General features: G+C 59.1%; 45 protein-coding genes and 8 pseudogenes. 17 read left to right on the top strand and 36 right to left on the bottom strand.

The window, feature by feature from the left end:
• A pseudogene (locus AGR2A_RS29275) lies at positions 1–137 on the top strand (IclR family transcriptional regulator); the annotation flags it as partial.
• 571 nt (positions 138–708) lie between these two features.
• Here the strand turns inward: AGR2A_RS29275 and AGR2A_RS30465 are convergent.
• On the bottom strand, positions 709–1,122 hold the full coding sequence (locus AGR2A_RS30465) for an aldo/keto reductase (protein ID WP_198647790.1): 414 nt from the start codon (positions 1,120–1,122) through the stop codon (positions 709–711).
• Between the two features lie 260 nt (positions 1,123–1,382).
• Complete coding sequence (locus AGR2A_RS24400; protein ID WP_208617156.1) at positions 1,383–1,961, bottom strand: TetR/AcrR family transcriptional regulator; 579 nt, start codon at positions 1,959–1,961, stop codon at positions 1,383–1,385.
• Between the two features lie 138 nt (positions 1,962–2,099).
• On the opposite strand from AGR2A_RS24400, the gene AGR2A_RS24405 reads away from it, so the two are divergent.
• The 4 genes from AGR2A_RS24405 (at position 2,100) to AGR2A_RS24420 (ending at position 8,526) form a co-directional block, all read left to right on the top strand.
• Positions 2,100–3,089 (top strand): zinc-dependent alcohol dehydrogenase family protein, encoded by a 990-nt coding sequence (locus AGR2A_RS24405; RefSeq protein ID WP_072493505.1) that lies wholly within the window; start codon positions 2,100–2,102, stop codon positions 3,087–3,089.
• A 592-nt stretch (positions 3,090–3,681) separates the two neighbouring features.
• Entirely contained in the window at positions 3,682–3,972 is a 291-nt protein-coding gene (locus AGR2A_RS24410; protein ID WP_037093989.1) for a metal/formaldehyde-sensitive transcriptional repressor, read from the top strand.
• A 414-nt stretch (positions 3,973–4,386) separates the two neighbouring features.
• Complete coding sequence (locus tag AGR2A_RS24415; RefSeq protein WP_072493506.1) at positions 4,387–5,496, top strand: S-(hydroxymethyl)glutathione dehydrogenase/class III alcohol dehydrogenase; 1,110 nt, start codon at positions 4,387–4,389, stop codon at positions 5,494–5,496.
• A 369-nt stretch (positions 5,497–5,865) separates the two neighbouring features.
• Positions 5,866–8,526 (top strand): excinuclease ABC subunit A, encoded by a 2,661-nt coding sequence (locus tag AGR2A_RS24420; protein WP_427832645.1) that lies wholly within the window; start codon positions 5,866–5,868, stop codon positions 8,524–8,526.
• Between the two features lie 255 nt (positions 8,527–8,781).
• Here the strand turns inward: AGR2A_RS24420 and AGR2A_RS24425 are convergent, their stop codons facing one another.
• From AGR2A_RS24425 to AGR2A_RS24450, 7 genes are all read right to left on the bottom strand, one after another.
• Positions 8,782–9,351 (bottom strand): type 1 glutamine amidotransferase domain-containing protein, encoded by a 570-nt coding sequence (locus AGR2A_RS24425; protein ID WP_072493507.1) that lies wholly within the window; start codon positions 9,349–9,351, stop codon positions 8,782–8,784.
• 31 nt (positions 9,352–9,382) lie between these two features.
• Positions 9,383–10,522 (bottom strand): glutathione-independent formaldehyde dehydrogenase, encoded by a 1,140-nt coding sequence (locus AGR2A_RS24430; RefSeq protein WP_072493508.1) that lies wholly within the window; start codon positions 10,520–10,522, stop codon positions 9,383–9,385.
• A gap of 456 nt (positions 10,523–10,978) precedes the next feature.
• The gene (locus tag AGR2A_RS24435) at positions 10,979–11,272 is read right to left on the bottom strand and encodes a putative quinol monooxygenase (RefSeq protein WP_037093999.1); all 294 of its coding nucleotides are present in this window, start codon (positions 11,270–11,272) and stop codon (positions 10,979–10,981) included.
• A 111-nt stretch (positions 11,273–11,383) separates the two neighbouring features.
• Positions 11,384–12,124: an SDR family oxidoreductase gene (locus tag AGR2A_RS24440; RefSeq protein WP_037094001.1), complete on the bottom strand. Its 741-nt coding sequence runs from the start codon at positions 12,122–12,124 to the stop codon at positions 11,384–11,386.
• 53 nt (positions 12,125–12,177) lie between these two features.
• Positions 12,178–12,318, bottom strand: a complete 141-nt coding sequence (locus AGR2A_RS29750; protein ID WP_157952825.1) for a hypothetical protein — start codon at positions 12,316–12,318, stop codon at positions 12,178–12,180.
• 10 nt (positions 12,319–12,328) lie between these two features.
• Positions 12,329–12,625 (bottom strand): putative quinol monooxygenase, encoded by a 297-nt coding sequence (locus tag AGR2A_RS24445; RefSeq protein ID WP_072493669.1) that lies wholly within the window; start codon positions 12,623–12,625, stop codon positions 12,329–12,331.
• A gap of 70 nt (positions 12,626–12,695) precedes the next feature.
• Positions 12,696–13,490, bottom strand: coding sequence for a type 1 glutamine amidotransferase domain-containing protein (locus AGR2A_RS24450; protein ID WP_072493509.1), 795 nt, complete (start codon positions 13,488–13,490; stop codon positions 12,696–12,698).
• Between the two features lie 113 nt (positions 13,491–13,603).
• Between AGR2A_RS24450 and AGR2A_RS24455 the strand changes: the two genes are divergently transcribed.
• A complete protein-coding gene (locus AGR2A_RS24455; protein ID WP_037094003.1) occupies positions 13,604–14,539 on the top strand; it encodes a LysR family transcriptional regulator in 936 nt (311 codons plus the stop codon).
• A gap of 126 nt (positions 14,540–14,665) precedes the next feature.
• Positions 14,666–15,383: pseudogene (locus tag AGR2A_RS24460) on the top strand (IS6 family transposase).
• Positions 15,384–15,492: 109 nt separating this feature from the next.
• Here the strand turns inward: AGR2A_RS24460 and AGR2A_RS24465 are convergent.
• A complete protein-coding gene (locus AGR2A_RS24465; protein WP_037095135.1) occupies positions 15,493–16,365 on the bottom strand; it encodes a LysR family transcriptional regulator in 873 nt (290 codons plus the stop codon).
• 160 nt (positions 16,366–16,525) lie between these two features.
• Between AGR2A_RS24465 and AGR2A_RS24470 the strand changes: the two genes are divergently transcribed.
• Positions 16,526–17,245 (top strand): putative quinol monooxygenase, encoded by a 720-nt coding sequence (locus AGR2A_RS24470; RefSeq protein WP_080823475.1) that lies wholly within the window; start codon positions 16,526–16,528, stop codon positions 17,243–17,245.
• A gap of 96 nt (positions 17,246–17,341) precedes the next feature.
• Here AGR2A_RS24470 and AGR2A_RS24475 read toward each other — a convergent pair.
• A pseudogene (locus AGR2A_RS24475) lies at positions 17,342–18,060 on the bottom strand (IS6 family transposase).
• A gap of 38 nt (positions 18,061–18,098) precedes the next feature.
• Positions 18,099–18,287: pseudogene (locus AGR2A_RS24480) on the bottom strand (IS110 family transposase); the annotation flags it as partial.
• A 557-nt stretch (positions 18,288–18,844) separates the two neighbouring features.
• Here AGR2A_RS24480 and AGR2A_RS29910 point away from each other — a divergent pair.
• From AGR2A_RS29910 to AGR2A_RS24495, 3 genes and pseudogenes are all read left to right on the top strand, one after another.
• Positions 18,845–19,129 (top strand): hypothetical protein, encoded by a 285-nt coding sequence (locus tag AGR2A_RS29910; protein WP_072493512.1) that lies wholly within the window; start codon positions 18,845–18,847, stop codon positions 19,127–19,129.
• Between the two features lie 137 nt (positions 19,130–19,266).
• A pseudogene (locus tag AGR2A_RS30395) lies at positions 19,267–19,551 on the top strand (hypothetical protein); the annotation flags it as partial.
• 113 nt (positions 19,552–19,664) lie between these two features.
• The gene (locus tag AGR2A_RS24495) at positions 19,665–21,557 is read left to right on the top strand and encodes a putative bifunctional diguanylate cyclase/phosphodiesterase (protein WP_139786409.1); all 1,893 of its coding nucleotides are present in this window, start codon (positions 19,665–19,667) and stop codon (positions 21,555–21,557) included.
• Between the two features lie 137 nt (positions 21,558–21,694).
• Here AGR2A_RS24495 and tnpB read toward each other — a convergent pair.
• The 22 genes and pseudogenes from tnpB to AGR2A_RS24590 all read right to left on the bottom strand — a co-directional run.
• A pseudogene (gene tnpB / locus AGR2A_RS29290) lies at positions 21,695–21,910 on the bottom strand (IS66 family insertion sequence element accessory protein TnpB); the annotation flags it as partial.
• A gap of 927 nt (positions 21,911–22,837) precedes the next feature.
• Positions 22,838–23,029: a hypothetical protein gene (locus tag AGR2A_RS24505; protein WP_052821282.1), complete on the bottom strand. Its 192-nt coding sequence runs from the start codon at positions 23,027–23,029 to the stop codon at positions 22,838–22,840.
• Between the two features lie 129 nt (positions 23,030–23,158).
• Positions 23,159–23,395, bottom strand: coding sequence for a type II toxin-antitoxin system MqsA family antitoxin (locus AGR2A_RS24510; RefSeq protein ID WP_234797351.1), 237 nt, complete (start codon positions 23,393–23,395; stop codon positions 23,159–23,161).
• Positions 23,373–23,709: pseudogene (locus AGR2A_RS24515) on the bottom strand (IS6 family transposase); the annotation flags it as partial. The gene AGR2A_RS24510 and the pseudogene AGR2A_RS24515, both read right to left, overlap by 23 nt.
• Before the next feature lie 97 nt (positions 23,710–23,806).
• Positions 23,807–24,262: a substrate-binding domain-containing protein gene (locus AGR2A_RS24520; RefSeq protein ID WP_376750327.1), complete on the bottom strand. Its 456-nt coding sequence runs from the start codon at positions 24,260–24,262 to the stop codon at positions 23,807–23,809.
• Positions 24,144–24,518, bottom strand: a complete 375-nt coding sequence (locus AGR2A_RS29295; RefSeq protein ID WP_234797360.1) for a substrate-binding domain-containing protein — start codon at positions 24,516–24,518, stop codon at positions 24,144–24,146. The genes AGR2A_RS24520 and AGR2A_RS29295 overlap by 119 nt, the downstream gene beginning before the upstream one ends.
• On the bottom strand, positions 24,401–24,736 hold the full coding sequence (locus AGR2A_RS30185) for a hypothetical protein (protein ID WP_083532098.1): 336 nt from the start codon (positions 24,734–24,736) through the stop codon (positions 24,401–24,403). Before AGR2A_RS30185 ends, AGR2A_RS29295 begins: the two co-directional genes overlap by 118 nt.
• Before the next feature lie 125 nt (positions 24,737–24,861).
• A complete protein-coding gene (locus AGR2A_RS24530) occupies positions 24,862–25,614 on the bottom strand; it encodes an IS6 family transposase (protein WP_080823481.1) in 753 nt (250 codons plus the stop codon).
• A gap of 12 nt (positions 25,615–25,626) precedes the next feature.
• The gene (locus tag AGR2A_RS24535) at positions 25,627–26,166 is read right to left on the bottom strand and encodes an NAD-dependent epimerase/dehydratase family protein (RefSeq protein ID WP_139786410.1); all 540 of its coding nucleotides are present in this window, start codon (positions 26,164–26,166) and stop codon (positions 25,627–25,629) included.
• Positions 26,167–26,264: 98 nt separating this feature from the next.
• A complete protein-coding gene (locus AGR2A_RS24540; protein WP_072493516.1) occupies positions 26,265–27,410 on the bottom strand; it encodes a cation:proton antiporter domain-containing protein in 1,146 nt (381 codons plus the stop codon).
• A gap of 57 nt (positions 27,411–27,467) precedes the next feature.
• Complete coding sequence (gene trxC / locus AGR2A_RS24545; RefSeq protein ID WP_072493517.1) at positions 27,468–27,890, bottom strand: thioredoxin TrxC; 423 nt, start codon at positions 27,888–27,890, stop codon at positions 27,468–27,470.
• A gap of 49 nt (positions 27,891–27,939) precedes the next feature.
• Positions 27,940–28,065 (bottom strand): SDH family Clp fold serine proteinase, encoded by a 126-nt coding sequence (locus tag AGR2A_RS30190; protein WP_286079597.1) that lies wholly within the window; start codon positions 28,063–28,065, stop codon positions 27,940–27,942.
• A gap of 34 nt (positions 28,066–28,099) precedes the next feature.
• Entirely contained in the window at positions 28,100–28,774 is a 675-nt protein-coding gene (locus AGR2A_RS24550; protein WP_286079598.1) for an SDH family Clp fold serine proteinase, read from the bottom strand.
• Positions 28,774–29,526 carry a rhomboid family intramembrane serine protease gene (locus tag AGR2A_RS24555; RefSeq protein WP_072493519.1) on the bottom strand — a complete coding sequence of 251 codons (753 nt, stop codon included), beginning with the start codon at positions 29,524–29,526 and terminating at the stop codon, positions 28,774–28,776. Before AGR2A_RS24555 ends, AGR2A_RS24550 begins: the two co-directional genes overlap by 1 nt.
• Before the next feature lie 36 nt (positions 29,527–29,562).
• Positions 29,563–30,084: an NADH dehydrogenase ubiquinone Fe-S protein 4 gene (locus AGR2A_RS24560; protein ID WP_080823482.1), complete on the bottom strand. Its 522-nt coding sequence runs from the start codon at positions 30,082–30,084 to the stop codon at positions 29,563–29,565.
• Between the two features lie 52 nt (positions 30,085–30,136).
• On the bottom strand, positions 30,137–30,751 hold the full coding sequence (locus AGR2A_RS24565; RefSeq protein ID WP_072493521.1) for a hypothetical protein: 615 nt from the start codon (positions 30,749–30,751) through the stop codon (positions 30,137–30,139).
• Complete coding sequence (locus AGR2A_RS24570) at positions 30,732–30,953, bottom strand: hypothetical protein (protein WP_072493522.1); 222 nt, start codon at positions 30,951–30,953, stop codon at positions 30,732–30,734. The genes AGR2A_RS24565 and AGR2A_RS24570 overlap by 20 nt, the downstream gene beginning before the upstream one ends.
• An 8-nt stretch (positions 30,954–30,961) precedes the next feature.
• A complete protein-coding gene (locus tag AGR2A_RS24575; RefSeq protein WP_072493523.1) occupies positions 30,962–31,609 on the bottom strand; it encodes an HdeD family acid-resistance protein in 648 nt (215 codons plus the stop codon).
• Positions 31,606–31,767, bottom strand: coding sequence for a hypothetical protein (locus AGR2A_RS29755; RefSeq protein ID WP_157952843.1), 162 nt, complete (start codon positions 31,765–31,767; stop codon positions 31,606–31,608). Before AGR2A_RS29755 ends, AGR2A_RS24575 begins: the two co-directional genes overlap by 4 nt.
• Before the next feature lie 78 nt (positions 31,768–31,845).
• The gene (locus AGR2A_RS24580; RefSeq protein WP_080823483.1) at positions 31,846–34,752 is read right to left on the bottom strand and encodes an ATP-dependent Clp protease ATP-binding subunit; all 2,907 of its coding nucleotides are present in this window, start codon (positions 34,750–34,752) and stop codon (positions 31,846–31,848) included.
• A 62-nt stretch (positions 34,753–34,814) separates the two neighbouring features.
• Positions 34,815–36,647, bottom strand: a complete 1,833-nt coding sequence (gene ftsH / locus AGR2A_RS24585; protein WP_072493525.1) for an ATP-dependent zinc metalloprotease FtsH — start codon at positions 36,645–36,647, stop codon at positions 34,815–34,817.
• A gap of 14 nt (positions 36,648–36,661) precedes the next feature.
• Positions 36,662–37,093, bottom strand: coding sequence for a MarR family winged helix-turn-helix transcriptional regulator (locus AGR2A_RS24590; RefSeq protein ID WP_072493526.1), 432 nt, complete (start codon positions 37,091–37,093; stop codon positions 36,662–36,664).
• Between the two features lie 201 nt (positions 37,094–37,294).
• On the opposite strand from AGR2A_RS24590, the gene AGR2A_RS24595 reads away from it, so the two are divergent.
• The 6 genes from AGR2A_RS24595 to AGR2A_RS24625 all read left to right on the top strand — a co-directional run bounded on the left by AGR2A_RS24595 (position 37,295) and on the right by AGR2A_RS24625 (position 40,957).
• A complete protein-coding gene (locus AGR2A_RS24595; RefSeq protein WP_072493527.1) occupies positions 37,295–37,720 on the top strand; it encodes an Hsp20/alpha crystallin family protein in 426 nt (141 codons plus the stop codon).
• Between the two features lie 14 nt (positions 37,721–37,734).
• Positions 37,735–38,133: an Hsp20/alpha crystallin family protein gene (locus AGR2A_RS24600; RefSeq protein ID WP_072493528.1), complete on the top strand. Its 399-nt coding sequence runs from the start codon at positions 37,735–37,737 to the stop codon at positions 38,131–38,133.
• 20 nt (positions 38,134–38,153) lie between these two features.
• Positions 38,154–38,645: an Hsp20/alpha crystallin family protein gene (locus tag AGR2A_RS24605; protein ID WP_080823484.1), complete on the top strand. Its 492-nt coding sequence runs from the start codon at positions 38,154–38,156 to the stop codon at positions 38,643–38,645.
• 162 nt (positions 38,646–38,807) lie between these two features.
• On the top strand, positions 38,808–39,251 hold the full coding sequence (locus AGR2A_RS24610; protein ID WP_272936961.1) for a phosphate-starvation-inducible PsiE family protein: 444 nt from the start codon (positions 38,808–38,810) through the stop codon (positions 39,249–39,251).
• A gap of 441 nt (positions 39,252–39,692) precedes the next feature.
• On the top strand, positions 39,693–40,064 hold the full coding sequence (locus tag AGR2A_RS24620) for a YsnF/AvaK domain-containing protein (RefSeq protein ID WP_080823485.1): 372 nt from the start codon (positions 39,693–39,695) through the stop codon (positions 40,062–40,064).
• Between the two features lie 32 nt (positions 40,065–40,096).
• The gene (locus AGR2A_RS24625) at positions 40,097–40,957 is read left to right on the top strand and encodes a YsnF/AvaK domain-containing protein (protein WP_080823486.1); all 861 of its coding nucleotides are present in this window, start codon (positions 40,097–40,099) and stop codon (positions 40,955–40,957) included.
• A gap of 27 nt (positions 40,958–40,984) precedes the next feature.
• On the opposite strand, the pseudogene AGR2A_RS29300 reads toward AGR2A_RS24625, so the two are convergent.
• Both AGR2A_RS29300 and AGR2A_RS24635 read right to left on the bottom strand, forming a co-directional pair.
• A pseudogene (locus AGR2A_RS29300) lies at positions 40,985–41,240 on the bottom strand (DDE-type integrase/transposase/recombinase); the annotation flags it as partial.
• A 36-nt stretch (positions 41,241–41,276) separates the two neighbouring features.
• Positions 41,277–41,985 (bottom strand): integrase core domain-containing protein (locus AGR2A_RS24635; protein WP_080823488.1); only part of this gene is annotated, 709 nt, incomplete at its 5' end.

A 41,985-nucleotide genomic window follows, 5' to 3' on the forward strand; every position in this document is an offset into this window, starting at 1 on the left:
CCGCATCTGCCGGCATTGCAATCAGTCTGATCCGCAGCGAAGCCAGCGACCAAAAAATCGCGTACCTTGGTGAGGAGCTTCGCACCACTGCCAACGCGCTTTCTGAAAAGCTTGGGTACCGATCGCAGAAAGACTAGTCGTAACCTGTAGGGGTATGGTCGATGCCGACGAGCACAGCTTTGCTGTATGCGCCAGTGCACCGATACCCCAGCTAGCTCCTGTCCCGAGTACGGCTGCGCCGAGCGCAGTTCGGGTCGAGAACATAAAAGACATCATCGATGTATTGAGCACCAAGGGAAAAGACCTCGGTCCGCAGATGCACGATCCACCGCGCTGCCTTATTCCTGATTGGGACGAAGCCGAGCAATCGGTTGTCATCACAGGTCATGGCCGTCGGGGACGGGGCGAAAACCTGCGTGCGCGTCTCCACGAACTTGCCAATAATTTCTGGGCAATTGCAGCGCCAGAAGGCAGACCGTAGGTTCTCTACCCGGCGAAACCTGGCAAGAGTGGAAACGATGCCTATCGTGAGATCGAGGAACTCGAGACGACTCCTTCGGAGCGTGTCCGAGGTGTCTCGCCGGACCGTATGAGGCGGCGTCTTTAAGCTCGGGACCTGTTGCAGCCGATATCTCGGCAGACGCAGTTGAACTGGCTAATATCCGGTCATCTCCAGATAACCTTGTCCGGATGTGCTTCCATCAAACTCTATTGGCCCCGCCAGGAGGGGATTGACGTCGCATCCAGGCTTTCTTGTTCAGGGGCTTCGTCTTTATGTCGAGGCCACGGCTGGGTATCTTCACGCTCGAGCCGATCGGTGCCGAGCCGCATCAGGCTAGCCTCGCACACACCGGCAAGGCGGGAGCGCGATGCATTCTGTGGATATGCCTTGCTGACGAGGAACAACTGGTCGCGAAGGCTGCCCACCGCCTCGCATATCAGCGTTTCCGCCGCACCATCGCCATACATTTCGGCGGTATCGATGAGCGTCAGGCCCAGCTCGACACCGGCGCGTAGCGCGGCGATCTCATCGGATCGCCGCTCGGCACGTTCGCCCATCTTCCAGGTGCCTTGACCCATTGAAGGAACGACTTCCGCGTCTGGTAGAGTCACGCGTTTCATGTGCTTTCGTCCTATCAGATGTTTTCGGCTATTCGTTGGAGGGAGGCGGATAGGTAGATCACCGCCACGCACAAATGAATAACGAATATCGATGTAATTGGTGTCACAACCGTCCGCGGCTGTTTAAAATCCTGTCGAACGCTGACGGTCTCCCGGCGTGAGATGGTGATTCGGAATGCGGACTGGGGTCAAGATGGACTTAGCTGTAAGTCGACAGATGTCTTTTAAAAAAACACCGAGAATGGAGTTCACATCGATGGTCACACCGCAGCCGGCCATCGATCGAGTACCATTTTGGCGATGGAGAGCAGTTCGTTGATCGTAGCGCCATCGCGCGCTTGAACGGACATGCCTTGCATGACCGTATTGATGAATTTGCCTAGCACGGCCGGATCGGTGTTGGCCGCAAGCTCGCCCTGCGCGGCGCCGCGTTGCAGACGCTCGATCAGGAGGGCCTCCGCCGCGATACGCTTGTCGCGCAGCAGGCATTCGATGGCGGCGGACGCCGGCGAAACGGCTACCGCTGCCGAATACATGAAGCAGCCGGCCGGCGTTCCAGGTTCCGAGAATGATGACGCCGCTCGTTCCAGCAGGCCTTTGACGGCCTCGAAGGTGGACAACGCCGGATCGTTGATCGGCGCGTAAAGGTGGACGCTGAACGTCGCGGCGTAGCGCTCGATCACCGCCGCGAACAGCCCCGCCTTGTTGTCAAACGCCGCGTAGAGACTGGCGGCGGCGACGCCAGTCTCCGCCACCAGATCGGCCATCGAAGTCGCCTCGTAGCCGCGCTGCCAGAACAGCCGCACCGCCTTGTCGAGCGCAGCGTCAGTGTCGAACACACGAGGGCGACCTGCGCGGCGACGGGCTTTCGTCTCTGTCATCTCTGGTGCACGATATGGAACGATCGATAAATAATATCTTGAAACTGGTGGTCCGCTCCCTTACAGAACGATCATTCAATAATCAAGGAGTTTCCAATGAGCCGCATCGTCCGTATCCACGAATATGGCGACGCCAGCGTCCTCAGGATTGAAGATGTGGCAGTCCCCGCGCCCGCGGCCGACGAAGTGCAGATCGCGGTGAAGGCGATAGGCATAAACCGCGCCGAGGTGATGTTCCGCAACCATGCCTACCTTCAGAAAGCCGAGTTCCCGAGCCGCCTTGGCTATGAGGCTGCCGGCACTGTCGTTACGGTCGGCGCGGACGTGACCGGGTTTGCGGAAGGCGAAGCCGTCAGCGTCATCCCCCCGCTCGATATCGCGCGCTGGGGCACTTATGGCGAGGTCGCCAACGCGCCCGCCCGCCTCGTCGTCAAGCATCCGGCGGCGCTGTCGTTCGAGGAAGCGGCGGCCGTGTGGATGCAGTATGTCACCGCCTGGGGTGCGCTGGTGGAGCAGGCGAAACTCGGCGAGGGCGATTTCGTCATCGTCACTGCTGCCTCCAGCAGCGTCGGCCTTGCTGCCTTCCAGATTGCGCGGATGGTCGGCGCGACGGTAATCGCGACGACGCGTACCGGCGCCAAGCGCCAAGCCCTGATCGATGCCGGTGCACATCATGTCGTCGCGACCGGGGAAGAGGATCTGGTAGCGAGGGTGATGGAGATAACCGATGGTCAGGGTGCGCGCGTGGTGCTCGATCCGGTCGGAGGCCCGTCGTTCGAGCCGCTGACCGAGAGCATGGCACGCGGCGGCATCCTGCTCGAATACGGCGCGCTCAGCGGCGAACCGACGCCGTTCCCGTTGTTCTCCGTGCTGGGCAAGAGCCTCACGCTCAAGGGGTATCTCTACAGCGAGATCGTCTCGGACGATGCCGCCCTCGAGCGCGCCAAGGCGTTCATCGTGGCGGGTCTGGAATCGGGCGCGCTCAAGCCGCGGATCGCGCGCACCTTCCCGCTCGACGCCATCCAGGACGCGCACCGCTTCCTCGAATCGAACGACCAGATCGGCAAGGTCGTCGTTACGGTCTGACCGGCAAACCTGGGGAAGCCAGCGATGGCTCCCCCCTCCCGGACACAGGATCGGACCCTCAGCGCCTATGTTGTCGTTGCATGTGGCGGACGCTTTGGAGAAAGACCGCAACTCCTCCGCGTGCCAGACTGTCTCAGGGCAACATGGCGGCGATTTCATCTCCATCGGCACCTGATCGGGGTAGCAGCAAAGCCCCTCGACACAAATTAGAACCAGCTGCACAGCGCATCGTTCAGCGGAGTTGTCCCTATTGGCATAAACGCCGTTACCCGGGTCGTGCCAGTAGCGATGCGAGGTTCGCAATTATCCAACGTCCTCCCTGTTTCGCCACGCCAGAAAATTTCGGATCTGCAATTGGGATTGAGAGCATGAAGCACGCCGAGTCAAACCTGCTTGATCCGAAACTATGCATCGCTAACGCACTCACAAGTATTAGAGGGCCAACGATCCCCACAGTGGTGTCCCTGCCAGATGGGGGCGAATTTTAAAAACGGCAGGGGGACCTCGCCGGGTTACAGTAGCGCCAGTCTCTGAACAGGATTGAAACTCCCCTCCTGTATAGTATGCTGAAGCGATTTCTCGGGAAAGAGCGATGCCACATTCATCAGAGGACAAGAGGCGAGCCATCACACGCTTGCGGCGTATTAAGGGCCAGGCGGACGCTCTGGAACGCGCGATCGAAGCCGGGGCCGATTGCGCTCCCCTACTGCAGCAAATTGTCGCCATGCGTGGCGCGACAAATGGACTGATGGCAGAAGTGATGGAGAGTCACCTTAGGGAAACATTCGGTACCGGTGTAGATCCGACCGTCAAAAGCGAGGGCAGCGATCGCGAAGACGACGTGGAGGGCGTAATGAAGATTCTGCGTACTTATCTTAAATAACGATTTCAGGCTCGTTCTCTTGCCCGTTCTCGCCCGCAGGTAGAGCTAAAGCCTCGTATCCAGCCAACCGGTGCTGTTCACCAGAGCGCAGACTTTCGGCGTTCCGGGCCTGAATTTTGTTGCCGGCGTAGCGAAGCGAGCACCTTCTCTGGCATTTTCACCGCGCAGGATCGATGGCCTCTTCAAGATCGATGGGCGGGTCGCAGGCTGTGGGCTACACAGAGGTTAAAGCCTGCGAAGCGAAGCGACCCCTCCATGCCTTCTCTGGTTTGACATCCTCACTCGGACACCTCTTGTATACTGGTGGGGAGTATGATACAGATATTCCATGCCAATATGAGAACGTCGACCAATTTACCATGGCGCAACGGCCTCGCACCGGCAATCGGCTTCAATCAACGAGGGTATCCCAACATGAAATCTCGCGCTGCTGTAGCCTTCGAGGCGGGCAAGCCACTCGAAATCGTCGAGATCGATGTCGCCCCACCCCAGAAGGGCGAAGTGCTCATCCGGGTGACGCACACCGGCGTGTGCCACACCGATGCGTACACGCTGGCGGGCAATGATCCGGAGGGCGTTTTTCCAGTGGTTCTAGGCCACGAGGGCGCGGGCATCGTTGTCGAGGTCGGTGAGGGCGTCACCAGCGTCAGGCCGGGCGATCACGTGATTCCGCTCTACACCGCCGAGTGCGGCAAGTGCGACTTCTGCGTGTCGGGCAAGACCAACCTGTGCGTCGCCGTCCGCGAAACGCAGGGCAAGGGTTTGATGCCCGATGGCACCACCCGCTTTTCGTACAAGGGCCAGCCCCTCTATCACTACATGGGCTGTTCAACCTTCAGTGAATATACTGTTGTCGCCGAAGTCTCACTCGCCAAGATAAATCCCGAGGCAAACCCCGAACATGTCTGCTTGCTCGGCTGCGGCGTCACGACCGGCATCGGCGCAGTCCACAATACCGCCAAGGTCCAGCCTGGAGACTCGGTCGCCGTGTTCGGCCTGGGCGGCATCGGCCTCGCGGCGATTCAGGGTGCGCGCCAGGCGAAGGCGGGTCGCATCATTGCTATCGACACCAATCCGTCCAAGTTCGAGCTGGCACGCCAGTTCGGTGCGACCGAGTGCATCAACCCCAAGGACCATGACAAGCCCATCCAGCAAGTGCTGATCGAGATGACGGGCTGGGGCATCGATCATACCTTCGAGTGCATCGGCAACGTCCACGTCATGCGCGCCGCGCTTGAATCAGCGCACCGTGGCTGGGGTCAGTCGATCGTAATTGGCGTTGCCGGCGCAGGCGAAGAAATCTCCACCCGCCCATTCCAGCTCGTCACGGGCCGCGTCTGGAAGGGGTCCGCTTTCGGTGGCGTCAAGGGACGGACACAGCTCCCCGGCATGGTCGAGGACGCGATGAGAGGCGATATCGATCTGGCCCCATTCGTAACCCACACGATGGGTTTGGAGGAGATCAACGAGGCGTTCGCACTGATGCACGAAGGCAAGTCGATTCGCACGGTCATTCACTACTGACCCGCCGATCCGAAGCGGCGCGAGGCGCTCGGCCCGACCCCGGCCATGATGAAGCGCGCTCTGGCAAATGGGCAACGCGTCGCGATGCGGTAACAAGCGCCGAAGTGCGATCGTTACATGCCGATAGCGGCACGGACCAGGGCCGCCTGGCCCGGGCGCTTACCATCGGAGTGTGTGTGGTCTCGTCGCGCGACCCAACGGGAAAAATGGTTTTGTCGTAACCTTTGTCTAATGCTGGAAAAATATTTCAAAGGTGCCGAACATCGGGCCAGCCTGGCCGTTGGATGTATTGAGTCGGAAATGCATTCATCTGTTACCCGACTGTGATGAACCACGGGCCGCACGGGCGTATAGGGCAGGAAAACTGAATTGAAGAGCAAGGATATTCACGCGACGACGCCGGCCACCGATCATGGGCATACCGGGCCGCCCGCTTGCGTGCAGGTTCGTGGAGCGCGACAGAACAACCTCAAGAATATCGATGTCGATATTCCCCGCGATGCCTTCGTGGTGTTCACCGGAATATCGGGATCGGGCAAGTCGTCACTTGCATTTGGAACCCTGTATGCGGAGGCGCAACGGCGCTACCTGGAATCGGTCGCCCCCTATGCGCGCCGCCTGATCGATCAGGCCGGCGTGCCGGAGGTCGACGCGATCGACGGTTTGCCGCCTGCGGTGGCGTTGCAGCAGCAGCGCGGCTCGGCCAACGCGCGATCCTCGGTCGGCAGCGTGACGACGCTCTCCAGCCTGGTGCGGATGCTCTATTCGCGCGTCGGCGAATATCCGCGCCATCAGCCCATGCTCTATGCGGAGGATTTCTCCCCCAACACGGTCGCGGGGGCCTGCGCGACCTGCCACGGCATCGGCCGCGTATATGACGCGACCGAAGAGACGATGGTGCCTGACGACAGCCTCACCATTCGCGATCGGGCGATCGCCGCTTGGCCTGCCGCCTGGCATGGCCAGAACCTGCGTGATATCCTCGTTTCACTCGGCTATGACGTCGATACGCCATGGCGCGAACTGCCAAAGAAGGATCGCGACTGGATTCTCTTCACCGACGAAACGCCGACGGTGGCGGTCTATGCGGGGCTGAGCCCTGAGCAGACGCGCGTGGCCCTCAAACGCCGGATGGAGCCGAGCTATCAGGGCACCTTCACCGGCGCCCGTCGCTACGTGCTGGAAACCTTCGCCAACACCAAAAGCGCTCTGATGAAGAAGCGTGTCTCACAATATATCATCGGCCGCGATTGCCCGACCTGTCACGGCAAGCGCCTGAAGCGCGAAGCCCTATCGGTCAAATTCGCCGGCCTCGACATTGCTGAGTTCGGCGACCTGACGGTGCTCAAGCTGAAGGACTTGCTCACGCCCGTGGCGCATGGCGAATACGGGGCGGCCTCGGCCGCCTCAACGGGCCATGTTCTGGAAAAAGCGGCCCGCGATGCAGCGGTCGAACAACGGGTTGCCGCGGGCGGCTCTGCGCACAAGAGCGCGGCCGACGTGCGCCGCACGCCCAATCTCTCCGACGAAAAGCGGGTCGCCGCCCAACGCCTTGCCTGCGAATTGATCGAGCGGCTCGAGCCGCTGATCGATCTTGGCCTTGGCTACATTTCGCTCGACCGCAGCACCCCGACACTCTCCTCGGGAGAGCTGCAGCGCTTGCGCCTTGCCACCCAATTGTCGTCACAGCTTTTCGGCGTGGTCTATGTGCTTGACGAGCCTTCGGCGGGATTGCACCCGGCGGATGGCGAAGCCTTGCTCACTATCCTTGAGCGTCTTAAGGCGGCGGGCAACTCTCTGTTTGTCGTCGAACATGATCTCGACGTAATCCGCCACGCCGAATGGCTCGTCGATGTTGGACCAGGAGCCGGGGAAAAGGGCGGTGAAGTCCTCTACAGCGGCCCGATAGAGGGGCTTGCCGACGTCGAGACTTCGATCACCCGCCGCTACCTGTTCGCAGAGCCGCTCCGCAGTGAGCGCGTACCCCGCGATCCCAAGGCATGGCTTCGCCTGGAAGGGGTCAGACGTAACAATCTCCACGAGCTCGACGTCGAATTTCCCATCGGGTGCTTTACCGCTGTCACCGGCGTTTCGGGATCGGGCAAATCCAGTCTTGTCAGTCAGGCCCTGCCTGAGCTTGTCACGGAACACCTCGGCGGCTCCCCCATGGCCGAGGATGAGGATATCGATCCGCTGCTCGATGTTGCTCAGAAAAATACTGAAGGACGCATTGTCGCAGGCATGGAGCATGTTCGCAGACTGGTGCGGGTCGATCAGAAACCGATCGGCCGCACGCCGCGCTCGAATCTATCCACCTACAGCGGCATGTTCGACCATGTGCGAAGGATCTTTGCTGATACGCCGCTCGCCCGCCGGCGACACTACAGCCCGGGCAGGTTCTCGTTCAACGTCGCGCAAGGCCGCTGCCCGGTGTGCGAGGGCGAAGGATACGTCATGGTGGAGCTGCTGTTCCTGCCAAGCGTTTTTGCCCCGTGCTCGACCTGTCATGGTTCTCGCTACAACCCGCAAACGCTCGAAGTCGAATGGAACGGGCGCAATATCGCACAGGTGCTCGAACTGACGGTCGACGACGCGTGCGATTTCTTCGCTGGCGAGGCATCTGTGATGCGCTCCCTCGACGTGTTGCGGGAGATCGGTCTTGGCTATCTGAGGCTCGGACAGCCGGCGACCGAGCTGTCGGGCGGCGAGGCGCAGCGCATCAAGCTAGCGACTGAACTGCAACGCGCTCAACGCGGCAACACTATCTACATCCTCGACGAGCCAACTTCGGGGCTTCACCCTTCCGATGCGGACCGGCTGATGCAACACCTGCAGGGCCTCGTCGACGTCGGCAATACCGTCGTAGTCGTCGAACATGACATGCGCGCCATCACACAGGCGGACTGGATCATCGACCTGGGACCGGGGGCCGGGGAAGATGGGGGCCGTATCATCGCCAGCGGCGTCCCTGGCGTCGTTGCGGAAGCGGAAGGCAGTCTCACCGCCCGCTATCTCAAGGCGGCGCTGTAGGTCGTAAATCTAGTCGAACGCACGTACGATCAGGTGCATCTCAACCACACGTTGGAATGGGTCGAATCTCGAAGCGGGAGCCGGCGATGTGTCACTGCGGTTGACGCGGCTTAGGGTTTGAGTGCCCGTCAGGTGCGCCGTGTTCGTGTGATACGCGGCGTGGCGGACGGCCAATCGCTGGCCATCCGCCACGCTTGCTTTGTGCGGACCTTCTCCAGGGAGAGGCCCTCACATGGTTCGTCGAAACGCCCCGTCTTAATTCCCTGCTGCGAGCGCTGCGCCCACACCTTCTGCGATTTCCTCAACGAGTTTGGCACAGAAGGCGGGCAAATCATTGGGATCGCGGCTGGTAACAAGGCCGTTGTCGACCACGACTTCCTCATTGGTCCATGCACCGCCGGCGTTCTCGATATCGACCTTCAGCGTCGGGTAGGACGTCAAGGTGCGACCCTTAAGCACGCCCGCCTCGATCAATGTCCAAGGTGCATGGCATATAGCCGCAACAGGTTTTTTCTGATCGAAGAAAGCCCGGATGAAACCAATGGCCTCGACGCTGCCGCGCAGCTTGTCGGCACCGACAGTCCCTCCGGGAACAACAAGGCCGTCGAAATCGTCGGCTTTAACCTCGGAAAACGTCTTGTCGATAGTATAGCTGCCGCCCTCGTCAAGATCGCTATTGACTGTGCGAGCCTTGCCCGGTTCAAAACTGACCACGGTCACTTTGCCACCAGCGTCCTCGACAGCTTGCTTGGGCTTCGAGAATTCTGGTTCTTCCGTCCCGCGGGGTGCGATCAGAATGGCAACTGATTTGCCTTCCAAAGTCATAATTTATCTCCTATTCCGTCGAAGATTAAAGTCAGGCGCCCGGCTTGAGCACGACCTTCGTCCAACCAGCATCGCGCTCGTCGAAATGCTTGTAGGCGTCTGGCGCCTGATCGAGCGACAGTCGGTGCGAGATGATTTGGGCAGGATTGGCCCGGCCATGCTCGATAAGGTTCATCAGCCGCCGGTTATAATGCTTTACATTACATTGTCCGGTGCCGATCTTCTGGCCCTTGAACCAGAAGTTGCCGAAGTCGAACGCCATCTTGCCTTCCTTCTGGAGATCGTCGGGCGCGTTCGGGTCTTCCGCAACGAACACGCCGACAACGCCGATTCCGCCGGTGGCCTTTGTGCTTTTAACGAGGCAGTTCATCGTGTAATTGCTGCGCTCCTTGCCGTGGCGATCGCAGCACTGGTAACCTACCGCCTCGACCCCCCGGTCGGTCCCGAGACCGCCGGTCGCGTCAAGGATCTGCTGGGCGGGATCGCCCTTGCGCATGTCGATCGGAATAGCGCCCATCGCCTCGGCTAGTTTCAGGCGGTCATCGTGAGAATCGACCACGAAGATCTGAGCGGCACCGCGGATTTGAGCTGAGTGCGCGGCCATCAAACCCACCGGACCGGCGCCGTAGATCGCGATGCTTTCGCCGGGCAGGAAACCGGACAGTTCGACGCCATGCCAACCTGTCGGGAAGATGTCGGAGAGCATGACATAGTCGTCCTCCTTCTCTTTGGCGTCCTCAGGAAGCTTCAGACAATTGAAGTCCGCATAAGGAACGCGCATCAACTCGGCCTGACCACCTTGCCACGGACCCATCTCGGCAAAGCCATACGCTGCCCCGGCGGTTCCAGGGTTGGTCGTGAGGCAAAAACCTGTCAAACCGCGTTCGCAATTTTCGCAGAAACCGCAACCGACGTTGAACGGCATGCACACGCGATCGCCCTTCTTGATACGATCTACGGCAGCGCCGACCTCGATGACTTCGCCAAGGTTTTCGTGACCAAAGACCCTGCCCTTCTCGAAGCTGGTCCGGCCCTCGTACATGTGAAGATCAGACCCGCAAATGTTGGTGGTGGTCACCCGAATGATCACATCAGTCGGTTTCTCGATCTTGGGATCATCGATGGTATCGACGGAAACGTCTTTAGGTCCGTTGTATACGACAGCTTTCACGGATCTTTTCCTTTCGCAGCTCATCTCAACGCGTCATCAAATCGAGAGCTTGATGATGATCGGGTCCATCGCAACGGCGGAGGACATCGCACCCTTCCAAGTGATCTCAGTTTCCTGAACGTTCTGCTACCTGAAAGGTTCCTTCCCGTAGGGCCATCCTGGGATCGATTCACGGTTTTCTGAATGACTGGGCCAGAACGGCCGAATAACGCGCCAAATTGATGTGCTCAAGAATCTCCCGCGAACCAATGGTGCCGTTACGTCGCGACACATCAACGGCGCCTTATCAGTAAATTCAGAGGTGTGATAAGCACAAAAAGACAAGGCCATCCACTATCGCGGATGACCTGTCGTATTCATTTATTCATTTCCCGATTCGGCCGGGCCATCCATTCCGGATGGAAACACGAGCCTTACCCTGCAGTCAAACGGCAGCTTAGGGTGCCGACCGCTCCGCTATTTCGCGGCCAGCAGGGTGAACTTGTGAATCTGCGGCGGTTCAGAAAACAGTTCTTCTGCCTTGTCCATCAGTGCGGCGGCAACCTTGCCGTCAAGATGGGCCTGCCGATCCTCCTCTGTGTCGAACGTATCGAAGATCGCGTACGCACCGGGACCTTCTTCGATCGCATACCAGGTCAGAGTGCCCGCCTCAGCTTGAACGAGCGGCAATGCCGAGGTCAGGAAATTGGCGACATCGCGCTCTTTTCCGGGCTTGGCCTTCAGTGGTACATACAGGGCAAGTTTGGGCATAAATGACTCCTCAAGTGAAACGGACAGATATTATTCGGCAAAGTAACGGACGAGCGGGCCGGTAGGTTCCCCATGAGGCGGAGCACACGCGGCCCCGCCTCCTCGTCGAAATCAGAACTGCTGTGCGGTCGGCCGGATGACGATCGCGTTGACGTCGACGTCATCAGGTTGTTCTACAGCGAACGCAATAGCGCGCGCCACCGACGCCGCAGGGATGGCCTGCTTGTAGAAGTCGAGTACCGTCTCGGCAGCCGTGCCAGACGTCGTGAACTTCAAGTCGCTTTCGACGGCTCCAGGCTCGATCGACGTGACACGGACCTTTTCACCCACCTCCTGGCGCAGGCCCTCGCTGATCGCGCTGACGGCGAACTTGGTGCCGGAGTAGACCGTGCCGCCCGGTGCGAAGACCTTGATGCCCGCAACCGAGCTCAGGTTGATGATGTGACCGCTTCCCTGCTCGAGGAAGCCGGGAAGGGTCGCCGCGATGCCGTAGAGCGTACCCTTTAGATTAACGTCGATCATCTGGTCCCACTCGTCGGTGTTGACCTCGGCCATCGGACGGATCGGCATCAGCCCGGCGTTGTTGATCAGCACATCGAGGCGGCCGAAGTCGGCAATGACTGCAGCGACGACGGACTGGACCGCCGACTTGTCGGTGACGTCGAGCGCGTAGCTACGCGCCGCGCCGCCGCTTGCGGCGATTTCCGCGACAACCTCGTCGAGCCTGTCCTTGCGCCGCGCGGCGATGGCCACCTTCGCGCCGCGTTCAGCGAGAAGACGCGCGGTTTCTGCGCCGATGCCGGTGCTGCCGCCGGTGATGAGAACGACCTTGTCTTTGATACCCTTTGTCATGATTGTGTTCCTTCAATTCACATGTTGATTTTTCGCCGGATCGCGGCTCCGCCTTAGCGGTAGTCGCGTGGATGAATGAGGCCCATCAGGCCCACGCGGAGAGCAGGTGTCAACAGGCCGATCAACCGCAGATCCTCGGTACAGAACGGCTGTGCGAGCAGCGCCGATCCCACCCATTCCGTAAGCTTGCCCATGGCACCATCCTCAGGTCGCTGAGACGGGGTTGAGGACGAACGCGGCGCGCTCGGCCAGATCGCCGATCTGAGAGAGGTAGTTCTGGGAGTGGGGCGTCTCGCGGTGGGCGGCGACCGCATCTGCGTCCGCGTACAGCTCGTCGAGCACGAAACGATTCGGATCGCTCTGATCCTGCCACAAATCGTAGCGCAGGTTGCCCGGCTCGGCACGGCTCGGTTTTAGCATGGCGTCTAGCAGAGCGCTCAGGCGGTCGACGGTATCCGCACGGGCGGTGAGGACGGCGACGATCTTCACGTTGGCGGTCATGGCATCGTTCCTTGTTTTGGCTATATTCGAAGCACGGCGCATCCTGAGCGCCCGCCGGTCATCCTGGTACTCATGCAGCGGCGCGATCGAGGGCTTCGATCAACGCGCCAGCTATGGCCTGGTCCGACGCCGGATTCTGACCCGTGATCAGCTCCCGGTCCACGACGACATTCGAAGCGAAGTTCTCGTCGGTGACCGAGACGTCGCCACCGGCCAACCGCAGCGCCTTTTCCATGTCAAAGAAGAGTTCGCCCTTCAGCACTTGCTCCTCAGCGATCTTCTCCTCGTTCGCCGAGAAGACGGTCATGCGGTAGCCCGAGTAGATCAAGTCTCCCGCCAGATTGGCCGCCCCGGCGTCATCGCCTTCCTCCAGCGCTTTGCGGAAGGCCGAAGCATCCTCGAGCGCGGCGACAACGACTACCGGTCCGTGGCAGAGGAGCGCGGTCGGCTTGGCCGCCGCGTGGAAGTGACGGAGGATCGCGCCCGCATCGCGGTCTTGCATCAGGTCGACGACGGGCGCGTGACCTCCCGGCACAAACACGCCAACGAAGCCGTCCAGGCCGTCTTCGACGACCGATTTCAGCCTACGCACGTCGTTCATCGCCCGGTGGTTGGCAAAAAAGTCCTTGGCGCGCTGGAATGCCGTCTCATCGCCGCCGAAGTGATCAAGCGAATCGGACACGGCGTCGATGTGCGGCTTGGCCCCATTGGGCGTGGCGAGCACAATATCATAGCCGGCGTCGAGCAGAGCCAACGCGGGGACCGCCGTCTCGTTGAGATACTGACCGATCGTCGCGGTACCGCCGCCACGCAGCCCGATCTGCGTGGCGTTCGATCCAAGCACGAGAACCTGACCCTTGCTCATCTGAACCTCCATGTTCGCGGCGTCCATCGCCGATGGATGGGAGATAGGCCATGTAGACACATTCTAGAAATTTATTTTCTTGATTTCAGATATATCGCTGATAGCATGACTGCATGCGCTACGATCTAAACCTATTGCCGATCTTCGTCGCCTTGATGGATGAGCGCAGCGTCACGCGGGCCGCCGAGCGCATGGGCATGACCCAGCCCGCCTTGTCCAATGCCCTATCGCGTCTACGACTGATGCTTCAGGACCAGCTGTTCGTCCGCGAGCGCTATGGCATCCAGCCGACCCCGATCGCGCTCGAACTCTCACCGCTGATCGCCGAGGCACTCGCGCTGCTCGACGACGCGGTCCTCGGTCAGCAGGCTTTCGACCCCGCACAGGCCGAGCGGCTCTTCACGATCGCGCCCAACGGCTATGTCGAGTTCGTCCTCGTCCCCGCTGTCGTGGCGCGGCTGGAAAAGGTCGCGCCCGGCATTAAGCTCCACCTGACGCCGTACGGCAACGATCTCGTTGAGACGGGCGTCGTGTCGGGCACGACGGCCCTCGTGCTGGGCCGCATCGTCGACCCACCCGACAACCTCGTCGTCCAGCACTTGATGGACGAGGGGCTAGCCTGCGCCGTCCGCGCCGACCATCCAGGCGTCGGCGATGCCATGACGCGCGAGCAGTTCGAGGCGATGAAGCACGTCAACATCATGCCGCCCGGACGGATGCGCGCCGGTCTGTTCCAGGCGCTGGCGCAGCAACAGCTGAAGCGCGACATCGCGATCTCCGTGACCAACTTCTTCGCTGCAGCCGAGATGGTGGCAGTGACCGACTACTGCGCCACTTTACCCTCGCTCATCTGCAGGCGGCTGATGGATGACCCTCGGCTGAAGATCTTGCCGGCGCCGGTCGACCTCGGCAGCTTTCCCGTGGAGATGGCCTGGCACGTCCGCTACCAGCACGATCGTGCACACCGCTGGCTACGGGCGCTGATCGGCGAGATCATCACCGACTTCAAGGGCAAGACGCCAGTGACAGCGATGCCGCCGCCAGCGTGATGGACGTCTGTCGGCCGGGCGACGCCGGTTGACTTCCGTAAGCGCCCCCAAAGGCTGATGTTCCGCTTGCGCATTTCCACCGCCGCCAGGGCGTTGTCACGTTGTTCGTGGCTTAGCGGTTGACGGATAACCGGACGTGATGAGCACGCCGACCATCAGCTACAAGAACCACCGTTTCCCACCGCATATCATCGCCCATGCCGTCTGGCTGTATTTCCGGTTCCCGTTAAGCCTGCGGCTGGTGGAAGAAATGCTGCTGGAGCGCGGCATCGTCGTGTCCTACGAAACGATCCGGCGCTGGGGCCGGAAATTCGGTGCGGCCTACGCAAAGCGACTGCGCAGAAAGACGCCGTCGTGAGAGGATATCTGGCATCTGGACGAAGTGGTCGTGACGATCGGCGGGCGAAAGCATTGGCTTTGGCGAGCCGTCGACCAGGACGGATATGTTCTCGACGAGATCGTGCAGACCCGTCGAGACACCAAGGCTGCCAAGCGATTGCTGATCAGGCTGCTGAAGAAGCAAGGCCTCGCGCCAAAGAGGATTGTCACCGATAAACTGCGTTCATACGGGGCGGCAAAGCGAGATGTGATGCCGGCCATTGAACATAGATCACACAAGGGCCTTAACAACCGTGCGGAAAATTCCCATCTGCCGCTGCGAAAACGAGAACGGGTGATGCAGGGCTTCCGATCCGTCGGCAGTCTGCAACAATTTGTCCGCGTGTTTTCAGCGGTTAGAAATCATTTCGTCCCGTCGCATCAAAAACACTCCGCCCTCGCCACACACATTCATCGGATCCGTGCCATGGCGCACCGGAAGGCCGTGACCGACGCAACTGCCTGAGTTTAACTGAAAGCGCTTCGTCCGGCCTCAGTCGAACAACGTGATAACGCCGGCTGGAGCCCAACGGGACGAATGCTGCACCATGGGCGAATGTCGACTGCCGACCTCACTACATCGGCGTCCGCATAATCTCACGGATCAGATCATTTGTCTCTGGTCTCGTCGTTTGGTGCCGATATCGGAGAGCCAGAACAGTTCTCGATAATTGAAGGCCCTCGATGGGCTTCGACACCAGGCCCATGTCCAGAGGAATAGCAGTGGCCGGCAAGATCAGCGCACCTGACCCTTGCCGAGCAAGTTCAACTAACCAATCCACGCGGTTGGACCGATACGCCGCGTAGAGTTCATGACCATAATCTGCGCAGGTCCCATGCAAAGCGTCCCGCATTTCGCAATTTAGTCGGTCGAGCATGTCGGTTTTTGCGAGAGCCGCAAGAGAAATCGCATCTTGTTCAGACAACGGATGCGACTTTGACATTACTACCTTGTAGTCCTCTTCATAGAGACGGTCTATGCGATAGAGGTCTTCACTGACCTTCTCTGCGGTGACTGCAACGTCGAGTTTGCCGTCTCGCAACCCGGCAAGAAGCTCGGAGGATGATGCAACGATCAATTCGATTTCGGCTTGCGGTAATCGCTTACGCGTACGCTCCATAGCTGCCGAAATCAGGTTGTGGCCAATCGTTTCGCCGACACCAACAGAGATTGGAACCCGCTCCAAACGCATGTGACGGACCGCCTCAGCCTTCGCCTGGCGCGTCTCATCGTAGATCCTCTGCAACCTTGGCTGCATGAGTTTTCCGAGGGCTGTAAGCCTGCATCCCGCACGGTCCCTGACAAACAGCTCACCTCCAAGCTCGTCTTCAAGTTTCTTGATCGCAGTCGTCAAGGAAGGTTGGGAGACATTGGAGGCACTGGCTGCGTGGGTGAAGTTTCGGTGCTCACAGACAGCGAGAAAATACCTGATCTGGTTCATTTCCATCGCCGCATTCTCCGCCACATCTCAACGCACGCCATCAAAGCAACTTCCATAGTCCATGTCTATTAAAAAATAGAACTTCGGAATTGGAGTCCGACCCATCCGCCATGGGACAAGAGTGCATCGAAACCAAACACGACGAACGTCAAGTCAGGGGACGACCATGAACACGCAAATTCTTCCGATATGCGCCGCACTGGCTCTGATCACAACTTCTGCAACTGCACAGGACAATCCAATGGAAAATCATACTGCCAGCTACATCGCCATGCCCGCCGTCGAAGGCCAGACCGTAGCCTTCGCGGAGTTTCTGGCTGGTGCTGCAACTATCGTGCGAGAAACAGAGCCGGGCACTGTACTGTGGTTTGCTCTGCAAGCCGGTGATACGTTCGCAATCTTTGACATCTTCGGAGACGAAGAAGCACGGGGCGCTCACTTCTCAGGAGCAGTTGCAGCTTCCTTGAACCAGAACGCAGACGCGTTGGTCGACGGAGGATGGGACGCCGGTGTTGTCGCGAACATCAACAACTCCGATGTCCTTTCGGTAAAAGCGCCGGTTGACCTCCACAAGGCAACAACCGCAACTTATATCAAGCTCGAAGCTGCTCCAGGTAAAGGTCCCGAATTGGCAGCCTTGTTGACCGCCGCTGGTCCGATCGTTGCAGATACCGAACCAAAATCTTTGTTCTGGACGGCGCTGCAGATTGACGAGAACAACTTCGCCATCTTTGACATCTTTGCCGACAGCTCTGGGCGCGAAGCGCACTTTGCCGGACAAGTCGCCGGGCTCCTTAATGCAAAGGCTTCAGAATTGGTCGCAGGCGGATGGGACGATGGTGTTGTGGCAAACGCCCGCAATTTCGACATCCTTGCTACCAAGTAATCTCACAGGGTGACTTGAGAAAGAAGTGCCCGGTGCAACCTGGCCGGCGTTGTCACGTTGTTCGACTGAGGCCGGACGAAGCGCTTTCAGTTAAACTCAGGCAGTTGCGCCGGTCACGGCCTTCCAGTGCGCCATGGCGCGGAGCCGATGAATGTGGGTGGCGAGGGCGGAATGTTTTTGATGCGACGGGACGAAATCATTTCTAACCGCTGAAAACACGGGGACAAATTGTTGCAGACTGCCGACGGATCGGAAACCCTGCATCATTCGTTCTCGTTTTCGCAGCGGCAGATGGGAATTTTCCGCACGGTTGCTAAGGCCCTTGTGTGATCTATGTTCAATGGCCGGCATCACATCTCGCTTTGCCGCCCCGTATGAACGCAGTTTATCGGTGACAATCCTCTTTGGCGCGAGGCCTTGCTTCTTCAGCAGCCTGATCAGCAATCGCTTGGCAGCCTTGGTGTCTCGACGGGTCTGCACGATCTCGTCGAGAACATATCCGTCCTGGTCGACGGCTCGCCAAAGCCAATGCTTTCGCCCGCCGATCGTTCACGACCACTTCGTCCAGATGCCAGATATCCTCTCACGACGGCGTCTTTCTGCGCAGTCGCTTTGCGTAGGCCGCACCGAATTTCCGGCCCCAGCGCCGGATCGTTTCGTAGGACACGACGATGCCGCGCTCCAGCAGCATTTCTTCCACCAGCCGCAGGCTTAACGGGAACCGGAAATACAGCCAGACGGCATGGGCGATGATATGCGGTGGGAAACGGTGGTTCTTGTAGCTGATGGTCGGCGTGCTCATCACGTCCGGTTATCCGTCAACCGTTAAGCCACGAACAACGTGACAACGCCCGACGCGGACAGGGCGCTGATAACTGCGCAATAGGCTGATCAGGCGATCAAACTCATCGAGATTGTTGAGAACGCTTACTCGGCGGCCACGGATTCTGTCCGGCGCTTCGATCAGCACTTCGTGGCGTTCCTTAGAAATATCGATCGCTTCCAGAACGGGAGCGGATGCCGTAATGTTGTTGTCGGTCATAGCCGGTCTCCTTGCAGTGTGGCTTCGCAAGACCACTGTGATACCTATTGCCCGGCTATGACCACCTGCTTCGCCTGATAAGGCTACGCAACTGGTCAAGCCTCATTCAGCGCATTCTTCCGAAGATGTTACGGCAGAGAATTCATCTCCCGAGACCTCGATCTGCACAACCGGATAGTTTTCTGCAAAAATCGCCGCCTGAACAACGGTTGAGAAAGCGAGTTGCAAAACCGGGGCGCAAAAGCCTGAGTTTAATTTTGCGACAAGAGCAACTCGTTTTATCTTGCCTGAGACGGGCTGCTAGAAACAAGTCGCTCAAGACTTGACAGTCAACTCGAAAAGGCGAGACAGAGCAGTGAATGGATTTGTCGAGGTGGCAAATGTACCGCGTGTGGGATGTGGCATTCTCGGCTCTACCAGCCACATTCCAAGCCGCGTGATCGAATTTGGCACACATGACGGAGAACCGTCGCAACAACTCGCTACACCGCTTCAGCGCCTTTTAACCGCTTGTCTTTACAATATCATTCGGTTGCACTGGAATTGTGGAGGGCATGATGCCTGCCGAACATGCGCTAGCTCGCAACCCGAATATTCGGGATGAAGAACTTAAAGCTGCAATTGACTATCTTTGCGCGAAAATCAGACGCGCAGCCCATAAGGGCCAACCTTTGCCATTCAACGCCTATCGATCGAAGTTGATATTTGAAAAGGCACTGAATATTCGAACCGGAGAACCCGAATGGGCTTCTGCCAGTTCTGAGAAACGTGATTTTGTCGAGCAACCCATGCTGCAATGTGAGATATTCTACGGGCATTTTGATGGAAACTCGGCGGATTGATCACAATGGCTCTTTTGCTAATCGCGCAATTCATCGCCTTCTCTTTATTCCCCCTTTATTTTACGACGCTCCCGGCACCAAGCCGGCGCACCCATTTTTATACCTACATCGCGCTCATTCTGCTGATCGGCGGTTTCATGGGGAATGTCTATTTCCTGCCCATCACCGATGGTGTCGTCGTCTCCGGTGGCAACCTGTGTTACGGCGCCTTCATGATGACGTCGGTGATGTTCGTTTGGGTTGAAAGAGACGCCTTTATCCTCAGGCATCTGGTTCGGCTTGTGGTTCTGGTCGACATCTTCAAGATCATTTTTTCCGTCCTGACGCATTCCATTCTGGAAACGGAAGGTGTGATCAATCCACATGCAGTTCCATCAGGATTCTTTGAAATATCCACTGCGCTGATTGCGCTTGGGGGTGTTTTGATAATCTCTGAACTCCTGCTTTTGCTTTTCATTTTCGAGACCGTTAAAAAAAGCAACCCTCGCTTTCCATCACGGCGGCCATCTACATTCTTTCATTCGTGCTCGTTCTCGTGCTTGATGGCATCGCGTTTCCTTTCATCGCATTTGGTATCAACACACAGATCGTTGCGACCGTCATTGGCGGACTGGCGGGAAAGATCCTTATCGCAGTTGCCTATGGTATGTCGCTGGCCTTGTTTGTGCTGTGGAAGCGGCAGGCATTTATCCATTATCTGGAAACAGATACCGTTCGATGGCATCTGCTGGCTTCCAGCAGCGCTGATCTGATCAAAGAGATGACCATAAAGGATCAGGACCTTCGGCGTGGGGATATCGTATTCAGGAATTCGACCGAAGGTCTTGCCATCGTCAATCATCTCGGCCAGGTGCTGAAAGCAAATGCGGCTTTTCGGGCGATGCTGGGTATAAATTACGATCACACCGATCGGCACGATACAGATATCAACAAATCATTCTGGATCGACGGGGCGCCCGTTTCGCGGCCGCACGGCGCGGCTGGGCAATGGCGTCGGGAGGTCATGTTTGGAGCGGACAGGCATCGGCCTGGCATACTTTCTATTACCCCTGCCGGCGAGGACGCGAGCGGCGGCGACACCTTTGTTTATTCAGTGACGGACATTACAGAACAAAAGACGGCGCAGGCAAAACTCGAATACCTCGCATCGCACGATCATCTGACCGGCTTACCGAACCGCCGCACTCTTCATAAAAGCCGCGCTGCTTTCCAGAATGTTCCGCATGCATTGATCATAGTCGATCTCGATTATTTTGGGGACGTGAATGACAGCTACGGTCACGGTGTCGGTGATCGCGTGCTCCAATTGATTGCCGAACGACTCGACAATCTCCGCAAAAACTATTTAGCTTCGGGCGATGTCCTCTGTCGCCTCGGGAGTGATGAGTTCGCCTTTCTCATTCAGTCTGGCGATCACAGCTTTATCGAAGGCATCATCGAGAAAATCCAATCTTGCTTCGGCCAGACTGTTCACATCCGCGATGATCTGGAAGTGTTTTCCTCCGCAACAATTGGCGTGAGCTATCACCTTCGTCCCGGAGATCATGATGCCCTTCTTGGGGCCGACGCAGCTCTATACGAGGCGAAACGTTCCAGACGTGGGTCAGTCGGTGTTTATGAAGACCGGCTGACCACGCAGAGCCAGAAGCGGGTGAAGCTGGGGCTAAAGCTGAAAAACGCGATCGCCAACGGCGAACTCGATGTCTATTATCAGCCGCAATTTACGGCTGTTGGCCATGAACTGCATGGCGTTGAAGCACTCGTAAGGTGGTCGGATCCGGAACTTGGTATTGTTTCTCCGGCCGATTTTATCCCGGTTGTGGAGGAAACTGGTCTCATTGAGGCCTTGGGCGAATATGTTCTTGAAAGGGCATGCCGCGACGGGCAGGAATGGCTTCAGGCTGGCTATCTCCCGGTCACGCTATCCGTGAATATATCGGCCAGCCAGTTGCGATTTGGTCGCTTCATACCATTCCTGAGGAGACTTCTGTCAGAAACTGGATTTCCTGCGAGACAGCTTGAGATCGAAATAACGGAGTCAACTTACATCCAGCGCGAAAACGAAGTCTTGCCTCTCCTGAACGAGTTGAGGGAAATGGGCGTAGGGATCGCGATCGACGATTTTGGGACAGGGTATTCGTGTCTGTCCTATCTGGCGGAATTGCCATGCAGCTGTATCAAGATCGATCGTGGCTTTATCACTGATATTCCAACCGACGCCAGACAGTGCAGCTTGACATCTGCCATCATATCGCTTGCGAAAGGTATGTCGTTCAAGGTGGTGGTGGAGGGCGTGGAAACCCGAGAGCAACTGGACTTTCTTACAAAGCAGGGATGCGATCTGATTCAGGGGTTTTATTTTTCTGGGGCCCTGCCCAAGGCGGAATTGGCCGTGCTACTGAGACGCTCTCCCAATTCTGTCAGTTGATAACTCTGCCGGTTGATCTGGCAAACCCGCTGCGGTTCAGAAAGAGGCTCTCAGCGTATTGTGGAATGAAGGCGGCGCGAGGTTTAATTGCGAAAACAAGCTACGACAGAACTGTTTAACTTCGAACTGAGCATGGGTCAGTTCATCAGTCCGTTTTTGATGCCGGGCCAAGTAAAGCTGTGCTCTTCCAACCGCTTGTAGGCCAGCACGATACCAGTGCCATCCCAGTAGATCAGCTTCAGCCGGTCTGTTTTGCGAGACCTGGACACGAATACTGTTCCCGCAAACGGGTCCTTGTGCAGCTCCTTCTTCACAAGCGCTGCTAATCCATCATGCCCTTTACGGAAGTCTACCGGTTTGGTCGCACCATGATCCGCAGTCGGTTCGAGGGGAAGATCATATCATCGCCGCCAGTGCACGCGCGATCCGGGCTGCAGACGCTCCTTCCTCAAGACGGATCTTAACAGCGCCAACGATAATCTCGGCCTGAGACATCTGTTTGGCGGCGAACGGCTACGGTGCGGACGTCTCCACGACCATGGTCGCGAATTCAATTGCACCCTCTGGCTCAGGCAAAACCAGCTTGCCCTGTCGTGCCGGTGTTCAGATCCACAGATGATTGGCCTTCGGCCCGTGACCTCATTCACCATCAAACCCGGCCGCAAGCTTTCTTATACGATCCGCGCCTTTATCTCATCCGGCCATTGCCGATGTATCTCTCGTCGGCCAGGCCGCGTCGTGACAACCTCCAACGTAGTCTCCATGGAGAAACTCCTTGTCACTTTTCCATGAAAACTCGATCGCAGATGAGACGGCAGTGGACAACGTGGGGGTGGAACAGCGGTTGCTTTTATGCGGGGGAAGGATTGCTCTTCAGGAAGCGTGCGACCTCGTCCAGAAGATCGATGATTTTTGGCATTGCCAGGCGGTAATAAACTAGGAGTTTGTCACGGCGCGAGACCACAACGCCAGCCGCCCGCCCCCCCGAAGCACAAGTAATACGGTTGCTGGTGCGGGCGAGGCCCGCGACATAATTACTTTGCTCCCTTGAATCGCTGCTCTTCACGCCGGCCCTACCGGAAACCGCCGATGGCGATGAATCCGGCTACACCACTCGCGGACACACGATCCGCATTATGAGGTTAATGTGTGGGGAAAGACCGCTCAATACGATGCCAGCATTTATACTGGTATCAGATTCTGCTCGTCTCCTGGACCGTGGCAGTTCACCGATCGCCTGTTCGCGGATAAGGAGACTTGCCGATGACGCGTCTGGCCAGTCATTCACTTCCGTCCATCTTTTCCCGCAGCCTCAGCTCCATGATCTCTTGAGCAATCAAGCGATGCTGTTCCATCAGCTCATTCAATAGATGTTGGCGAGCCTCGGAAGACACCTTCAGATCGCAAGCAATCGTCATTTGCGTCTCCAGATCCTCCAGCCGCTTGAGCAGTTTTTCAATAGTTGTTAACATGATAAATTTGGCCCGCTTTTTACCAGGTGCGTTGATGCGGATGAATTTGCGATATCGATGTTTCTAATACACCCCCCCAAGCGACGGGGCGAATATTAATAAATGCAACAGCGCCATTCAGTGAAATGCTCATACCACTAAGGATGTACGACGCAATTCGTCAACCAATTCCGGGTGACGGTCAAGGAGGCGTAGCAACTGGCTGGTCGGCCCGCTCGGCTCGACCAGTCCGCGTTCGTATTTGTCGAAGGCCTTCTCATCGACCTTGAGTATGCCTCCCGCTGCGACAGGTTCAGTTTCTGTCGCACGCGCCGGATCGTGGTTGGTGAGGGGATACCAACACCTGCACGATTTCGTCGAGAACATATCCGTCCTGATCGACGGCTCGCCAAAGCCAATGCTTTCGACCGCCGATCGTCACGACCACCTCGTCCAGATCCCAGATATCCTTTCTCGACGGCGTTTTTCTGCGCAGTCGCTTTGCGTAGGCCGCACCGAATTTGCGGCCCCAGCGCCGGATCGTTTCGTAGGACACGACGATGCCGCGCTCCAGCAGCATTTCTTCCACCAATCGCAGGCTTAACGGAAACCGGAAATACAGCCAGACCGCATGGGCGATGATCTGCGGTGGGAAGCGGTGGTTCTTGTAGCTGATGGTCGGCGCGCTCATCGCGTCCAATTACTGGTCAAGCGTTAAGCCCCGGACAACGTGACGACGCCCTCAAACGATCTCTGCTAAGGCCTACCGTTTGGCCCTGATTTAGCCGGAGCGAGAAGTTAACGACGAGATCTCGACGGCGCCGAACCTGTGGTATCGCGACGAACGAAGCGTGCACCCAAAACAACCTTCATGTCCTGAACACTTTCCCTATGCTCAATAGCGTCTTGGAGCAACTTGAGGGCATGCCTCCCCGCCTCCAGGGAAAGCCCGCTGAGCGTGGAGAGTGCGGGATAGGTCATAGCGGGCAGCGCATCGTCGCAACCGATGAGGCTCATCTCCCGGGGAACGACGATTCCCATGGCCGAAAGTCGGGCGTGTGCTCCCTGAGCCGTCAGGTCATCAAACGCAAGGATCGCGGTCACCTCTGCGGCGACGGCCTCTTCGGCAGCCTTTTCACCGCCTTCGAAACTGGGTTCTGATAGCTGGATCACCTCGAACCGGACGTCGGCACGCTGCTCCCGCCGCCTCGAGGCGCTGCTGATTCGACCAGGATTCCTTCGGACCCGAGAGATAGGCGATATCGCGATGGCCGCTCTCGATCAGGAATCCGATGGCATCCGTCACGGCCACCTGCGTGTCGATCAATACGCGTGGCAATCCCACGATGTCGCGATTGATCAGCATGATCGGGTGCCTTTTGGCATGCGCCCTCACCTGCGCCTCACTGAGCCGGGTCGACGCCACGATGATACCATCCGTCTGGCTGGCCAGACGCTGGAAAAGCGTATTTTCCCGTGCAGCGCTTTCTCCCGACGAGCCCAGGAACAGAGATAGTCCTGTCCCCCGTCTTCTGCGCTGAGAGCGGCCAGCGCCGCGATACGGCTGGCCAGAAGCGCCTCTTTTGTCGATACCTGCAAAAGCGCTACCCCCGTGAAAGCATCGAGAGCGTCCTGTGCCGGCCCGATGGGCGACGGCAGTTCCGGCTCCCAAAGGCAACGTTCATCGGTTTCCACCAGAAGGCGGCCCTCGCCGAACAGAATATCCATGCGTCCCCGGGTTCCGACAAGACGCATTGCGTAGTCGCCATGCCTGATTGCGGCCTCCGGCTGCCTCCAGTGGGCGTGTCGCAAATCTGGCGATAGGACGCGTTGAGCCGATAATCACCCAGCGTTTACGCCTTGTTAACCTTTTGAAGGCCGAAGAGGCGCGCGAGCAGATCGTTTTGATCGTTGACGGTCCAGTCGCCGGAAAAGCCGAAGCCTTTCCGCAGCCACAACATCGCTTCGAACCCGGCGATCGTCCGGCGCGCCGTTTTGAATGACTGGAAACCGCCGATCTTCGGCATGTTCTTCTTTACTCGGAAGTGGTCGCTCTCGATGCCTTGCTGCAGATGCTTGGTGACATAGTGAACAGGGTTCGGATGCAAGAGCCCATCATCGACGGCCGTCTTGATCGTTGTGGGGAAGGTGTTGGCGCCATCGGTACCGATCTTCCCCGGCGATAGCAGCGGCTCATCCTTGAGCATCTTACGGAAGAAGCGCTTGGCAGCGTCGAGATCGCGCTTGGCGGTGAGCAAAAAGTCGATTGGATTTCCGTGCTTGTCGATGGCGCGGTACAGGTATCGCCACTTGCCCCGGATATTGACGTAGGTCTCGTCAATCCTGACTGAGCCACAATGCGGTCGGCGAAACTGGCGTAGGCGCTTCTCGATGACAGGTGCATAGGCGAGGACCCAGCGGTTGATTGTACTATGGTCGACCTCGAAGCCGCGCTCACGGAACATCTCCTCGAGATCTCTATAGTTGAGCGGGTACCGCAGATACCAGGTCACCGCCTGAACGATGAGCCATGCCTCGAAATGTCGCCCTTTGAAATCATGCTTCGACTGGCGCTTCAGCTTCTCGACAATGGCATTCAGAATCATGGCTACGCTCCGCTACATCGGGAGCGGAATTTCCACCGTCGTGGTCAACAGCAAGTTAACCAGAAGAATTTGCGACCCGCCCGCCCAAACAGCATCAAGTGCCCACCCAATTGCTGAGGCTCGCCAGTAAGGCATCGACCCCAGCTTTTCGATCGACAGTCCCTTCAGGGCCGCGATCGATGCGACGAACTCTCTGAACGTCTGCCTGTCTCGGTCACATATGAAGAAGGCACGTCCTCCTTCGCCTCGCTCGAGCGAGCATTCCACTGCTTCAACTACGTTGTCCACGTGGCACGTTGCAAAAGCATAGTCTCCGCGATCGACGAACGCGAACCGTCCCGTTCTGATGGCACCGGGGAGTCCTCTACTGTAAGGATCACCGGGACCCCAAATCGCGGGCGGTCGAAGTGAAACAGTCCGAAAGCCGATTTCTTTGGCTGACATGACCAGGAGCTCCGCACGTACCTTGCTCGCCAGGTAAGCCGAGAAATGTTCAGGGAACGTAGGAGATGTTTCATCGGCATTGCGGATCGTCGAACCCGCTTCGTCCATGATCGCGCTAGCTCTGCGCTGATATAGGTGAATGTCTTTGCACCGGCAGCCTCTGTCGCCTTCACATCGGGGGGTCAGTTATCTTGATGTTGACCCCACTAAGCCTTTAGCCCCGCCCATCTGACCATAACACTCCCGGCCAGCATGCTGATGCCAATCGCGAGGAGTAAAGGACCAGCGAATTCCTCCGCAACAATGCCCGATGTCGAGGAAACCGACAGCAGCATCAGGCTGAATTCTCCTCCGTGGGCCAGGATGATCCCAGTCCGCCATGAGGTCTGAAGCGACTCGCCGAATATTCGGGCGACAACCAAAACGATCAGCGCCTTGCCCGCGAAAATGATCCCGAGCCAGCTCAGCACGACTGGCCACGCATACGGGATGATCCAGAGTTGCAATTGCGTTCCGATGCCGACAAAGAAAATCCCCACAAACAAATCGCGGAAAGGCCGGATCTCGTTCTCGACAGCATGGCGCGCGTCACCCTCGCCGATGATCATCCCGGCCGCGAATGCAGCGAGCGCTGGAGAAAGACCGGAGGTGGCCGCGACAATCGCAGCCCCTAGTACAATGGTGAGCGCAAGAAGCTGGGCAAGTTCCGGATCGCCACGCGACGCTACCCACCGGGCCAGCAACTGCAACGGCCCACGGGCAATGAACAGGGCTGCAACCAATGCCGTTGCACTGGCGACGACCGTTATCACGCCTAACCCTTCGGTGGCTCCGCTCATCGAATCGTGCAGAAGCAGGAATGCAACAGCTGCCAAGTCTTGAAACAGAAGCACTGCAATGGACAGACGTCCTTGGGCCGATCCCAGAGCGTTCGCGCTTGCGAGCACCTTGAGGCACATGGCCGTGGATGACATGGCAACGGCCCCGCCGATGAGGATTGCGGGGACGGGCGCGAGATCGAAGATCAGACTCGCTACCAACGATACCGTTATCGTCGTGACTGCAACCTGCGCGGCTCCAAGACCGAAGACATGCTTCCTGAGCGTTACGAGCTTCTCGAACGAGAATTCCAGGCCAAGAGCGAACAGCAGGAGTACCACTCCGATCTCGCCAATGCTGCTCAGGGCAGCGCTCTCAGCAATCAGGCCGAGGCCGGCAGGTCCGATGATTATGCCGGCAAGAATGTAACCGACGATACTGGGCACGCCGATCCGTGAACATATCGTCACGAGCACGAACGCGGCAAAGACCAACAAGGCCGCACTTTCAACAAATCCGGTCACGCCATGCATGTTCTTCTCCTTCTTCTCCTGATGGCATGGCGCAGGGAAGGCCAACACCTGTAAACTCTAGACGTGCGAGCGCGCCCACTGCGCTATTTGCGTGGCAGGCATTGCACCGCTCGTCCTCGCGATTTCCTTGCCGCTCCTGAACAGGATCATGGTGGGAATGCCGCGGATCCCGTAGCGGCCGGCAATCTGCTGTTCGGCCTCGGTGTCGAGCTTGCCCAGGCGGACATGGGGTTCGGGCGAGCGCGCCGCCGCTTCGAACTGGTGCGCCATCATCTTGCATGGCCCGCACCACTCGGCCCAGAAATCGACCAGCATTGGCAATTCGGCATTCGCATGGCGGTCAAAATTAGCCGCGGTGAGCGTGACGGGCATGCCTTGAAAGAGAGGCGCGCCGTAGCGTCCGCAATAGGGGTTATCGCTCAGGCGCTCTTGCGGCACCCTGTTGGTGGAATTGCACTGCAGGCAAGCGACCGTGGGCATCCTGTATCCTTTCGTTGACGAGCCGGGCTCGGCGGCCGACGGCAAGCGTTCAGCGCGTGGATATGGCGCGGCGGGCCTCTCGCTGCCGCGGCTCGGGCAGGTATTCCACGCCACCGCCCTGGCGCCGAACCGGCTGCGGATAGAGCGTCATCAGCTCCAGTATTTCCTTGGGCATGCCCGTTCCAACGGGCAGGCCCAAGTCGCGGGCCTCATCGGCAGAGATGGGGATAGTCGTGGGTCCAGGTGCCCGTCGCCAGCTTCGCTGCCAGCGCCGCCGCGCGGTTCTCGTCCATCTTGTCGGACAGCAGACGTTTCGCGAATGCCTCGATCTGCGCAATGGCCTTGCGACCGACATCGGCCATGATCAGGGTCTGGTCGTCGATCTCGGCGATGGGCTTCTCGGCGACGACCTTGAGGAGCGAGGCAGCAGGCAACTGGCCAAGTTGCGGATCGACGGGTCCCAGCACGGAATGCTCGCACATCACGATCTCGTCGGCGGCAAGCGCGATCAACGTGCCGCCCGACATCGCGTAATGTGGCACGAACACGGTGACCTTGCCCTTGTGGCCCTGAATGGCCCGAGCGATCTGGGTTGCTGGCAGCACAAGGCCGCCCGGTGTATGCAGCACGATGTCGAGTGGCACTTCATCGTCGGTCATCTGGATCGCGCGCAGGACTTCTTCCGAATCATTGACGTCGATGTAGCGCATCAAGGGGAATCCCAGCAGGTTCATCGTCTCCTGCCGATGGATTAGCAGGATGACGCGACTGGAACGCTTCTTCTCGATACTGGCGATCTTGCGTACGCGCATCGCCTCAAGATATCTGCGCTGCAGAACCGGCTGCAGCGCCGAAATGATGAAGAACAGCCAGAAAAGCTGCATTATGTCCATGGACCTTGTCCTCCTTCCCGTCGGCCATCCGGCAGAAAGCCATAGATGCCCTCGTCGCGATAATAGTGGCGATAGACGTCGGCGCGCCTTCGCAGGAGTGGCGTTACAAGCCAACCGGCGAGAAACCCGCCGATATGCGCCCACCAGGCAACCCCGCCCGTGGCCGGATCGCTGCCGAGCGATAGGAAACCGGGAACGACCTGCATGAAGAACCAGATCATCGCGAAAATGACCGCGCGCACTTCGAAGAAGAGGGGAATGAACAGAATCGGCACGATCACCACCAGTCGAGCCGCCGGAAACATGCGTGCGTAGCAACCGATCACGCCCGCGATCGCCCCCGATGCGCCAAGCGCGGGAACGACTGAGTCGGGGTTCGCCAACGCGTGAGCCAGTCCGGCCGCCACACCACAGAACAGATAGAACAGTGTGAATCTACCCGGTCCGAGCCGATCTTCGACGGCGGGGCCGAAGATCCAGAGCGTCCAAATGTTCAAGATGAGGTGCAGCCAGCCCCCGTGCAGGAAGATGTTGGTCAGGAACGGAGTCCAGTCGGACGGCGCGACGAGGCTCAGATGCCCGAAGAAGCGCGAGGGCACCAGCGCGAACTCGAACAGGAACCGGTCCAGCACGCGCGGAGGCAGTCTGATCTGATAGAGGAACGCGAGGACGTTCATGCCGATGACCGCCCATACGATGACGGGCGGGTAGCGGCGCGCGACGCTGTCAAGGTAAGGAAACAAGCGGCAAATCCTCGCTCGAGCTGGCCATTGCGTTCATTACTTTTTCCCGGCGATCGTCACGCCCGTCCAGGCTGGGGGATCGGAGGCCGGGAAGGATTCAAGACTGGCTTCGATAACTGGATCGAATTCCTCCTGTTCTTGCGACTGCAGGTCCACCGAGCCTTCCTGATCGACTGCGCGCCGGAGTCGGTGGTCCGTGCGACCCCGATCCAGGCGGGACGGTATGCGAAAGGCGTTCGGGGCGTCGGCTCCCTTGTAGAGGCGATGCCGCTCCTCTCCTCGCCAGCGGTCAGGCGCATGCCGGTGAGCCACGTCCTCACGCACGAAATAGCGCCAGTCCTGCCGCTCCGCGAATTCCACGGCGCTGTCGTGGTCGGGAAATTTCAGCCGGATCGAACGATAGGGATCGTTGCTGGAGGTATATCCCATCAGCGGCTCGACCTGCAGCGGCTGAGACGGCTCGAATTCCAGTATCCAGTAGTTGGGCCGCGGCGCCGACGTCATCGCGGAACGAGCCGGCCGGTAAATGATCGCGGTCGGAACGTCCCATGACCTCATGTTGGTCCCGGGTATCGTCGGCGGAAAGGGTGGATGATTGTGTCCGCGCATATCAGCGGGTGTCGGTGGATACGAGAAGGTGACGTTCGAGATCGTCGAGTTTTTCCATTCGTCTCGAATTCAGGCGAACGGCGCGTTCGGTGTTCTGCGAAGGAAAGGCAGCAGCGTGCAGGACGTCCGACCGCATCGCTATAGTGAGATCGGCGACGGCATTCATCACGCCCTCTCCGTCCCCGTCCGAGAGCGAGCCGTCAGCAAAACCGGACTGCAAGCTCTCCAGTACCTGCTCGAAGCTGGACACGACCCCTGCACTCGCGACCACAGCCAGCTTGTGGCTGAGAACACGCAGTTCATCGATCAGCTTCGCATCGTGCCTTGCGGTTTCCACGATCTCTGCGACCTTCTCGATACAGGCCATGTAAATGTCGCATTGCTGCTGGAGGATGATGACCCTTCCTTCCTTGCGAAGCTCGAGATCGGTCTGGCGATTGAGAAGCGCCGCGGTCAGAATGATCGTCACGACAGCGCCGAGGAAGATGAGCGTCATCTCCTGCGCGAAAGGCAGTATGTCTTCGGCAAGATACATCGAACGAAAAACGAAAACGATGCCGATGCCCAAAGCAGCGGCCGCAGCAGCAAATGCCAAGTCAGGCAGGCGGTTCGACATCAGCACCTCGCATTTTGGTGTCAGGTGGCATGCACGGTTTTGCATCGGCGTCCGGCGCCTCTGCGTCCCGGTGCCGCAGGAAGATTGGCGTCGGACCGCTGCCGAACGGATTGAAGCCGGTGCTCAGGCAACGGTCGAAGATCGTTTCGTCCCATCGGGTGAAATCGTGCTCCTCGCCGGCAAGTCGCCCGTCATCCACCACAGGGCACCTCACGCCTTTGCCGATGGGGGAGCGTCATCGAAGGCCGCACCGTCCGAACGATCCGCCTTGCGAAGCCGTAGCCCGAGGAGGATCATCATCACCCCGAAGACCGCGGCGTAGAAGCCGATCAGCCAGCCGAGCGCGAGGAAGCTTTCGACCGGGCGCGTCAGCAGCATCCAGGTCACGACGACACCGAGAACGACCGAGAGAAGGCCGCTCAGAATCAGCCAGATTTCGCCGTTGATTTCCTTTCGCAGGCGGATCGCTGCCGCGATCTCGAGGGCACCCGAGAACACGGACCAGAAGGCAATACTGGCCCAAAGGAACGTCGCTAGGACGAGTGTGGCAACGAAGGGCGAGATCACGATGACGATTCCCGTGGCGATGCCGAGCAGGCCGCTCACCATGAGCCAACCCCACCGCCGGCCCTTCCGGATGTTGCGAATGGCGGAGATCAGTCCTAACACGCCATCGGCGAAGGAAAAGGTGCCGAATACCAGCGTCAGAGCCAGGAGCGATTCAGCCGGCATCAGGAACGCAAGCGCGGCGATGATCAGCGCCAGCACGCCGCGCAGGATGAACAGCCACCAGTTGCGCGTCAGCGTGCAGAGCATGTCTTCGATGTCCCGGGCCGGGTTGAGCGAGTTGATGTTCATTCGATGCGTCCTCCTGGATGATCGGGTGAGCTTTCGGCATGCGACAGGATAGCCGCCTCGCCGTGCAGTTCAAGTTGCCGCACCTCTTCCTCGATGACCTCAGGCGCGCGCTGTTGCCCGTGCCGGTCAAGATTGCGAAATGCTCTGATGACTTTCATGCCGTGGATCCTTCCTGTAACCCTCCGACGAAATGGCCCGGCGCGACCGTCGTCGCGCCGGGCCTGTCCTTCGCAAGGTCAGCCGGCGGATTTGTCATCCTTAGACGGCGCCTCACCCTTGGCGTCGACCGGGCCGTCGAGCGTCGGAGCGTCCGCCTTGTTTTCGGCAACTTCGCTGGACTCGTCGATCCCGGCCTGGGCCTGATCGTCCGGGCTGTCATTACCGGTGTCCCTTGCGATCTTTTCGAACACGACCTTCTGTTCGTCCGCTGACCAAGCGACGCGGACTTTGTCGCCATCCTCGATCCGCCCCGAGAGCAGTTCGCGAGCCAACTCGGTCTCCAACTCCGACCGGATCAGCCGGCGTAGCTCGCGGGCACCGAATTCGGGACGGAAGCCGACCGCGCCGAAATGATCCACGACACTCACATCGAGTTCGAGTTCGACGCCCTGGGTAAGGGCGGTCCGCTTCACCCGGTTGAGCTGCAACTCGACGATCTGGCGGATCTCCGACTGGTTCAGCGAATGAAAGACGATGATCTCGTCGATCCGGTTGATGAACTCTGGCCGGAAATGACCGCGCAACACCTCCATCAGTTCGGATTTCTGCTTGGCCTCGTCGAACTCACTGCTGCCGCGTTTCGCGAGGTTGCGCTGAATGATATCCGAACCGAGGTTCGAGGTTGCGATGATGATGGTGTTGGTGAAGTCCACCACGCGGCCCTTGCCGTCGGTCAAGCGGCCGTCGTCGAATACCTGCAACAGGATGTTGTACACATCCGGGTGTGCCTTCTCAATCTCGTCGAGCAGCACCACCGAATAGGGCCGGCGGCGGACCTTTTCGGTCAGCTGCCCCCCCTCGTCATAGCCGACGTAGCCCGGAGGCGCGCCGACGAGCCGTGCCACCGCGTGACGCTCTCCATATTCCGACATGTCGATACGGATCATCGCGTCCTGATCGCCGAAGATCACCTCGGCGAGCGTCTTGGCCAGTTCCGTCTTGCCAACCCCGGTTGGTCCGAGGAACAGGAAGGTCGCGGTCGGACCGGAACCTTCGCGCAGACCCGCACGCGCGAGGCGCACCGCATCGGCCACGGCGCGGATCGCTTCTTCCTGGCCGATGACGCGCTCGTGCAGCTTCTCCTCGAGCTTGAGGAGCTTGTCCTTCTCCTCAGCGGTCAGCTCCGTGACCGGAACACCGGTGATCTTGGAGACGATCTGCGCGACATGATCGGCGCGCACCTCGGCGGTCGCCGAAGCCTGGTCGCGCTTCCAGATTTCCAGAAGCTCGTCAAGCTCCTTCTGCTTCTGCTCGAGTTCCTTCTTCAGTTCCGCTGCTCGGTCGAATTGCTTGCGGGCGGCGGCATAGTCCTGCTCGCGCTTGATCTGCGCTACCTCGGCCTCCAGCTCCTGGACGTCCACAGGGCGCGCTGTGGCGCTGATCTTCACCCGTGCGGCGGCCTGGTCGATCAGGTCGATCGCCTTGTCAGGCATGAAGCGGCCAGTGATGTAGCGGTCCGAAAGCTCGGCCGCCGCGACGATGGCCTCGTCGGTGATCGTCACCTTGTGGTGCGCCTCCAGCGTGTCGCGCAGACCGCGCAGGATCATGATGACCTGAGCTACCGTGGGCTCCTCGACATAGACCGGCTGGAAGCGGCGTTCGAGCGCCGCATCCTTCTCGATGTATTTCTGGTACTCGTTGAGCGTCGTCGCACCGATCAGGTTCAGCTCGCCCCGCGCCAGCGCCGGCTTGAAGGTGTTGGCGATGTCGAGACCACCTTCTCCACCGCCCTGGCCGGCGCCGACGATGGTGTGGATCTCGTCGATGAACAGGACCAGGCTGTCCTTCTCCTCGGTGATCTCCTTGAGGATCTTCTGGACTCGCTCCTCGAACTCGCCGCGATACTTCGACCCGGCCACCATCGAGTTGATGTTGAGCTCGACCAGCCGCTTGTCGCGCAGCGCCTCGGGCACTTCACCCGCGACGATCCGTTGTGCAAGTCCCTCGACGATGGCGGTCTTGCCCACGCCGGGCTCGCCGATCAGCACCGGGTTGTTCTTTTTCCGGCGGGCCAGCACTTCGATCGTCGTCTCGATCTCGCGGGCGCGGCCGATGACGGGATCGAGCTTGCCCTCGCGGGCGAGCTTCGTCAGGTCACGGCTGAACTGGTCGAGATCGGGCGTGCTTGAAGGCGCGTCCACGCGGCCCTCCTCGGCTCCCTTGCCCACGACCTTGGTCACCTGCTGGCGAAGCGCCTGCGGCGTCAATCCGTATTTGCGCAGGATCGACGCGGCCAGGCCTTCACCTTCCTCGGCAAGGCCGATCAGCAGGTGCTCGGGACCGACATAGGAATGGCCGAGTTCGTTCGAGGCGATGAAGGCCCGGTTCAAAGCGTCCTTCAGGCGAGGACTGACGCCGATTTCGCCCTCCGTCTTGGCCTCTCCACGCTTCGCTTCCTTCTCGATCTGGCGCCGCAGATCGTCCATATCGACCTTAAACTGTTCCAGGATCGTCTTGACGACGTCAGACGAGGTCAATGCCATAAGCAGATGTTCGGTATCGACCTCGCTGCGCCCGAATTCCCCGGCCTTCTGTGCGGCATCCTGCAGCAGCTTGTTGCCCTGTTCGCTCAGCCGGTCGGCGATGGTGCGTCCGCCGCCGCGCCGCGACCCACGCCGCGGCGCGCCCTCGCCGAAAGTGGCGTCGGCGGCAGCGTCATCGCCATCACCCAAGGCGCCGAGCGTGCCGCCTCGCAGCGGACTGTCACCAAAGAGGCTGCCGAAACCGGTATCGCCGAAGAATTCGTCAAGAAGGGAACGCCGTCCGAACAGGGACTCCAGGGGCGAGGCGCTGCGACCCGACCGACGCGCCATTTCGCTGTAATGCTGGTCGCACAGCTCCATGATCTGAACCTTGCCGTTCACCGAGGCGCGCACGCGCGCCGTCGCCGGGCGACCGCAAATATCGCAAGTTCCGTTTGCCATTTTTCCTCTCCGTTTCTTTATCCAGTCAGGGTTGTCCGCGATCATCTGCGTCAGTGACGGTGTCAGGCAGCGACCGCTTCCGTTCTTTTCATCTTGGACCCAATTGCCACCAGATCGGGCTCGTCCAGTGTCTCGCGTTGCAGGAGATCCTGCGCGGATTGCTCGAGCAGCGCCCGGTTGGCTTCGAGAAGCGAGAGGGTGCGCTTGAACACGCCATCCACGATGTCGCGCACCTTCGCGTCCATTCGCTCGGCCGTAGCCTCGCTATAGCGGCGGTTCAGCCACGACGACTGGTCGCCGGTGCCGAGAAAGCCCGGCCGATCGCTGTCGTAGCTGACATGCCCGAGGTCTTCGTCCATCCCGTACCGCGCGACCATGGCGCGGGCGATATCGGTAGCCTTGACCAGATCGTCGGCCGCCCCGGTCGAGACATGATTGTAGATGATCTTCTCGGCCGCGCGCCCGCCAAGCAGGACTGCGATCTTGTTCTCCAGCTCCTCCCGCGTCATCAGGAAGCGGTCCTCGGTCGGGCGCTGGATAGTGTAGCCGAGCGCGCCAATTCCGCGCGGGATGATTGAGACCTTGTGCACCGGGTCCACCCCCGGCAGAGCCATCGCCACAAGCGCGTGCCCCATCTCGTGGTGCGCCACGATCTCGCGCTCGCGCGGGTTCAGAACGCGGTTCTTCTTTTCCAACCCGGCGATGATGCGCTCCACGGCATTGTTGAAGTCGTCCATCGTCACCGCATCGGCCTTGCGGCGCGTGGCGAGCAATGCTGCCTCGTTGACGAGATTGGCAAGATCGGCGCCCGAGAAGCCGGGCGTGAGCGCTGCGACCTTCTCGGCATCGACGTCCGGGGCGAGCTTCACCTTTTTCATGTGAACGCCGAGAATCTGCACACGTCCCTTCTTATCCGGCCGATCCACCAGCACCTGCCGGTCGAAGCGTCCCGCACGCAGCAGCGCGGGGTCGAGGATCTCTGGTCGGTTGGTGGCGGCCAGGAGCACGATGCCCACCGAAGGGTCGAAGCCGTCGAGCTCGGTCAGAAGCTGGTTCAGCGTCTGCTCACGCTCATCATGGCCGCCAGCGATCTGGCCGGAGGAGCGCGCCCGCCCGAGAGCGTCGAGTTCGTCGATGAAGATAATCGCCGGCGCGGATTTACGAGCCTGCTCGAAGAGGTCGCGCACCCGCGCGGCACCGACGCCCACGAACATCTCGACGAACTCTGATCCCGAGATCGAAAAGAAGGGCACGCCGGCCTCACCCGCCACCGCGCGCGCCAGCAGCGTCTTGCCGGTGCCCGGCGGCCCTACGAGCAATATGCCTTTGGGGATATGTGCGCCCAGCTTTCCGTATTCGGCCGGGTTCTTGAGGAACTCCACGACCTCCTCGAGCTCGGCCTTGGCCTCGTCCACACCGGCCACGTCGGCGAAGCTGACGCCGGTTTCTTTTTCCATGTAAACCTTGGCCTTGCTGCGGCCGACCTGCATGAACCCGCCGAAGCCCTGCTTGTCGGCGAACTTGCGGAACAGCAGCATCCAGATTCCGAAGAAGATAAGCGCTGGCGCCACCCAGGAAATCAGCGTGCCGAGAAAAGTGTTTTGCGGAACGCCAGTGATCTCGATACCTGACCGGTCTATCCGTTCCAGGATTGCGGGATTCACTACGGTCGTCACGAACTGCTTCTTGCCGTCGACCGGTTCGGCGAAGGTGCCTGTGATAGTGTCTGACCCGACCGCGACAGAGGAAATTTTCCCGTCAGCGAGATACTTCTCGAACTGGCTGTAGCTGATCGGTGCGACGGATTGCCAGCCGGCGATCAGGTTCTGGATGAAAAGCACGGCTATGAAAGCCACCACCCAGTACCAGATGTTATATTCGGTCTTCCTTTCCATGCCGCTTGTCCCTTTCACTGGCGCCCGAGCCGCGCCCTGATCCGCTCGAGCAGCGCCAGCAGGATGCGCCTTTCGTCTGCCGACAGATCCTGCAGGATTTCATGTTCGAGCGCCGATTGCCGCGGCGCGAGTTCCTCCAGCATCGCCCGGGCCTTCGACGTTGCGGTGACGATCTGCGACCGCCTGTCGTCGAGCGAGGGCGACCGCTCGACCCAGCCGCCCCGGACCATGCGATCGACGAGCTGGCCCGCAGTGGCCGGGCCGACCTCAAGTCGGTCGGCCAGATCGCCGATGGTCAGCCTGGGCGCATCCTCGACATGCGCCGCCGCCATCCAGGACAGGCGGGTCAGGCCGCTGTCGCGGATGTCTTGGTCGATCCGCTGCTGGATGAGCTGCGCGACCCGGTGGATCGTCGTCCCGATCAGCGCGATGTCCGAAGAGATCATAGGTATCCTTCCTCCGGTTGCATGAGACATAGGATAGACCGCACTCCATCCAAAGTGCAATGCACCCATCATACATGCTTGCATAATAAATGGAACGGCCTATCTTGATAGGCGTTCTCCGAACCCACATCCGGCCGGCACGTTGCCCGGTCCCTCCATGCCGACGGTTCGGGGGCATCGATCAGCAACAGGAGGCCAGTAATGCTCTACCCGACATATCTGCGCCGCAGCGATCCCTTTGCGCTGATGCGCTCCATGATGCGCGATCTCGACCGCGGTTTCTGGCCGCCGGCCCGCGCGGCGTTCCCGGCGGTGAATGTCTGGCAAGGCCCTGAGGCCGTTGCCATCGCCGCTGAACTTCCCGGCATCGAACCGGGCGACATTGAGATTTCGGTTAAGGACAACGTCCTGACGCTTTCGGGCGAACGCAAGGCGCCCGAGGTTCCCGACGGTGCGCGCTGGCACCGCAACGAACGCAGTTTCGGCAGGTTTTCCCGCACTATCCGCCTGCCGTTCGCGGCCTCGGATGACAAGGTCGAGGCGAGAATGACGAACGGCGTATTGCGGATCGTTATCTCCCGGCCCGAGGAAGAAAAGCCGAAGAAAATCGAGATCAAGGCAGCCTGAGAGGAGCTGGAACGATGAGCACCGACATCTCGCAAGCCGCCGAAAAGACGCCGACCGACTCGCCTGAGACCACCGGCGGCGGACGCATCTACCGCCCGTCGACCGATATCGTCGAGACCGATCAGGGTTTCTCCATGATGCTTGAAATGCCTGGGGTCGCCGCCGATGCGATCGAAATCACGCTCGAAAATCGTGTGTTGACGATCCGCGGCAAGGTTGACCCGGTGCGGCCGAAAAACCTCGAACTTGCCTATGCCGAATATGGCGAGGGCGATTTCGAGCGTGCCTTCACGCTTTCCGAGGACTTCGACCCCGACAGGATCGAAGCCGAGATGCGAGGAGGCGTCCTAACTTTAACGCTCCCCCGGGCCCCTAAAGCGCAGCCGAAAAGGATCGCCGTCAAGGGCGCCTGAAAACCGAAGGAGACCATATCATGCAGATCAAAGACCTCATCCCCTGGGCGCGCAAGGACGGCGCGCCAGACGCCAAGAGCAGCGAAGACAACCCGATCGCGACACTCCAGCGCGAAATGAACCATGTGTTCGAGAACTTTTGGAACCGGGTCGGTCAGTTCGAATGGCCCTGGGGCAGCGGCGAAGCCAAATCCGACATGGTCGAGACCGACAACGCTATCGAAGTGTCGATCGAGCTGCCGGGCATGGAGATGAAGGACATCGAGGTGACGGTCAACGATGACATGTTAACTGTGAAGGGGGAGAAGAAGATCGAGCGCCAGGTGGAGAAGAAGGGGTATTACCTGTCCGAGCGCAGCTACGGCGCAATCTACCGGACAATTCCGCTCCCTCCCGGTGTGGATGGCGAAAAGGCGCAGGCATCCTTCAAGAACGGGGTTCTGACGATCAAGCTGCCCCAGACACCCGAGGCGCAGGCGAAGATCAAGCGCATCGATGTCAAGAACTGCTGATTTGCCACATTGGGTGTCGCCGGTTTGCGGCGTCCGCTCAGCTCCGTTTGATATCACGCCGTCTGGTGAGCCCCGGGGAGCCTGTTTCTCCGGGGCGGCTTTCGAGGGGGAATGATGAAAGACCTGAAACGATCCGGGCTAACCCGTGAACAATGGTCGGCGATGACGCTCTACGAGAAGTTCGAACAGGTCGTCATTTTCGTCCTCAGCGCCATCATTGCGGTTATCGTCGTGGCGTCGGTTTGGGCGCTGATGCGCGAGGTCGTGAACCGGTTGGTCTTGGGAGCGTTCGACACGCTCGATTACGCCACCTTCCAGGTGGTGTTCGGAATGATCTTCACCGTTGTAATTGCGCTCGAGTTCAAGCGCTCCCTTCTTGTGGCGACAGAACGCAGCTTCGGCATTCTCCAGGTCCGCACGATCGTGCTGATCGCGCTCCTCGCGATCGCGCGCAAATTTATCATCCTCGACCTTGGCGAGACGGAGCCAGCCAAGATTGCCGCCCTCGCGGGCGCGGCTCTTGCGCTCGGAGCAGTCCACTGGCTGGTGCGCGATCAGGACCGGCGCGAAGAGCCCGGTGCTAAAAATGCCGAAGGCGATCAATGAGCCGAAGCGTTTTCGTTCGACTTGTTTCATCAACTTCTGCCGCACTCATCATCATAATTGTTTAGCAGAAATTTTTTATCATGCCGAGCGTTGCGCTGGGTCGGTTTGCCGAGCCACGCGCCGTCGCTTCCCGCGGAGACTTGGCGGCGTTCGAACAAAGCACCATCACAGTTTTCAACGCCACTCGAGACAGTGCGTCTCCATCGCGACAACCGAGCGTATAGTCGATCCCTAAACCCGGAGTGCCTATGACGGTCCGCGTGGGAACGGCTCGCGGTTCATTTGGGACGAACTCTAATCAATTTTTCGGCCCACTCATATGCTCTCTAATTGAAACCAACACGCTCTCTGGAGTGAACCCCTCGGGCTGGATGACCTTTTTCAAGGAACAAGGTTGGACTCCGCTCGTTCATTGCTGGTCACAAACGATCTGGAACCCGCATGGCCGAGCCTGACAAGAAACTATCGCTGATCGAAGAACAGCTTGTCATCTACAAGCGCGCCGTGAGCGACGGCCGCGTTCGCGTGAGCACCAAAACCGAGTTTGTCACAGAAGCAGCGGAAGCACGCCTCGACAGCGAGAATGTAGAGGTGACGCGTGTGGCAATCGGACGTGAAGTGTCAGAAGCGCCGGGTGTTCGCACGGACGGTGACGTGACCATCGTGCCTGTGATGGAGGAGGTTCTCGTTGTCGAGAAGCGTCTGATGCTGGTCGAAGAGATCCACATCCGCCGCGTCGCCACCACCGAGGACGTTTCCATTCCGGTCGAACTGCGCAAGCAACGTGCCAGCATCGAGCGCGACGACCCCTGAGCTAATTATCAATCCGAGAAAAGGAGAAACTCATGACCTACAGCGAAACCACATCGTCATACGGCGCCTCGTCATCGAACACGGTGACGGCCTTCTTCGAAAACCGCAGCGATGCGGATGCCGCCGTCGAACGCCTTGTCGAAGCCGGGATTGCCCGCGACGGCATTCGCGTCGTCGCCGGAAAGGAGTCTACAACCTCGACTGAAGTTGCCTCCGAGCACAAGGGCTTCTGGGAGAAGCTGGAAGACTTCTTCTTTCCCGACGAGGACCGCGCCGTCTATTCCGAAGGTCTTCGCCGCGGTGGCTATCTTGTGACGGTCAGCAACGTCACCGCCGCCTCTTATGACAAGGTTATCGATATCCTCGATGACGAGGGCAGCATCGATCTCGATCAGCGCGCCGAGAGCTGGCGCTCGGAAGGCTGGAACCAGCAGGAGACCGTGAGTTCGTATGGCGCCTCCGCCAATCGTGCCAGCGCAACCGGAACGGCAGCTCTGGACGCCGGCCGTGAAGAGGTTATCCCGGTGGTCGAGGAAAAGCTTCGCGTCGGCAAGCGTGACCTCAACCATGGCCGCGTGCGTGTCCGTTCTTACGTGGTCGAAAATCCTGTCAGTGAACAGGTATCGCTGCGCGACGAGAACGTCAGCATCGAGCGCCGCACGGTCGACCGTCCGGTAACCGAAACGGAGAACGCCTTCGTCGACCGTACGATCGAGGCCGAGGAGCATCATGAGGAGGCGATCGTCTCGAAGGATGCGCGCGTTGTCGAAGAGATTGCTCTGCGCAAAACGGCCGAACAGCGCGAGGAGACCATCAGCGACAGCGTCCGCCGCACGGAGGTGGAAGTCGAAGATGAACGATCCGACCGTATTGTCCGCAAGGGCGTTGACTGAGGCCGGACGAAGCGCTTTCAGTTAAACTCAGGCAGTTGCGCCGGTCACGGCCTTCCAGTGCGCCATGGCGCGGATCCTATGAATGTGGGTGGCGAGGGCGGAGTGTTTTTGATGCGACGGGACGAAATGATTTCTAACCGCTGAAAACACGGGGACAAATTGTTGCAGACTCGACGGATCGGAAGCCCTGCATCACTCGTTCTCGTTTTCGCAGCGGCAGATGGGAATTTTCCGCACGGTTGTTAAGGCCCTTGTGTGATCTATGTTCAATGGCCGGCATTGTAATCTTCTGAAGGGCGATGAGACATCCTGGTGTTGATTATAGGCGTTCGCGAAGGATTTCGTAAGGTGCCTTGCCATTGAAAGCGCCATGCGGCCTTGCAAGGTTGTAGAACCTCTCCCATTCGCTAAGCTTTTGAACGAGGTCGGTGTCATCTGTGTATGACATAAGCTGATAAAATTCTTGATCATCGGTACGGTGTGACCGTTCGACTTTCCCGTTTAGTTGGGGCGAGGCTGGCTTGATATAGGCGTGCCGAATGCCCTGGTCTTCGACGTGCCAGTGGAATTTGGCCTGGAACTCGTGCCCATTATCGGTGCGCACTTCGCGAATGCGGAACGGGAATTTGGCGATTACGGTGTCGATGAAGTCTATCGCGTTGGCCTGGGTGTGGCGATCATAGACCTTCAAGGCTCTGATGCGGGTTGCATCGTCGATTGCCGTGTATTGGAAACGCTTGACGATCTTGCCGTCAACGCCTTCAAATTTCAGGAATTTTACATCGACCTGTATCTGATGCCCCGGCACACGCTGCTCGTATCTCTGAGTATGGATTTTCCTGACACGTGTACCGCCGGGAAGCCGACTGAGCCCGTTCCGCTTCAGAATTCGATAGATGCAGGCGTCGGAGATGGTGATGGCATGGTACCTGCTCATATACCAGGAAATGCGCATCGGGCCGAGATGATATCTGGTGCGCAGATGCAAGACTTTCTCGATGATTTCTGCAGGCTTCTGGTTAGCGGGG

Origin of the sequence: Agrobacterium genomosp. 2 str. CFBP 5494 (genome assembly GCF_900013495.1) — a bacterium.
GTDB classification, from domain to species: Bacteria; Pseudomonadota; Alphaproteobacteria; order Rhizobiales; family Rhizobiaceae; genus Agrobacterium; species Agrobacterium pusense.

Bases quoted from the DNA above. Each gene is read 5' to 3' on its own strand.
- AGR2A_RS30465 (WP_198647790.1), bottom strand. From the start codon at position 1,122: ATGAAACGCGTGACTCTACCAGACGCGGAAGTCGTTCCTTCAATGGGT.
- AGR2A_RS24405 (WP_072493505.1), top strand. From the start codon at position 2,100: ATGAGCCGCATCGTCCGTATCCACGAATATGGCGACGCCAGCGTCCTC.
- AGR2A_RS24410 (WP_037093989.1), top strand. From the start codon at position 3,682: ATGCCACATTCATCAGAGGACAAGAGGCGAGCCATCACACGCTTGCGG.
- AGR2A_RS24415 (WP_072493506.1), top strand. From the start codon at position 4,387: ATGAAATCTCGCGCTGCTGTAGCCTTCGAGGCGGGCAAGCCACTCGAA.
- AGR2A_RS24425 (WP_072493507.1), bottom strand. From the start codon at position 9,351: ATGACTTTGGAAGGCAAATCAGTTGCCATTCTGATCGCACCCCGCGGG.
- AGR2A_RS24435 (WP_037093999.1), bottom strand. From the start codon at position 11,272: ATGCCCAAACTTGCCCTGTATGTACCACTGAAGGCCAAGCCCGGAAAA.
- AGR2A_RS24440 (WP_037094001.1), bottom strand. From the start codon at position 12,124: ATGACAAAGGGTATCAAAGACAAGGTCGTTCTCATCACCGGCGGCAGC.
- AGR2A_RS29750 (WP_157952825.1), bottom strand. From the start codon at position 12,318: ATGGGCAAGCTTACGGAATGGGTGGGATCGGCGCTGCTCGCACAGCCG.
- AGR2A_RS24445 (WP_072493669.1), bottom strand. From the start codon at position 12,625: ATGACCGCCAACGTGAAGATCGTCGCCGTCCTCACCGCCCGTGCGGAT.
- AGR2A_RS24450 (WP_072493509.1), bottom strand. From the start codon at position 13,490: ATGAGCAAGGGTCAGGTTCTCGTGCTTGGATCGAACGCCACGCAGATC.
- AGR2A_RS24455 (WP_037094003.1), top strand. From the start codon at position 13,604: ATGCGCTACGATCTAAACCTATTGCCGATCTTCGTCGCCTTGATGGAT.
- AGR2A_RS24465 (WP_037095135.1), bottom strand. From the start codon at position 16,365: ATGGAAATGAACCAGATCAGGTATTTTCTCGCTGTCTGTGAGCACCGA.
- AGR2A_RS24470 (WP_080823475.1), top strand. From the start codon at position 16,526: ATGAACACGCAAATTCTTCCGATATGCGCCGCACTGGCTCTGATCACA.
- AGR2A_RS29910 (WP_072493512.1), top strand. From the start codon at position 18,845: ATGCCTGCCGAACATGCGCTAGCTCGCAACCCGAATATTCGGGATGAA.
- AGR2A_RS24505 (WP_052821282.1), bottom strand. From the start codon at position 23,029: ATGTTAACAACTATTGAAAAACTGCTCAAGCGGCTGGAGGATCTGGAG.
- AGR2A_RS24510 (WP_234797351.1), bottom strand. From the start codon at position 23,395: ATGTTCTCGACGAAATCGTGCAGGTGTTGGTATCCCCTCACCAACCAC.
- AGR2A_RS30185 (WP_083532098.1), bottom strand. From the start codon at position 24,736: ATGGATATTCTGTTCGGCGAGGGCCGCCTTCTGGTGGAAACCGATGAA.
- AGR2A_RS24530 (WP_080823481.1), bottom strand. From the start codon at position 25,614: ATGATTCTGAATGCCATTGTCGAGAAGCTGAAGCGCCAGTCGAAGCAT.
- AGR2A_RS24535 (WP_139786410.1), bottom strand. From the start codon at position 26,166: ATGGACGAAGCGGGTTCGACGATCCGCAATGCCGATGAAACATCTCCT.
- AGR2A_RS24540 (WP_072493516.1), bottom strand. From the start codon at position 27,410: ATGCATGGCGTGACCGGATTTGTTGAAAGTGCGGCCTTGTTGGTCTTT.
- trxC (WP_072493517.1), bottom strand. From the start codon at position 27,890: ATGCCCACGGTCGCTTGCCTGCAGTGCAATTCCACCAACAGGGTGCCG.
- AGR2A_RS30190 (WP_286079597.1), bottom strand. From the start codon at position 28,065: ATGCCCAAGGAAATACTGGAGCTGATGACGCTCTATCCGCAGCCGGTT.
- AGR2A_RS24550 (WP_286079598.1), bottom strand. From the start codon at position 28,774: ATGCAGCTTTTCTGGCTGTTCTTCATCATTTCGGCGCTGCAGCCGGTT.
- AGR2A_RS24560 (WP_080823482.1), bottom strand. From the start codon at position 30,084: ATGAGGTCATGGGACGTTCCGACCGCGATCATTTACCGGCCGGCTCGT.
- AGR2A_RS24565 (WP_072493521.1), bottom strand. From the start codon at position 30,751: ATGTCGAACCGCCTGCCTGACTTGGCATTTGCTGCTGCGGCCGCTGCT.
- AGR2A_RS24575 (WP_072493523.1), bottom strand. From the start codon at position 31,609: ATGAACATCAACTCGCTCAACCCGGCCCGGGACATCGAAGACATGCTC.
- AGR2A_RS29755 (WP_157952843.1), bottom strand. From the start codon at position 31,767: ATGAAAGTCATCAGAGCATTTCGCAATCTTGACCGGCACGGGCAACAG.
- AGR2A_RS24580 (WP_080823483.1), bottom strand. From the start codon at position 34,752: ATGGCAAACGGAACTTGCGATATTTGCGGTCGCCCGGCGACGGCGCGC.
- ftsH (WP_072493525.1), bottom strand. From the start codon at position 36,647: ATGGAAAGGAAGACCGAATATAACATCTGGTACTGGGTGGTGGCTTTC.
- AGR2A_RS24590 (WP_072493526.1), bottom strand. From the start codon at position 37,093: ATGATCTCTTCGGACATCGCGCTGATCGGGACGACGATCCACCGGGTC.
- AGR2A_RS24595 (WP_072493527.1), top strand. From the start codon at position 37,295: ATGCTCTACCCGACATATCTGCGCCGCAGCGATCCCTTTGCGCTGATG.
- AGR2A_RS24600 (WP_072493528.1), top strand. From the start codon at position 37,735: ATGAGCACCGACATCTCGCAAGCCGCCGAAAAGACGCCGACCGACTCG.
- AGR2A_RS24605 (WP_080823484.1), top strand. From the start codon at position 38,154: ATGCAGATCAAAGACCTCATCCCCTGGGCGCGCAAGGACGGCGCGCCA.
- AGR2A_RS24610 (WP_272936961.1), top strand. From the start codon at position 38,808: ATGACGCTCTACGAGAAGTTCGAACAGGTCGTCATTTTCGTCCTCAGC.
- AGR2A_RS24620 (WP_080823485.1), top strand. From the start codon at position 39,693: ATGGCCGAGCCTGACAAGAAACTATCGCTGATCGAAGAACAGCTTGTC.
- AGR2A_RS24625 (WP_080823486.1), top strand. From the start codon at position 40,097: ATGACCTACAGCGAAACCACATCGTCATACGGCGCCTCGTCATCGAAC.